Consider the following 57,671-nt stretch of genomic DNA (forward strand, 5'->3'; position numbering starts at 1 on the left):
CTCCTCAACGGCGCGGTCATCGTCTTCGGCCGGGTCAACCCGGTGATCGCGACACTGGCCACCCTCGCCGCGTACAAGGGGATCGCCCAGCTGCTCTCGAAGGGCGCGGCGCAGGGGTACGTCAGCAACGACGACGTCTTCGTCTTCCTCGCGAACGGCGCGATCGCGGGCATCCCCGTGCTGCTGTGGGTGCTGGCCGTGGTCACGCTCGCCATCCACCTGTTGCTGAAGTCGACGGACATCGGCCGCAACATCTACGCCATCGGCGGCAACGACACCGCCGCCCGGCTGGCCGGGATCGACATCAACAAGTACCTGATCGCCGTGTACGGCCTGGCGGGGGTGGTCGCCGCGGTAGCCGGGGTACTGCTGACCGCCAGGACCGGCTTCGGCCACCCCGTCTCCGGCAGCGAGGGCCTCGAACTGAAGGCGATCACGGCGGCCGCCCTCGGCGGCTGCCTGCTGGCGGGCGGGAAGGGCGGGGTGGGTGGCACCCTGCTGGCCATCACCCTGCTCGGGGCGCTGGACAACGGCCTGACCGTGCAGGGCGTGAACCCGTTCTGGCAGAACGTCGCCCAGGGGGCCCTGCTCGTGGTGGCCGTGGTGATCCAGAAGCGGCGGGCCGGGGAGCGGGCGGTGGGACTGCCCACCTGACGGGGGGAGTCGACCGGCTAAAGGGCGGGCCGCGCGTGCGCGCGGCCCGCCCTTCAATGCGTGAACTCCCGCCGCCCATATGCCCGTTGTCGGTTCCAAGTCTTGACGCCCGGGGGCGCCGGGAGCACAGTGGCCAGCGGCGCCGCTTGAGAGCGCTCTCAAACAGCGGACAGCCTCCCCCCGAGAGAGGGCACACCCATGCGTCTCCCCACCCGTAGAAAGCGGCCGTCCGTCCGGCCGTCCGTCCGGCGGGCCGTCATCGCCGCGTTCGGCACGATGGCCTTGGCCGCCGCGGCCGCGGCCGTGGTCACGGTGCCCGCGGGCGCCGTCGCTCCCCCGCCCCCGGCGGGCTGGTCCCAGGTGTTCCTGGACGATTTCAACGGGGCCGCGGGCTCCGGCGTCAACGCCGCCGACTGGCAGTACACCACCGGCACCAGCTACCCCGGCGGCCCCGCCAACTTCGGTACGGGCGAGGTCGAGACGATGACCGCGAGCACCGCGAACGTCTCCCTCGACGGCGCCGGGAACCTGCGGATCACCCCCCGCCGGGACGCCGCCGGCAACTGGACCTCCGGCCGCGTCGAGACCCGGCGCTCCGACTTCCAGCCCCCGGCGGGCGGCAAGCTGCGCACCGAGGCCCGGATCCAGATGCCGAACGTCACGGGTGCGGCGGCGAAGGGCTACTGGCCCGCCTTCTGGATGCTCGGCGCGCCCTACCGCGGCAACTGGTGGAACTGGCCCGGCATCGGCGAGATCGACATCATGGAGAACGTCCAGGGCATCAACAACGAGTGGGCCACGGTGCACTGCGGTACGAGCCCCGGCGGCCCCTGCAACGAGACCTCCGGCATCGGCGGCCAGCGCGTCTGCACCGGCACCACCTGCCAGGGCGGGTTCCACACGTACGCGGTGGAGTGGGACCGGTCCACCGCCGTGGAGGAGATGCGCTTCTACCTGGACGGGGTCAACTTCCACACCGTGCGCGCGAACCAGGTGGACGCCGCCACCTGGACCAACGCCACGAACCACGGCTACTTCATCATCCTGAACGTCGCCATGGGCGGCGGCTTCCCGGACGCCTTCGGCGGCGGACCCGACGCGGGCACCCAGCCCGGCTACGCGATGGTCGTCGACTACGTGTCCGTACTGCGCTCGGCGGGCGGCACGACCCCGCCGACCACGCCCCCCACCACGCCCCCGACGACTCCGCCGACCACTCCGCCGACCGGCAGCCGCGACGCGTACGGCACCATCCAGGCCGAGTCGTACGACGGCCAGGGCGGGCTGGCCACGGAGACCACCACGGACACCGGCGGCGGCCGCAACCTGAGCGCGATCGCCAACGGCGACTGGGCCCTGTACAAGGGGGTCGACTTCGGCTCCACCGCCGCGCGGCAGTTCCTCGGGCGGGTGGCGAGCGGGGCGGCCGGCGGGGTCAGCGGACTCGTCGAGGTCCGGCTGGACAGCCGTACCGGCCCGCCGATCGGCAGCTTCTCGGTCGCGAACACCGGTGGCTGGCAGAGCTGGAGGACCGTACCGGCCAACATCAGCGGCGTCACCGGCACGCACGACGTGTACCTGACCTTCACCAGCGGCCAGGGCGCCGACTACGTGAACGTCAACTGGTTCGGCTTCGGCCACTGACCGGCCGGACCCAGGAGACGCCGATGAACACACGCAGAACATTCCCGCCGGCCGTGCCGGCCCTGCTGGCCGCGCTGATCGCCCTGGTGGCGGCGGCCCTGCTCTGGACCCCGGCCCGGGCCGTCGCGGGCCTCGCACAGGGCGGGCCGGGCAGCTTCCCGATCACCTTCCAGAACAACACCCGCGGCGCCTACGCCGACGCACAGGTCTTCGTCACGGTCCTCGGCCAGGTGACCCCGGGCCAGTGGTCGTACATGAAGCCCGACGGTTCCATGGCCCACATCAACCACCTCGACGCCACCGCGCCCGGCCACCTGGTCAAGAACGGCGTGTCCTACCCCAACATGTCCTTCACACTGGCCCAGGTGGGCGGCACGGTGCCCTCCCCGCCGTCGATCCGCGGGGGCCGGATATACGTCTCCCTCGGCTCCCCCGTCTACTTTCCGGTCTCCCCCGACGACCAGGGCTGGGGCGGCCCCGACCTGCGCAATCCCCGCGACCCGAACACCGACGTGTACTACGACTGGTACGAGTACACGTACGTGCAGGGCCAGGTCGCCTTCGGCGGGAACACCACCCAGGTCGACCAGTTCGGCTTCCCGATGACCTCGCGGCTGCGCCAGACCTCCAGCGGCTACGACACCACCCGGGGCATCACCCGGACCCGCGCCGAGGTCATGCAGCAGTACGCGGCCTCCGTCGGGGCCGCCTTCAGGCCGCTGCAGAACGGCCACCGGATCGTGGCCCCGCGCTCCTCGGAGCTGTTCCTCGCGGGCGGCGCCCAGCAGAACCACCTCACCGCCGCCATCGACCAGGCCTGGGCCTTCTACACCACCCACCCGCTCACCCTGACCCGGCACGGCGAGACGTTCTCGGGGCGGGTCTCCGGTTCCACGCTGACCTTCAGCAAGAACGGCGCGGGCCCCTTCACCCTGCGCAAACCCACCTCGCCGGACGTCATGGCCTGCGCGGGGGCGCTGGCCTCCGGCAACGACACCGAGAAGCAGCTGGGCGCGGAGTTCTGCGCCGCGTTCAACCGGGGCGTCGCCCTCGACACCACCGCCTGGTACACGCCGGCCGCGTACTACCGCGGGGCGGCGAAGAACGACTACGCCGCGTTCTTCCACACCGTCGGCCTGAACGGGCGGGCCTACGGCTTCCCCTACGACGACGTCAACGACCAGTCCTCCGTCCAGATCCTCGGCAACGCGGAGCCGCCGACCGGGCTGACGCTCGGGATCGGCTGGTAACCGCCGCCCGTACTGCCGGGAGCGCTCTCAGCCTCCCGGCGGTACGGGTTACCCTGCTGTCCGCCGCGCCAACGGCCCCCCGGACCCGCAGGAGGAGCGCCCGTGCCAGAACAGCTTCCCGGTCAACGCCCCACGCTGGAGGCCGTGGCGGAGCGCGCCGGGGTGTCCCGCGCGACCGCGTCCCGCGTCGTCAACGGCGGGGAGGGCGTCCGCGCGCATCTGGTGGAGAAGGTCCGCGAGGCCGTACGGGAGCTCGGGTACGTGCCGAATCCGGCGGCCCGCGCCCTGGTCACGCGGCGCACCGGGGCCGTCGCCGTGATCATCGCCGAACCGGAGATCCGGATCTTCTCCGACCCCTTCTTCTCCCGGCAGATACGCGGCATCAGCAAGGAACTGACCGCGCACGACACGCAGTTGGTCCTGCTGCTGGTGGAGGACCGGGGGGACTACGACCGCATCGAGCGCTACCTGGCCGGCGGCCACGTCGACGGGGCGCTCGCCTTCTCGCTGCACACCGACGACCCGCTGCCCGCGATCGCCCGCCGCGTCGGGATGCCCACGGTGTACGGCGGCCGGCCGGGCTGGACCGCCGGGTCCGGGGGGCACGGCGGTGTCGCGTACGTGGACGCGGACAACCGAGGAGGCGCCCGCGAGGCCGTACGGCTCCTGCTGGACCAGGGCCGGCGGCGGATCGCGCACATCGCCGGTCCGCTGGACCAGACCTCGGCGGTGGACCGGCTCGACGGCTACCGGGACGTACTGCTCGACGCCGACCCCGCGCTGATCGCGGAGGGGGACTTCACCGCGGCGGGCGGGGCCGAGGCGATGGCCGCGCTGCTGGAGCGCTGCCCGGACCTCGACGCCGTGTTCGCGGCGAACGACCTGATGGCGACGGGCGCCCTGCGGGTACTGCGGGAGCGCGGACTGGCCGTCCCCGGGGACGTGGCGCTGGTCGGCTTCGACGATGCCGAGCTGGTGGCGGAGAGCGCCGATCCGCCGCTGACGACCGTACGCCAGGACATCGAGGGCATGGGGCGCCTGATGGCGCAGCTGCTGCTGCGCACCCTGGACAAGGCCCAGGGCGACCGTGCCGTGCCCGCCTCGGTGATCACCCCGACGGCGCTGGTCCGGCGTGATTCCGCCTGAAGGCCGCCGGGACGGTCGGAGCGAGCGGCAGGAACGGCAGAACGCGCAGGACGGGCAGGACGGGCAGCAAGGCCGGGAACGGCGTGAACTTGCCGTGTGGCGCGGGTGATTGTGGACGAAAGCACTCCGTTGCGGGTACGACTCTTGACGGGGCCCGGGCTGCGGGTGCACGCTCCAGTCGCGTTCTGAGAGCGCTCTCAAAGCTGGCGCACTCCCACCCCCGCACCCTGCCCGTCCAGGCCAAGGAGGCCGCCCCATGTCGATCCCCCGAACCGTCCAGAGAACCGCCGTCCGCCTCGGCGCCGTCGCGCTCACCGGAGTGGTCCTGGCCGCCTGCGGATCCGGGTCGGGCGGCGGCTCCTCCGACGCCGCGGGCGGCGACATCACGCTCACCATCGACCTGTTCGGCGCGTTCGGCTACCAAGAGGCCGGGCTCTACGCCGAGTACGAGCGGCTCCACCCCGGCGTCAAGATCAAGCAGACCGACACCGAGGACGAGCAGGACTACTGGAAGTCCCTCCAGACCCGCCTCGCGGGCGGCGGCGGCCTGGCCGACGTCCAGGGCATCGAGGTCGGCCGCATCGCCTCGGTCGCCCAGCAGCAGGCGGGCAAGTTCGTGGACCTGAACCAGTACGGGGCCGGGGCGCTCAAGGAGGAGTTCGCCCCCGCCAAGTGGTCCGCCGCGACGACCAAGGACGGCAAGGTGCTGGGCCTGGGCACCGACGTCGGCCCCGAGGCCATGTGCTACCGCAGCGACCTGTTCCGGGCCGCCGGTCTGCCCACCGACCGCACCGAGCTGGCGGCGCGGTGGGCGACCTGGGACGGCTACCTCGAACTCGGGCGCCAGTACAAGGAGAAGGCGCCCGCGGGCAGCGCCTGGATCGACAGCGTGGGCAGCCTGAACGCGATCATGGTCGGGCAGGAGAAGGAGCGCTACTACGACGCCTCGGGCGCCCTGATCTACGAGAACAGCCCGGCCGTGAAGGCCGCCTGGGACGCCTCGGTCAAGGCCGCGGGCGAGGGGCTCAGCGCCAAGCTGGACCAGTGGTCGCCGCCGTGGAACCAGGCCTTCGCCTCGGGGTCCTTCGCCACCCTGCCCTGCCCCGCCTGGATGCTCGGCTACATCAAGGGCCAGGCCGGGGACGCGGGCAAGGGCAAGTGGGACGTCGCGAAGCTGCCCGGCGGCGCGGGCAACTGGGGCGGCTCGTACCTGGCGGTCCCGACCGCGGCCGCCCACAAGAAGGAGGCGTACGAGCTGATCAAGTGGCTCACCGCGCCCGAGCAGCAGACCAAGGTCTTCCGCGGGCAGGGCAACTTCCCCTCCGCCACCAAGTCGATCGGCCAGATAGCCGACGCCAAGGACCCGTACTTCTCCGACGCGCCGATCGGCAAGATCTTCGGTGACGCCGCCGAGCAGGCCCCCGTCCAGGTGCTCGGCCTGCACGACAAGGACATCGCCGACCAGATCAACAACGCGCTCAGCGAGGTGGAGCGCAAGGGCACGGCGCCCGAGACGGCCTGGTCGAACGCGAAGAAGGCCGTCAAGAATGCCCTCGGCTGAGCCGCTGTCATCGCCGGCACGGTCGGCACGGTCGGCACAGCCGGCGCCGGCGGCGCCCCCGACCGCCCCGGTGCCGCCGGCGGCGCCGCCCCGGCGGCGGGGCCGGCCGGCCCCGCTGTCCCCGTACGCCTTCCTCGCCCCGTTCTTCACCCTGTTCGCCGCGTTCGGGATCTTCCCGCTGCTCTACACGGCGTACGTCTCCCTCTACCGCGCCGAACTCCAGACCCCCGGCGAGCTGGAGTGGCGCGGGCTCGGCAACTACGCGGCGCTGTTCACCGACCCGTTCTTCTGGACGGCGCTGCGCAACACGTTCACCATCGGCGTGCTGTCCACCGTGCCCCAGCTGCTGATGGCGCTGGGCCTGGCCCACCTGCTCAACTACCGGCTGCGCGCCCGTACGTTCTTCCGCACCGCGCTGCTGCTGCCGTACGCGACCTCGGTCGCCGCCGCTTCACTGATCTTCGCGCAGCTCTTCGGGCACGATTTCGGGCTCGTCAACCGCCTGTTGGACCTGCTGGGCATCCACCCGGTCGACTGGCAGAACGGTACGGCGGCCTCACAGATCGCCGTCTCGTCCATCGTCGTCTGGCGCTGGACCGGCTACAACACGCTGATCTACCTGGCCGGCATGCAGACGATCCCGACCGAGCTGTACGAGGCGGCCGAGGTCGACGGGGCCTCCCGCCTGCGGCAGTTCCTCCACGTGACCCTGCCCGGACTGCGCCCCACGATCGTGTTCACCTCGATCGTCTCGACGATCGGCGCCACGCAGCTGTTCGGCGAGCCGCTCCTGTTCGAGGGATCGGTCTCCGGCGGCATCTCGCACCAGTACCAGACCCTCGGCCTCTACATGTACGAGCAGGGCTGGGGCTTCTTCCACCTGGGCCGGGCCGCGGCCATCGCCTGGGTGATGTTCCTGCTGATCGTGGTGCTGGTCGGGGCCAACGCCTGGGCCGCGCGCCGCCGTTCCCGTAAGGAGGCCGGCCGATGAGCGCGAGCGTCTCCGCCCGGCGTGGCGGCAGGCTCACCTACGCCGTCCTGATCTGCGCTGTGCTGGTCTCGGCCTTCCCGCTGTACTGGACCCTCGTCGCCGCGAGCCGCTCCAACGCCGAACTCGCGCGCCCCCTGCCGGCCTTGCTGCCGGGGCCGCGGCTCCTGGACAACCTCCGGGCCGTCCTGGACGAGGCGTCGATCGGCAAGGCGCTGCTCAACTCGCTCATCGTCTCGGGGGCGATCACCGTCGGCACGGTGCTGTGCTCCACGCTGGCCGGGTTCGCCTTCGCCAAGCTGCGCTTCCGCGGCCGCGGGGCGCTGCTCGGCGCCGTCGTCGCCTCGATGATGATCCCCCCGCAGCTCGGGGTGATCCCGCTCTTCATGCTGATCGTCAAGCTGCACTGGGTGAACCAGCTCCAGGCCGTCATCCTGCCCGGACTCGTCTCGGCCTTCGGGGTGTTCTTCATGCGGCAGTTCCTGGTGCAGTCGCTGCCGGACGAGCTGATCGAGGCGGCCCGGGTGGACGGGGCCTCGCACGCGCGGATCTTCTGGTCGATCGTCGTGCCGGTCGCCCGCCCGGCCATGGCCGTCCTGGGCCTGCTGACCTTCATGACCGCCTGGAACGATTTCTTCTGGCCGATCGTCGCGCTGTCCTCGCAGGAGCCGACGGTCCCGCGCTGCGCCAGCTGGGCGGCGGCTACGTCCACGACCAGTCCGTGATCATGGCGGGCACCCTGCTCGGCACCCTGCCCGTGCTGCTGGTCTTCGGACTGCTCGGCCGCCAGATCGTCGGCGGCATCATGCAGGGCGCGGTCAAGGGCTGACGCAGCCGCCTCCCGGCCCTCACCTCACCTTCTTTGGAGCCTTTTCATGACCACGCTCGACGCGTCTCCCCTCGCGCAGACGGGGCTCGCCTTCCCGGCCGGTTTCCGCTGGGGCACGGCCACCGCCGCGTACCAGATCGAGGGCGCGGCCACGCTGCACGGCCGGACGCCGTCCATCTGGGACACCTTCAGCCACACCCCCGGCAGGGTCCTCAACGGCGACACCGGGGACACGGCCGCCGACCACTACCACCGCATGGCCGAGGACGTGGCCCTGCTGAAGCGGCTCGGCGTGAGCGACTACCGCTTCTCGGTGGCCTGGTCCAGGGTCCGGCCCACCGGCCGGGGGCCCGCCGCCCGGCGCGGCCTGGACTTCTACCGGCGGCTGGTCGACGCGCTGCTGGCCGCCGGGATCCGGCCGGTGGCCACCCTCTACCACTGGGACCTGCCGCAGGAGCTCGAGGACCTGGGCGGCTGGCCCGTACGGGAGACCGCCGAGCGGTTCGCCGAGTACGCGGGGCTCGTGGCCGGGGCGCTGGGCGACCGGGTGGCCGACTGGACGACCTTCAACGAGCCCTGGTGCGCGGCCTTCCTCGGCTATGCCTCGGGGGTGCACGCCCCGGGCCGCACCGAGCCGGAGGCCGCGCTGCGGGCCGCACACCACCTCAACCTCGCCCACGGCCTGGGCACGGCGGCGCTGCGCGCGGTCCTCCCCCGCACGGCCGAGGTCTCGCTGACGCTGAACCTGCACGTGGTGCGGCCGCTGACGCGCTCCGCCGCCGATCTGGACGCGGTGCGCCGGATCGACGCGCTGGGCAACCGGCTCTTCCTCGACCCGGTCTTCCACGGGCGCCTGCCGGAGGACCTGGTCCGCGACACCGCCGGGGTGACGGACTGGTCCTTCGTCCGGGACGGCGATCTTGCGGCGGCGGCCGCCCCGATCGACTGGCTGGGCATCAACTACTACGCGCCGACGGTGGTCGCGGACGCAGGCCCGCCCGAACCCGCCGGGGCCCTCGCGCAGGAGGGGCCCTCGCCGTGGGTGGGCGCCGAGGAGCGCGTACGCATCCTGCCCGCGCCGGGGCCGCGGACGGCCATGGACTGGCCGGTCGACGCGGGCGGCCTGCACGAGCTGCTGGTCCGGCTGCGCGACGAGCTGCCGGGCGTGCCGCTGATGATCACGGAGAACGGCGCGGCGTACGCGGACTACGCCGACCCGGAGGGCGATGTGCACGATCCGGACCGGATCGGCTATCTGCACGGCCATCTGGCCTCGGTGCACCGGGCGATCGAGGACGGGGTGGATGTGCGCGGGTACTTCGTGTGGTCGCTGCTGGACAACTTCGAGTGGGCGTACGGCTACAGCAAGCGGTTCGGCCTCGTCCACGTCGACTTCGCGACCCAGCGGCGCACGCCGAAGGACAGTGCCCGCTGGTACGCCGACGTCATCGCCCGGGGCGGGCTGCCAGCCTGACCACCGCCGCGTGGCCCCGGGTGCGCAGGCCGCAGGCGTTGCCGCCGGAGATCCGGACCGCGTCGTACGGGCCGAGGGCGACGGGCCCGGACGCGGTGTCGGGTCCTGTTCCGGTCTCGGGTCCTGTTCCGGCTTCGGGCCCTGTTCCGGCTTCGGGTCCTGTTCCGACTTCGAGTTCCGCCGGGCCCCGGAGCGCGACCACCAGCAGGGTCTCCCCCGGCGCGGTGGCGAGCACGAGGGTGCCCCGTACGACGGCGGTCTGCGCCCGCACCCGGTCCCGGCGGTACATCACGTTGAAGTTCACGACGGGCCCGTCGAGGAGCCGGCAGTCGGTGGGGGCGTCGCCGGGGAAGTCCTGTGGCGCGTAGCGCTCGTCGACGAGGCGGCGGGCGCCGGCCACCGTGAGGTCCATGCCCGCGCCCTCGGCGAGGGTCAGCGTGCGGTCGACCCCGGGGAAGCCGGAGAACGGCCCGTCGGCGGCCACCTCCGCGAGGCTGATCCGCCACCCGAAATCGGCCAGTCCGGCGCCTTCGGGCCAGGCCGCGATCTCGCGGGTCACCCCGCCGCCGTTCTTCCAGGCGACCGCCGCGCGGTCGCCCGCGCGCAGGATCCGGATCTCGTTGCCGCCGGCCATGGCGCTGTTCCTTCCGTCGGGTACGCACCGCCCTGCGCGGGGCGGTGCGTACCCGGGCGGCCGTGGCCGAGCCTATCCACCCCGCGGTCTACCCCACCGAGAGGTCGTCCCCGTACACCGCGCCCTGCCCGTACCAGCCGTGCAGGTAGACGGTGACCGTGCCGGAGGCGCCGGTGGTGAAGGGCACCGTCAGCTTCGACCAGCCGGTGGAACTGGTCCACGTACTGGCGCTCGCGCCGCCCCGGACGCCCAGGTAGGCGTAGCTGCCCTGCACCCAGCCCGCCAGCGTGTACTTCGTGTTCGGGGTGAGGGTCAGCGTCTGGGTGCACTCCCCGGTCTGCGCGGAGGTGGGTGCGGTCTTCAGGGCGTACGAGCCCCCGTGCGCGGGGGTGCCCACCAGCGCGCCGCCGCTCTCGCAGGTCCACGGGGCGAGGGCGCCGCTTTCGAAGCCTCCGTTGACGAGAGCGCCGCTCCCGCCGCCCGGGCCGGTGACCGTGAGGGTGAGGGCGGCGGTGTGCGCGAGGGCGCCGGCGGTGCCGGTGACGGTGATCGGGTACGTGCCCGGGGCGGCCGAGGCGGAGGCTGCGACCGTGAGCCGGGCCGAGCCGCCCGCCGTCACCGAGGCCGGGTCGACGGAGGCCGTGACTCCGGCGGGTGCGCCGGACGCCGTCAGTGCGACGGTGCGTGCGGTGCCGGAGACGACGGCCGTGTTCACGGTGGCGGAGGTGGAGCCGCCGGGCGCCACGGAGGCGGAGCCGGGCGCGACGGCGAGCGAGAAGTCGTCGGCGACGGGACCGCCGCCGCCGGTGAACGGCGCGAAGGTGTGGCTGAAGTACCAGGGGTCCTGGACGATGCCCGAGCACGAGTCGGAGCCGCCGGTGCCCGGGCAGCCGCCGTTGTCGCGCTGGAGCGCCCAGAAGGAGAGCATGTTGATGCCCCGGCCCACCGCCCAGTCGCGGACGGCGGTCGCGTCGGCGGTGGTGAAGGTCTCGGCGGGGCCGTAGTCGTCGATGCCCGGCATCTCGGTGACGCCGACCATGCCCCAGAGCTGGGCGGGGGTCTTGGCGGGGTACAGGGCGGCGAGCTGGTCGTGGAGCCCGGTGGCGGCGGTCTGGGTGTCGGTCGCCATGTGGTGGGTGGCGCCGTCGTAGTAGTCGAAGGTCATCAGGTTCACGACGTCCACCTGCGCGCCCGCCGCCTTGGCGCTCTTCAGGACCGCGAGTCCGCTGCTCGCGAGGCCGCTCGTGGTGGTGGGCAGGGTGTACGAGACCTGGAGCGGGCGGCCGTTCGCCGCGGCCCAGTCCTGGACCTTCTTGATCGCCTGGTTGCGCCGGTCGATGCCCGCCTTGTTGGTCAGCGAGTTGTCCTCGATGTCCATGTCGAGCCGGGAGACCTCGTAGGTGGTGATCACCTTCTCGTACGCGGCGGCGATCGCGTCCACGCTGGTGCAGCTGTCGGCGATCTCGGTGCCGCCGTTGTCGGCCGCGTAGCCGCCGAAGGAGGGGATCACGTCGCCGCCGCGGGAGCGGATCGTGGCGAAGTCGGCGCCGAAGACGGAGGCGGAGACGGGCCGTCCCGTGTCGCCGTTCCAGTACGGGGTGCAGGAGCCCCTGGCCTCGGTCTGCACGAACGCCATGGTGAGGTATTTCGCCCCGGACTTCTGGGCGAGGTCGGCGGGGCTGTCGGAGGAGTACGCCTCGAAGTACGGGGCGAAGACGTGCGCGGGCAGCGGGGTCGCGGCGTGGGCGGCGCCGCCGGCGGCGAGGACGAGGCCGGCGGACGCGAGGACCGTGGTCATTGCCGCGCATAAGGCATGGAGGGGCCTGGGACGTCTCATCGATGCTCCCGGTGGGGCGTGAGCGAACGGGCGGACGCCTCATGATTGGTCTGGACCAAGTGTGGGTCAAGGGTCCGGACCCCGTCGGTTGCCCCGGCGGGAACGGGAGTTACAGGAGGCGCCGGGTGGTGAGGGGCAGCGAGACGTGTCCGGGGTGTTCGAAGTCGGCGGAGGTGCCCTCGGCGGCGTCCGCGTCGATCGCGTACACCATGAGCGGGCTGCTGCCGGTGGGGCCCGTGGCGGTGGCGCGCAGCCGGTAGCGGTCGGTGCGGACGGCGTCGCGCGCGAGGGCGGTGCCGCCCGTGTAGAGGTGGGCCGGTTTGGCGTCGGTGGCGATGCGCAGGTCCACGGCGCGCCAGGCCCCGGTGGCCGGGTCGCGGCGTTCCAGGACGAAGGGGGCGGCCGGCCCGGGGAGGTCCCCGGGTTCGCCGGTCAGGGGCTCCATCTGGAAGGCGACGAGCAGGTGCCGGTAGGCCTGGGAGTTGCCGTTGCGGACGGTGACCGTGAACTCCTGGGCGGCGCCGCCGCGGACCAGGCGCAGCGCGCCGCCGGGGGCGGCGGCGGTCAGGGTGAGCCGCGTCGCGGGGGCCGGGGGCGCCGACGGCGTCTTCGTGGGCGCGGCCGGGGACGCGGCGGCGGGGGTGGCGGTCGGGGACGGCGTGGGCGCCGGTGCGGAGGAGGCCGGGGTGGCCGATGCGCTCGCCGCCGGGGACTCGGAGCCGGAGGACGAGGGGCTCACCGACCGGGCGGGAGCGGCCGGGTGGTCCGGGTGGCCGGAGCAGGCCGTCAGGACGGCCGGGAGTGCCGCCAGTACCGCCGAGGCGATCAGCAGACGGGGTCTGACGTGCATGGTGCGCCCTCCTACGGCTCCCGTGAGGGCAGGACCGTAGCAAGCCCGGGCCAACGGTACGGAGGGTCGGGGGATGACACTTCGGTATCGGTTCCCGGCCAGGGGAGCACGGCCCGGCGTCGAAGGGGCCGGCGTCGGGGGGCGCGGTCCGGAGTCGGGGGGCGTGGTCCGGTGTCGGGGGGCGTGGTCCGGTGTCGGGGGCCGCGCGCCCGGGCCGGCGCGGGAGGGTCCTTACTCCCGCGCCCGCCTTGGACGGTCAGCCCTTGAAGGCCGCCTGACGGACCGGAGAGGCCTCGGCGAGGGCCTTGACGACCGCGTCGGTCCCCGCCCGGAGCCCGTACACGGGGGTGCCCGGCTGCTGGCGCCAGGAGTCGTCGATGCCGCCCGCGTCCACGGTGTCGAAGCCGAGCTCGTCGATGAGCGCCCGGACGGTGCGCTTCGCCGCCGCGTCGTCGCCGGCCACCGGGAGGGCCACCCGGTCGGGGGCCCCGGCCGGACGGTGCAGGCTCAGGAGGTCCTCGGCGTACGTCCCGTTGAAGGCCTTGACCACCGGGTGCCCGAGGCGGCGCTGGCTCCAGCCGCTCTCGGTCAGGCCCTCGTCCTCGATCTCGGCGATACGGCCGTCGCGCTGCTGCGGGTAGTAGTTGCCGGTCTCGATGAGGACGAAGTCCTCCGCCGCGCCGTCGAAGAGGCCGGCGGGCAGGTTCGCCACGTTCTTCAGGGGGACGGTGACCACGACGACCTCGGCGCCCCGCGCCGCCTCCGCGACCGTGACGGGCGTGGCTCCGGTCTCCTTCGCCAGGTCGGCCAGGGTCTCGGGACCGCGGGAGTTCGCCACCGACACCTCGTGTCCGAGGGCGGTGAGGCGGCGGATGAGGTTGCCGCCGATGTTGCCTGCGCCGATGATGCCGATCTTCATGAGCTCTCCAGTGCGTGCAGGGTGGTCGGGTGCTGCGTGGAGTCCGAACCACCGGGCGCCGCCGCGCATTCCGCGGCCGGCGCTCCCACCTCACGGATCACCCGTACGAGTGGCCGGTTCCGGGCGGTACGAAATCAGCCAGGGAACTTCGGCGGCGCGTGACCGGAAATCGACTTCGATTGCCGCGCGATGAGATCCGTACGGAGAATTCGTTTACACGTGAACATCCTCGCCAACCGGTGGTAACTTCACGGGACTCCAGGGTGACGGAAAGAAAGAGAATCGCCGTGCGGTCGGAAACAAGCCGTACACCACTCGACTTTCACAAGATCCCTTATGTAGTGTTTCATTCATTCGCCGCCCCACCAGGGGGCGGAGAGCAGGCGCGGCCGACCACCGCCCCTGTCCTGCTCGTTCGCGAAATACGTGACCCGACACGAGGGACCAGTATGCGGTTCCAGCTTTTGGGGCCGCTGAGTATTGCCCACGGCCCGGAAACCGTAGTTCTCAAGCCATCCAAGCCGACCAGTCTTCTCGCCGCTCTTCTTCTGCATCCCGGGGTCGTCGTTTCGACCACCTATCTGGTGAGTGCGGTGTGGGACGAGGAACCGCCGGCCACCGCGCGCGCCGCGTTGCAGACGTGCGTCCTGAGGCTGCGGAGGTTATTCACGAAGTACGGCATATCCACGACCACCATCGAGGCCGTGCCCGGCGGATACCGGATGCACAACGACGCCGAGACCCTCGATCTCGTCCTCTTCCGCGCCCTGACCTCGCAGGCGCCGGCCGCCGCCGGACCGGGCGAGGAGCTGTACCGGCTGCGCGAGGCACTGTCCCTGTGGCACGGGCCGCCGCTCGCCAACGTGGCCTCGCGGATGCTCCGGCGTGACGCGGTGCCCTCGCTCGAACAGGAGCGGCTGCGCGTGCTGGAGCGGGTCTGCGATCTCGAACTCGCCGCCGGGAACTGCCACCAGGTGCTGGTCGACCTGTACGAGAGCGCCCGCCGCCATCCGGTGCGCGAGCGCTTCACCGAGCAGCTCATTGAGGCCCTCTACCGCACGGGGCGGCAGGCGGAGGCCCTCGCCGAGTACCGCACGGTACGGGACCGGCTGCGCGACGAGCTCGGAGTCGACCCGGGGGCCGGGCTGCGCCGTCTGGAACTGGCCATCCTGCGGGCCGAGGAGATCGGCGGGCCGGATGCGGCTGCCGCGGGTCCGGCGGCACGGCCTGCCATCGGGCCGGCGCCCGGGCCTGCCGCCGGGCCTGCCGTCGGGTCTGGCGTCTGGCCTGTGCGAGGGCCTGCCGTCGGGTCCGGCGCGGCACCGGCCGTGGGGCCCGCCGCGCAGCCTCCGGCGGGGCCGGATCTGCCGCGGACCGCCGCCGCCCCGGGTGCGCTGCCCCTGCCGTCGGCGCGGCCGGCCGAGCCCGCGGCGGACAGCGGCTGGCGCGGGGTGCCCAGGAAGGGCTCCGGGCGCCCGGGCCTGGCGCCCGTGCCCGGGTTCGCCGGGCGGGAGGGAGACCGCGGGGCCATCGCCGCCCGGCTGACCTCCCCCGAAGGGCCCCGGCTGGTCGTCGTCTCCGGGGCGCCCGGCATCGGCAAGTCGGCGCTGGCCCACCAGTGCGCGTACGAGGTCCGCGGCGAGTTCCCCGGCGGGGTGTTCACCCTCGCTCTGACCCGGCCCGACGGCAGCCGCCTCACCCTGGACGAGGCCCGGGAACTGCTGCCCGGACCCGGCGACGGCAACGGCAACGGCGGCCGCCGGCTCCTCGTCCTCGACGACGCGGCCGGCGCCGGGCAGGTGCTGCCTCTGCTCCCCGCGGCCGAGGACGCCGCCGTACTGGTCACGAGCAGACGGGGTCTCGCCGCGGTCGTCGCCACGCACGGCGGCGCCGTCCACCGGCTGGACGTCCTCGGACCGGACGAGGCGTACGCACTGCTCGCCGGGCTCGTCGGCGCCGACCGGATCGCGGCCGAGGCGCAGGCGGCCGCGGAACTCGCCGACGTCTGCGGGCACTTCCCGCTCGCCCTGCGCATCGCGGCCGGCCGGCTGCTGACCCGGCCCGGACTGTCCGTGGCCGACTGCACGGCCTGGCTCGCGGAGGAGCCGACCGCCCGGCTCGCCCTCGCCGAGGATCCACGGCTCTCCGTACCGGAGGTGTTCGGGCGGGCCGTCGGCGCCCTCTCGCCCGAACTGCGCGAGGTCTTCCTCCGCTTGGGCTCCCTCGGTCCGCGGGCCCCCCTCACGGACGCCGGGTCCGAGACCGAGCTCGAACAGCTCGTGGAGGCCGGGATGCTGGAGGACGGACCACCCGGCCGGCCGCCGTACCGCCTCCATTCCTTCCTCCTCGGCTACGCGCGCCGGCTGGCCCGCGGGCCCCTCCCCGCGGCCGCCGCCCCCATCGCGCGCTGAGCTCCCCTCCCGCTCCCCCTCCCCACTCCCCCTCCCCACTCCCCTCGACTTCCTCTGTCGCCTCCCTCCACCCACACCGCACCCAGGGGTGTCCCATGTCCCAAGCCAGCTATGAGACCGTCGCCGCCTCACGGCCCCGGATACGCCGGGACGTGCTCTTCACCGAGACGCCCGACGGTGTGCTGTTCCACAACTCCGACGGCGGGTTCCGCATCACCGCCCGCTCGGCGTACCGGTTCGCCACGCTGATCGTCCCGCACCTCACCGGGGAGCACTCCGTCGCGCAGCTCTGCCAGGGCCTCGGCGACGCCCAGCGCGCGATGGTCGGCGAGCTCGTCAAGACGCTGTACGAAAGGGACTTCGCCCGCTCCGTCCCGGCCCCGCGGACCCCCGCCGGCCCGGTGCCATCCCCGGACGTGGCGCGGCGGTTCGCGCCGCAGATCGCGTACGTGGACCACTACGCCGACGAGGCCGAGGACCGCTTCCTGCGCTTCCGCGGCACCCGGGTCGCCGTTCTCGGCGAGGACTCCGTGGCCCGATGGTGCGCCCTGAGCCTGGTCCGCAACGGCTGTGCGGTCGTCGGTGTCCTGCCCGGCGCGGAGCCGGACCTCGTCGAGGCGGACGCGGAACAAGCGCGGGCCGACGGCTGCCCGGTGGAGATACGCACCCTGGCCCCGGGCGAGGAGCCCTTCGGGTGGACGGAGTTGGCGGGGTTCGACTTCGTCGTGGTCACCGGGGGCCACACGGCCCCCGCACGGCTGCTCCCGCTGCTGCGCGCCGGGATACCGGAGGGCCGCACCCTCCTTCCGGCCTGGTCGTACGGCTCCGACGTCGTCGTCGGCCCGCTGATGGCCGCCGGGACCGAGGGCTGCTGGGCCTGCGCGGCGCTGCGGCTGGGCTCCGCCCGCCCCGGTTCCGGGGCGGCCGCCGACCTGTGGAGCGCACTGGCCCTGCCGGGCACCGGGGCCGTGCCCTCCGGTCCCGTGCCGGGCCGGCCGCTGGCCGCGATGATCGGCAATCTGCTCGGGTACGAGGTCTTCCGCGCGGCCACGGGCGCGCTGCCCGCGGAGACCTCCGGGCGGCTGGTCGTCCAGGACATGGAGTCGCTGGACGTCACCGCCGAGCCGCTGTTCCCGCACCCGCGCTGCCCGTTCTGCGCCGGGGGCGAGACGGCCGACGCGGCCGACGGCCGGGCGGCCGGGCAGCCCGTGGACCTGGCCGCGGCTGGTACGTCGGGTGCCCCCGAACTTCCGACGCCCGAGACCGCTCGCGAAGCGGACGCGCTGGTCGAGGAGTTGAACCGGCGCTCCGCCATCGTCCGCCCGTACGCAGGCGTGTTCACCCGCTTCGCGGACGAGCCGCTCACCCAGATCCCGCTCAAGCTGGGAGTGGTCGAGCTGGGCATCGGCCATACCGGTCCGCGGGCCATCACCGCCTTCGACATCCACCACGTGGCGGGCGCCCGGATGCGCGCCCTGGACGCCGCGGCGCTCGTGTACGCCGAGCACGTCGTCCCGGCGCGCGGGCTCGTGACCGGCTCCCGCGTGCAGTCCCCGGCCGCGCCCGCCCTCGCCCTCTCCTCCGGGCTGCCGGGCGGGCCCACCGTCCACCAGCGGGCCGTGTCCCTCCTGACGAAGGAACCCCTCCTCGTCCCGGCGGGCGCCGTCCGCCCCTTCGGTCCGCACAACGCCGACCGGCTCTTCGAACGGACCCGCGCGGGGGCCGGTGCGGGCCCCGCCCCCGCCGACGCGGCAGCGGCCGGGCTCCTCTCGGCCCTCGCGTACGACGCGCTGCTGCGCACCGTACGGGGCACCCCGGCGACGGCGGTGCCGCTGCCGGACCCGGACGGGCCGGACGCCGAAGTCGGGTTCCTCGTACGGTCGGCGGACCGGCTGGAGCTGCCGGTGGAACTGCTCGACCTCGGCGAGGGCGGGCGGAGCGGCGTGAGCGTGCTGCTCGCCCGGTCCGCGGAGCGCTGGGCGGTCGGCAGCGGCCTGGACCGGCGTACGGCGGCCGTGGCCGCGCTGCGCGAACTCCTCGGCGCGGCCCAGTACGAGGCCGACCGGGCGGGCGGCGGCCGGCCGGTCGACACCGGCGATCCGCTGCTGCGCGATCTGGACCCCAGGGCCCTGGCGGTCTCGGGCCCGGGCTCCGGCGGTGAGGCTGTAGAGGCGAACGGAGCGGCCGGGGCCGTCGGTTGGCCGGAGGTGCTGGAGCGGCTCGGCGCCGCCGGACGCGATGCGTACCTGGTCCCGACGGGCGCGCCCGAGCTGGCGTCGGCGGGTGTACACACCGTACGGGTGCTGCTCACGGCGGTGCGGGAGCCCGGCGATGACGCGTAGCCTCCCCTCGCTGGTCCGGGCCGACCCCGCCGTGCGGGACGTGCTCGGGGCCGGGGCGGCCGAGCGGTTCACGGCGCTGCTGGACCGGGCGTTGGACGCGCTCGGCGGGCCGCCGGTGGAGCTGTCGGTCCTCGGGGCGCGCAATGCCTTCGCCGAGCCTGCCTCCGAGCCGGAGCCGGATCCCGGGCCGGATCCCGGGCCGGACTCCGAGCCGGACTCCGGGCCCCTGTCCGCGGAGATCGGCGCCGCCCTGCCCGTCCGGCTGTACGGCCGGCAGGCGGTGGTCGGCCCGGTGCCGGTCCCCGGCGGCGGCGGTCCGGGGTGTGCCCGGTGTCTGGAACGGCGCTGGCAGGCCGTACGGTCCGTCGCGCTGCGCGATGCCCTGGAGCTGGGCGGGGGCACCCGGGCGGCGGGCGACTGGCCGCACGCCCACGCCTTCGCCGCCGACGCCCTGGCGGCGCTGGCCTCGCTGGTCACGGGTGCCGCGGGAGTCGCGGGAGTCGCGGCCCCCCGCGGGCCGTTCCCCGAGGTGCGGTCCCTGGACCTCGGCACCGGCGCCGTCCGGCGGTATCCGCTCGTACCCGACCCCGAATGCCCGGTGTGCGCGGCGCCCGTCGCCGACGAGCCGCGCGCCCTGGAGCCACTGGCGCCCGCGCCGAAGTACCGGCCGGGAACCTTCCGTACGCGGCCCGTGGAGTCGTACGCCCTCGACGTGGCGGCCTTCGCCAATCCGCTGTGCGGGGCGCTGGGGCCCTCCCTCGTCCAGGACGTCTCCTCCACCTCCACCTCGGCGACCATCGGCTGCTTCTCGCTGCGCTCCGGCCCCTATCTGCGCGAGACCTTCTGGGGCGGCCACACCGACTCCTTCGACCGCAGCGCCCGGGTCGGGGTCCTGGAGGGGCTGGAGCGGTACGCCGGGATGCGCGCCCGGGCCCGGACGACGGGCGTGCGCGGCTCGCTCGCGCGGCTCGGCGCCGACGCCGTGGACCCGCGCGAGGTCGGCCTGTACAGCGAGCGGTTCCACGCGGACAATCCGCGCGTGCGGCCGTTCGACCCCGGCCGGGAGATCCCGTGGGTCTGGGGCTGGTCGCTGCGCGACCGGGTTCCGCGCCTGGTGCCCGAGGTGCTGACGTACTACCACTCGCCCGGCCTGGAGAACCGTTTCGTACAGGAGAGCTCCAACGGCTGTGCCACCGGCGGCAGTCTGGCCGAAGCGGTCTACTTCGGGCTGATGGAGGTCATCGAGCGGGACGCGTTCCTGCTCGCCTGGTACGGGCGCCAGCCGCTGCCCGAGATCGACCCGGCGACCAGCAGCCGCACGTCGACCCGGGTGATGGTGGACCGGCTCGCCCTGTACGGGTACCGGGCACGGTTCTTCGACACCCGGATCACCTTCCCCGTCCCGGTGGTGACCGCCGTCGCCGAGCGCTTCGACGGCGGACCCGGCCGGATGTGCTTCGGGGCGGGCGCCGGCCTGGACCCGGAGTCGGCGCTGGACTCGGCGCTGTGCGAGATCGCGACGGACGCCGTGAACCTGGCCGGGCGCACCGGGCGGGACGAGGCCCGCCTGCGCGCGATGGCCGCGGACTTCGACCTCGTCACCGCGCTCCACGACCACCCGCTGGTCTACGGGATCCCGGAGATGGGCCGGCACGCGGACTTCCTGCTGCGCGCCCCGTCCCGGGAGCCGCTGCGGCCGGTCTCGGCGCTCCGCCCGCCCGAGGACCGGTGGGGCGGCGCCGGTGGGGCCGACGACGTGCGCGAGGACCTGGCGCGGTGCGTCGACGCGGTGGCCGCCGAGGGCTTCGACGTGGTGGTGGTCGACCAGACCCTGCCCGAGCAGCGGGTCCTGGGGCTGCACACGGTGAGCGTGCTGGTGCCCGGACTGCTGCCGATCGACTTCGGCTGGTCGCGCCAGCGGGCGCTCGGCATGCCCCGGCTGCGGACGGCCCTGCGCGCGGCGGGGCTGCGCGAGCGCGATCTGGAGCCCGGCGACCTCAACCCGGCCCCGCATCCCTTCCCCTGACCGACCGTAGGAGGACCCGTGGGCTACGCCCATGACTACGCCACCGCCATCATGCACCGCGGCCGGGTGCCGATGGAGCCCGTCGACTTCGTACCCGACTGGGCCGACCGCCCGCGCAAGGCGAAGTTCCATCCGGGCGCGGAGACCCTGCCGCTGCCCGAGCCGGCGCCGGGTCGCGCGACCGGACCGGTCCGGGGGTTCACGCTGCCGCTGCTCTCCGGGATGCTGCTGGACTCGTACGGGCTGACCGGCCGGCGCCTCGGCATACAGGCCAACACGGATCTGGCGGCGCTGCCCCACTACCCGCAGGCCAACTGGTCCCGGGGGACGGCCTCCGGGGGCGGGCTCTACCCGGTCGCCGTCCACTGGGCGGCCGGACCGGGCGGGCCGCTCACACCGGGCCTGTACCACTACGCGCCGCACCAGCACGGGATGCGGCGGCTGCTGACCGGTGACGTCAGGGGTGACATCCGGGAGGCGCTGGGGGCCGACGCGCCGGCGCACGCCTCGGGCGCCGCCCAGTACCTGGTCCTCAGCGTCAAGTACTGGCAGAACTCCTTCAAGTACAACAGCTTCTCCTTCCACGCGGTGTGCATGGACGTGGGCACGGTGCTCCAGACCTGGCGGCTGTGGGCGCGGGAGCACGGGCTGCGGATCGCGCCCGTGCTCTGGTTCGACGAGGAGCGGCTCGCCCGCCTGCTGGGCGTGGACCACCGGGAGGAGGGGGTCTTCGCGGTCGTGCCGCTGGAGTGGGCGCCCAGGGCGGCGGGCGACCGTACGGCCGCGGACGCGGGCCCGGCGCCCTCCTCCCGCGGCCCCGCCGCCGTCCGTCACCACGACCGCGAACGCTCCCGCCGCGTCCTGGCCTTCGAGACCCTGCACCGGATCCACGAGGCCACCCTCGGCCGTGCCGCGGACCGCCCGGAGCCCGGTGCGCTCGACGACGCCGCCGCCCATCCGCCGCGCGGTACGGGTCCGGTGCCGCTGCCCGCGCCCGCCACCGCCCCCACCGGCGTCCGCGCGGCGCTGCGGGCCCGGCGCAGCAGCTTCGGCCGGTTCGACGCGAGCCGCCCGGTGGGGCCGGAGCAGCTGGCCGCCGTACTGGCGGACTGCGCCACGGCGGCCATCGGCAGCGAGGCCGAACGGCCGCAAGGGCCGGGACTGACCTCGTTGTACGTCTTCGTCAACCACGTCGAGGGGGTCGCCCCCGGCGCGTACGCCTACGATCCGGTGGCCCGCACCCTGCGCCTGGTGGTCCCGGGCCCGCCCGGCCCGTTCCTCCAGCGCAGCTACTTCCTCTCCAACTACAACCTGGAGCAGGCGGGTGCGGTGATCGTGCCGACCGTGCGGACCACCGCCGTCCTCGACGCGGTGGGCGACCGCGGCTACCGCCTCGCGGGCGCAGCCGTCGGGGCGGTCGCGCAGACCTTCTACACCAGCGCCGCCGCCCACGGGCTGGGCGCGGGCGTGGCGCTCGGCTTCGACACGATCAGCCACATCGAGGAGCTGGGACTGACCGGCACCGACGAGGCACCGCTGCTGATCATGCTGCTCGGCCACGAGCGGCCGCAGCCCGCCGACTTCCGCCACGAGATCGCCTGACCTCGCCCCTGCCCCTGCCCCTGCTCCCCCGACCTCGACCACGACCACGACCGCGACCCCACCGACGACAGAACCAGGACGATCAGGATGAACACCACCACCGAATGGCGGGCGGGCGACCGCTTCATGCTGCGCGTGGCCGGACTGCCCCTGACCGCGGTCGACGCGCTGCGCTGCCCGGACACCAGCCGCTGGGCGGCCGACGTACTGTCGGCCGAGGACTCGCTGCGCGCCGACGCGGAGCAGCTGAGCGAGGCCCTGCACAAGGCGGTCGGCGCGACCGACCCCGGCCCGGGCGGCGAGGGCGCGGCCCGGCGCCGCGCACTGCTGCGGCTGCGCCGCCAGATCCACAACGGCAAGCTGCCCGCCGACCCCGACGCGGCCGTACGGGAGGTCTCCGACGTCGACGGCGTCGCGGCCGGGCACCTCGCCGCCTGGGTGTTGCGGCGGCGCCGGCTGGACGCGCTGCTGGCCGCGGGGGCCGGGCTGCTCGGCGGCGATCTCGGGCGGGGCCGCGCCGCGCTGCGCGAGCTGCTCGGGGACGACCAGCTGCGGATGGGCCTGCTGCTGGCCTCGCCGGTGCTCGAAGCGCAGCTCGACGCGTACGCGGGGGCCACGGGCGTGCCCGGTGGCAGAGCCCGCAAGGTGGAGCGCTCGGTGCTGTCGTACGTCTACCGCACGGCCTGCAAGACGAGCCCGTTCAGCACCTTCACGGCGGTGGCCACGGGCCGGTTCACCCCCGCGGCGGAGCCCGGGGAAGGCATCCGTACCGCGGACACCTGGACCAGCCATGTCCGGCTGAACGTCGTGGTACTGGCCCGGATCGCCGAACTGGTCCTCGCCGATCCGGTGCGGCGGCGGGACCTGCCGCTGCGCCCGGCCCCGGGCTGGGGGCGCGAGGACGACCGGATCCGCTACGTACGGCGCTCGGTCACGGCGGGCGACGACGCGGCGGCGGTCACCTTCGACGCCGTCAAGGACCGGCTGTTCTTCCTGCGCCGCAGCGGCACCCTCGACCGGCTGCTCGCCCTGTTCGCGGAACGCCCCGAACTGCGCCACCAGGAGCTGGCCGACTGGCTGGCCGCCGAGCACGGCGCGGCGCCCGCCGACTGCGAGGCGTACATCGGCGCGCTGCTCCAGCTCGGCATGGTGCGGGTGCCCTGCCTGGACACCGAGGTCCACGGCGGGGACCCGCTGCGCGCGTTCCAGCGGTCGCTGTCCGCCCTGGAGCGGCCGTGGGCCGAGGACCTCGCCGGGCTGCTCGACGCGCCCGCCGCCGTACTGGAGCGCTATCCGGCGGCCGGGGCCCGCGAGCGGGCACGGCTGCTGGGCGAGCTGCGCTCGGGCCTGCACCGGGTGCAGCGCGAACTCGGCGCCCTCGGCACAGCGTTGCCGCAGACCCTGCTCTACGAGGACGTGAGCGCGGGCCGGGAGCTGGCCTGCCCGGAGCCGGCCTGGGCGGCGGCGGACGCCGACGGCGGGGCGCTGCGCTCCGTCGAGCGGATCCTGCCCGCCTTCGACCTCACGCTGGCCCAGCGGATCACCTTCGAGGGATTCTTCACCGCCCGCTACGGCCCGGGCGGCCGCTGCGAGGACCTGCTGGGCCTGGTCCACGACTTCCACGAGGACTTCTTCGACCAGTACCTGTCCTTCACGGCCCGCCGTACGCCCTTCGACGCGCGCGGGGAGTACGTCCCCGAGGAGAACTGGCTCTCCCTGCCCGGCATCCGGGCCCTCGATGCGGCGCGGCGCGCCTTCGTCGGCCGGATGCGGGCGGCCTGGTCGGCGTACGGAGACCGGGGCGCGGGTGAACTGCGCCTCAGCCAGGAGGACATCGATGCGGTGGCGGGCGAACTGGAGCCGGTGCTCCCGGGGTTCGCCCCGCGCTGCCACCATCTCCAGCCCGCCCGCGATCCCGCCACCGGGGAGCGGCTGACCGTGCTGAACCGCTCGTACGGCGGCCTGTCCTTCCCCTTCAGCCGCTTCACGCACGTGTACGAGGCCGACGAGGACGGTCCCGGTCTGGCCGAGGGGCTGCGGGCGACCGCCGCCGAAGTCACCCCGCAGGACGCGGTGTTCGCCGAGGTCACCGGCGGCCCGGTGACCACCAACCTCAACCTGCACGGCCCGCTGACCGACTACGAGATCGTCTGCCCGGGCGAGGGCGGCACCCTGCCGGAGGACCGCCGGCTGCACCTCGACGACCTGTATGCCCAGCACGTGCCGGACACCGGCCGGGTGGTGCTGCGCTCGCACCGGCTCGGCCGCGAGGTCATCCCGGTCTACCTCGGCTATCTCGTACCGCTCGCCCTGCCCGCGATCCCGCGGACGCTGCTGCTGCTCTCCCCGTCCTCGATGTCCCCGCTCGACGTGTGGGCGGGGGTGCCGGAGGGCGCCGCGCACGGCGGGGTCCACACCCGTCCGCGGGTGGTGCACGGGGACCTCGTGCTGAGCCGCCGCAGCTGGACCACCACGGCCGGTGAACTGCCGGTGCAGGGTGCGCAGGAGGCCGGGCACTTCCTGGACTGGCAGCGCTGGCGGCGGGCGCACGGGCTGCCGGAGCGGGTGTTCGCGACCGTCTCCGCCGGGCCCTCCGCGCTGGGGGCCAAACCGCAGTACGTGGACTTCTCCAGCCTGCTCTCGCTCGCGGCCTTCGAGCCGCTGCTGCGCGATCCCGGCCACCGGGTGGTCTTCCGCGAGATGCTCCCGGACCGCGGCGGCCCGCACACGTACTCCGAGCGCGGCGCCCACGTCGCCGAACTCGCCGTCGAGACCTTCACGACCCTCATCCGACGCCCGGAAGGCGGACCCCGATGTCAGAGCTGACCGAGATGCCCGGCGGCGAGGAGCGCGGTGCGTGGCAGGCCGTGCACGTCTTCTACGCCGCCAACCCGACGCCCCTGCTGGTGCAGTGCGTGCGCCCGCTGGTCGCCGGCCTGTCCCGGGACGGGCTGCTCGCCGGGCACTTCTTCATCAACTACTGGCTTGAGGGCCCGCACGTACGGCTGCGGCTGCGCCCCGCCACACCCGCGGACGGGCCCGAGGTGCGCCGCCGCACGGAGGAGGCCGTCACGGCCTTCCTCAAGGCCCGGCCCGCGCTCTACGAGGTCGACTCCGGCTTCCTCAACGAGTTCTACAACACCCTGTTCGACATCGAGTTCCCCGAGGGCGACCGGGCCGCGTTCACGGGCCCCGACGGCCGGATGAACCTGCGGCCCAACAACAGCCACGCGTACGAGCCGTACGAGCCCGAGTACGGAAAGTACGGCGGCCCGGCCGGGGTCGAACTCGCCGAATGGCATTTCGCGCACTCCAGCGATCTCGTCATGGACGCGCTGAGCGGGATGAACCTGCACCTGCGGACCGTTCTGCTCGGCACCTCGGCCCAGCTGATGATGGTGATGGCGGGGGTGTTCCTGCCCGACCGGGAGGAGCTCGGCGGCTACCTCGACCGCTATTACGAGTTCTGGCACCGGGCGTTCCCCGGCACCGGGTTCATCGGCTCGGCCGAGTACGACCGTACGTACGAGCAGACCGGGCCCGGGATCGCGCGCCGCTTCACCGCCGTCCGCGAGGCGCTCGCCGCCGGGGAGACGGGCCGGCTGCCGGGCTTCCTGGCCGGGTGGGCGGAGCACTGCCGGGAGCTGCGCGGGCGGGCCGAGGAGCTCGCGAAGGCCGGGGAGCTCGTCTTCCGCTCCTGGGACGGCACGCGCGACGAGCGGGTGACGGATCCGGCGGCGGCCCTGCCGCTGCTGCTCTCCCCGTACATGCACATGACCAACAACCGGCTGCACGTGACGATCCGGGACGAGGCCTATCTCGCGCACCTGCTCGGCCGTGTGCTGCGCGAGGGCGCCGGCGGGCCGTCCGGCTCAGGGGCGGCGGGCTCCGGGCCGACCGGGGCGGTCCGGGCGTGAGCACCCCCGCGGGGCTGCTCGAGCACCGGCCGGCGCTGCGCCCCGGCATCCTGCTGTCGCCGCCGCTGCTGAACGGGCCGGCCGTGGTCCACCTGGTCAAGGACCCGGTGTCCGGGGCCTCGTTCGAGATCGGCCCGAAGGAGTTCTTCCTCGTCTCGCGCCTCGACGGGACCCGTACGCTCGCGGAGATCGGCGTGGCGTACGGGGAGGCCTTCGGCCGCCGGCTCGGCGAGCGGAACTGGCAGCAGCTGCTGGCCCTGCTCGGGACCCGGCGGCTGCTCGCGGGCGGTCCGCCGCCCGCAGTGGTCAAGGCCGCGGGCCCGCCGAGGACCGGGAACCTGCTGCGCGGCACCCTGCGGCTGGTCGCGGACGCCGACGCGACGACGGCCCGGCTGCACCGGTTCCTGCGGCCCGCCCTGCGCCCGGCGGTGCTGGGGCTGCTGCTCCTGCTCTGCCTGGCGATGGAGTCGGTGCTCGCCGCGAACGCAGGTGCCCTCGTGCGCGATCTGTGGTGGCTGGCCTCGCATCCGGTGCCGCTGCTGGCGGTGGCCACGCTGCTGTGGCTGAGCACGGTCCTGCACGAGTTCGCGCACGGGATCGCCGCCCGCCATGTCGGCGGAACCGTCGGCGAGATCGGGCTGCGCTGGCGGCTGCCCGTCGCGATCATGTACTGCACCGTCGACAACTACCGCCATCTTCGCCGCCGCCGGGACCAGCTGGCCGTCGCCGCGGCCGGGGCCTTGGCCAACCTGCTCTTCCTGCTGCCGTTCTTCGGATGGTGGACGGCCCTCGCGCCCGGGGACGCCACGGGCAGGGTGCTCGGCGCGCTGCTGCTGCTCGGCAGCGCCCAGGCACTGGTCAACCTCGTCCCGCTGCCACCGCTGGACGGCTACACCATGCTCGGCCACGCGCTGCGCGTGACCCGGCTGGCGCCCGCCGGTTCCGCGTACGTACGGCTACGGCTGCGCGACCGGGCAGCGGCGGCCGGCTACCCGGCGCGGGCCCGCCGGATCTACACCGGCTACGCCGTCGGCTCGGCCGTCCTCGTCCTGCTGGCGGCCTGCGCGCTGACGGCCGCCGCCTGGTACGCGATCGCAGCCGCCGCCTCCTCGTCCTCCTGATCCCGACATCCGCGACAACACCGAGGGAATGCACCGCCCATGACGACCGACAGCACCCGACCCCCCGACTCCTTCGCCATCGCCGTCCGGGACGTACGCAAACGCTATGGCGACCGCCAGGCCGTGGACGGGGTCTCCCTCGACGTCCGGCGCGGCGAGTTCTTCGGCCTGCTCGGCCCCAACGGCGCGGGCAAGACCACCCTCATCGAGATCATGGAGGGACTGCGGCAGGCCGATTCCGGCACGGTCCGGGTCCTCGAGCACAGCCCCTGGCCGCGCAACACCGCGCTGCTGCCCCGGATGGGCGTGCAGACGCAGGCCTCGGCCTTCTTCGTACGCCAGAGCGCGCGCGAGCACCTCGCCACCGTCGCCGGGCTGTACCGCGCCGAACCGGCGGCCGCGGACCGCACCCTGGAGACGGTGGGGCTGACCGGGCAGCGCGACGTACTCGTCGAGAACCTCTCAGGCGGGCAGCGCCAGCGCCTGGCCATCGCCTCGGCGCTGGTCCACGGCCCGGAGCTGATCTTCCTGGACGAGCCGACCGCCGCCCTCGACCCGCAGGCCCGCCGCGATCTGTGGGAGGTGCTGCGCGTCCTCAAGAGCGAGGGCCGCACGATCGTCTACACCACCCACCACCTGGACGAGGCCGAGGCCCTGTGCGACCGGGTGGCCATCCTGGTCGACGGCAAGGTCGCCGCCCTGGACTCCCCGCACCGGCTGGTCACCACCGCCGGGGCCCCCTCGCGGCTGTTGCTGCCGGCCGGCCGGATCGAGCTCGCGCAGGCCATGGCCCTGCCCGGGGTGGACCGGGCGAGCCTCCAGGGCGGCTCGCTGGTCCTGGAGACCGCCACACCCGGCAAGGTGCTCCAGGCCGTCGACGCGCTCACCGGGCTCGACGGGGTGCTGACCCGTACGGCCACCCTGGAGGACGTCTACCTCGAACTCACCGGCCACGCCCATCCCGAACACACCGCGCACCCCCACACCACGGAGTCCCAGGCATGAGCGCGTACACGGCCCTGACGGCCGCCGGCTACCGGGCGCAGGTCCGGGACAAGGCCACCCTGTTCTTCACGTTCGCCTTCCCCCTGCTCTTCCTCGTCGTGTTCGGCCTGATCTTCAGCGGGCAGGACGTGGAGCAGAGCGGCCGCCCGTACATCTCCTACATAGCGCCCGGCGTGATGTCGTGGGGCGTCGCCAACGCCGCCGTGTTCGGCATCGCGTTCACGCTGATGCAGTGGCGGCGCGACGACCTGCTCCGGCTGATCCGGCTGACCCCGACCCCGCTGACCACCGTGCTGGCCTCGCGGTACGTGCTGGCGCTCGTCGTCGGCGCCGTACAGGCCGCGGTGTTCATCGCGGTCGCGATGCTGCCCGGGTTCGGGCTGGTGCTGGACGGGCGCTGGCCGCTGGTGCTGCCCGCGCTGGCCCTCGGGATCACCGCGTTCATGGCGATCGGCGTGATCGTCGGGACGTACGCGAACACGCCCGAGGCCGTCGCCGCGATCGCCAACTGCATGATGGTGCCGATGGCGTTCCTGTCCGGTTCCTTCCTGCCGCTGGACATGATGCCGGCCTGGCTCCGCTCGGTCTCCCGGGTGCTGCCGCTGCGCTACCTCAACGACGCGGCGACGGGCGCGCTCACCGGTTCGGGTTCGCTCGGGACGATCGGCACCGGGTGCGCGGCCCTGGCGGGCTTCGCCCTGCTGTTCGGCGCGATCGGGCTCAAGACCTTCCGCTGGAGCAACCGGACATGAGGGCGCCCCTCCTGAACCCCGGCCGCCCCGCCGCCCCCGACGGCTCCCCGCTGGAGGCGGCCCGGCGCGACCTGGCCGGGGCACTGGCCGGACTCGGCGCCGCCGTGGTCACCCTGGGCGTGCACGACGCGCTCGGGCCGCGCGCAGCCGACCCGTTCGCGGCGGTGCGGCCGGCCGCCACCGTCCATCTCGGCGCCCGGGCGGTACTGATCGGCCCCTGGGGCGGGGACGGCTCCGCCCCGGCCTGCGGGCAGTGTCTGGCGATGCGCTGGCAGCGGCTGCGCAGCCGCAGCGAGCGCGACGCCCTGGAGACCGGCAGCCGGCCGCCCACCCCGGTGGCCGCGCGGTGGCCGCTGCTCACCCCCGCCCTGCGCGACGCCGCGTACGCGCTCCACGAGGCGGTGTTCGGCGGGTACGTCAGCGCGCCCGGCCCGGCGGCGGCCGACCGGGCCCTGCCCCAGGTCACCCGGCTGGACCCGGAGACCCTCCAGGTCCGTACGTACCCCCTGGCCGCCGACCCGCTCTGCCCGGACTGCGGACCGCGCGGCGCCGACGCCCCGGCGCCCTTCACACCCGTCTCCCGGCCCAAACCCGCCCCGGGCGCACAGAGGCTGCGCGCGGCGGACTCGTACCCGATGCCGTACGCGGCCCTGGCCAATCCGGTGACCGGGGTCCTCGGCGGGGGCACCTGGACCGACATCACCTCGCCCACGACCGCGCCCGTCGCGGGCAGCGTCTTCATGCGCGGCTACGCGGGCCTGACCGACGTCACCTGGAGCGGGCAGGCCAACGGCTACACCGCCAGCCGGGACCTCGCGTACCTCGAAGGGCTGGAGCGGTACGCCGGGACGCACCGCCGCACCGGAAGCTCCCCGCTCACCGCCTCGTACGCCGAGCTGGGCGACCGGGCACTGGACCCGGCGGAGTGCGGCTTCTACGCGCCGCGGACCTACCGCGACGATCCGCTGGTGTCGCCCTTCGACCCCGAGCGGCCGATCCCGTGGGTGTACGGGCATTCCCTGCGCGACGAGCGGCCGGTGCTGGTCCCGGCGCGGCTGGTGCACTACAGCGCGGGGCTGGCGGCCGACAACTTCGTCTTCGAGTGCTCCAACGGCTGCGCCATCGGCAGTTGCACGGAGGAGGCGCTGCTGGGCGCGCTGCTCGAACTGATCGAGCGGGACGCCTTCCTGCTCGCCTGGTACGGCGGGCTGCCGCTGACCGAGATCGACCTGGGCTCGGTGCCGGGTCCGGCGGTCCGGACGATGGCCGACCGGGCCGCGCTCCAGGGGTACGAGGTCCACGCGTTCGACAACCGGATCGACCTGGCGGTGCCCGTGGTCACCGGGCTCGCGATACGCCGGGACGGCGGCCCCGGGCTGTTCGCGTTCGGGGCGGGCGCGGCGCTCGATCCGGCGGCGGCCGTGGAGGCCGCGCTCTCCGAGGTCCTCACCTACATTCCGCACCTGCCCCGGCAGGTCGCGGAGCGCCGGGACGAACTGGAGGCGATGGCCGCCGACTTCACCCGGGTACGCCACCTCAAGGACCACGCCCAGCTGTACGGGCTGCCCGCGATGGCCCCGTACGTACGGCCCTACACGGAGCCGGCGGGCATCCGGCCGATGGACGCGCTGTACGGGTCGTTGCCGTACCGGCCGGAAGGCTCCCGCGGGCGGCCGGCCACCGGCGATCTCCGCGATGACCTGCTGTACTGCGTAAGGGAGTTGACCCGGGCGGGGCACGATGTGATCGTCGTCGACCAGACGACCCCCGAGCAGCTGCGGATCGGGCTGCGCACGGTGTGCGCGGTGGTGCCGGGGCTGCTGCCGATCGACTTCGGCTGGTCGCGGCAGCGGGCTCCGTACCTGCCACGGCTGCGGACGGCGCCGCGCCGGGCGGGGCTGCGGGAGACGGATCTGGCGGAGTCGGAGATCCGGATGGTCCCGCATCCGTTCCCCTGACCCGCCCGCACCGTACGCCGGTGCCCCGGCCCGCGCGCTGCGCGAGGGCCGGGGCACCGGTGTGCGTGCGGCCTGACCCGGGGTCAGGCGCTACAGGAGGTCGTGCTGGTGGTCGAGGAGCAGGTCGAGGTCGAGCTGCAGCTCGTGGAACCCGCGAGCACGACCTCGCTGGCGTCCGAGTAGTCGGAGATCTCGAACGTCTCGGATTCGAGTTCGAGGATCTCGTCGGCGAGCGAGGCGAGGGGCGACTTCTCCATGATGGCTCCTTCGGTCGGTGCGGCCGGCTGGTGACAGGCCTGGTGCATGGCCCCTCCATCAGAGCCCTTCGCGCCGTCAGCTCACCCCCCGGACCGCTGGCACCTCTCTGACAGGAAGTGTCAGCGCCCTGACGCGCCCGCCCCGCGGGCCCTGTCCGACGATGGAGCCATGCTCTCCGCTCTGATCAGGCCGCTGACCACCCTGTACCTCGAACTGCACCGGGATCCGGAGCTGTCGGGCCGGGAAGAGCGCACGGCGGCGCGGTTCGCCGGCGCGCTCGAAGCCGAGGGGTACGCGGTGGCGCACGGGATCGGCGGGCACGGCGTCGCCGGGGTGCTGCGGAGCGGCGACGGGCCGACGGTGCTGCTGCGGGCCGAACTCGACGCCCTGCCCGTACGGGAGACGACCGGGCTGCCGTACGCGAGCGAGGGCGGCGCGGCGCACGCCTGCGGGCACGATCTGCACCTGGCCGCGGCGGCCGGGACCGCCGCCCTGCTGGCCAGGGCGCCGGGCAGCTGGCGGGGCACGCTCGTCGTGGTCGGCCAGCCCGCCGAGGAGACCCTGGAGGGGGCGCGGGCGATGCTGGAGGACGGGCTGTACGAGCGGGTCGGGCGGCCCGATGCCGTCCTGGCCCAGCACGCCGCTCCGCTGCCGGCCGGGATGGTCGCGCACGGGTACGGGCCGATGACCGCCGGAAGCGTCACGTTCCGGATCGTGGTGCACGGGCGCGGAGGCCACGCCGGAGCCCCGCACCTCACCGTGGACCCGGTGGTGACGGCCGCCCACGTGGTGACCCGGCTCCAGACGGTGGTGGCGCGCGAGGCGGCCCCCTCGGAGCAGGTGGCCGTCACCGTCGGCTCATTCCGGGCGGGCGAGCGCGCGAACGTCGTGCCCGACCGGGCCGAACTCGGCGTCACCGTACGGGCGGCCGGCGAGGCGGCGCTGACCCGGGCGGCGGCCGCCGTGGAGCGGATCGTCCGCGCCGAGTGCGCCGCCTCGGACTGCCCCCGGGAGCCGGAGGTCGTCCGGGTCGGGTCCTCGCCCGTCACCCATCCCGATCCCACGACCACCGCGGCCGTACGGGAGGCGCACGCGGCCGAGTTCGGCGCGGAGCGGGTGGCCATGTGGCCGCCGTCCCTGGCCACGGAGGACTTCGGGCTGTTCGGCGACGCGGGCCGGGAGCTGCACGGGGCGGATGGGGTGCGCCTCGCGTACTGGATGCTGGGCGTGATCGGCCCGGCGGCCTGGTCGGCGGCGCCGGGCGCGACGGCGGCGCAGAAGCTGGCCGTCCTGCCGGCCAACCATGCGCCGGATTTCGCGCCGGACGTGCGCACGGCGCTCCCGGCGGGGGTGCGGGCCCTGCGGGCGGCGGCGCTGAGCTGCCTGGGTTCGCCCCGATAGGCGGCCGTACGCCATCCGCGTCGCATTCAGGTCATTTCGTACGTTCCGAGAACCGTCCGCCGGGGTGGCGGCGTCGGTGGGTTCAGCTACTCGGCAACCGAGCACGGTGAAAGGTCCGAACGATGTTCACGTCTCCGGCCAAGGCCAAGCGCACCGCTTCCCTCGCCCTCGCGGCCACCGCCGCGACGGCCGCACTCACCCTCGCCTTCGTCACCAGCGCCTCCGCGACCGCCGGCGCGGGCGCGCCGCAGGACGGCCGGGCGGCCGCCGCGGCCCCGCCCTCGTCCGTGTCCGGCAGCCCGGAGGGCGCGTTCTCCCGGATCGCCACCTTCTACGGCGCGTACATCGACGCGGTGTACGACGGGGACGGCACGCGCGCGAAGCAGCTGCGGGCCGCCTACCTCTCCGCGCCGCTCCAGCGCGAGCTGGCGAAGTGGGAGCAGACCAACCACGCGGACGGCGTCCTGCGCGCCCAGAACGTGCCGCTGGAGTGGAAGGTCACCTACGTCGACAGCGGCATGGGCAAGACCAATGCCACCGTCACCCTGACCTGGAGCGGCAGTGACACCACCCGGCTCCACGTCCAGGCCGACCTGAAGACCCGGAAGATCCTCTCCATCACGGACTGACGACGCTCCGGACATGCGGAGGGGGGCCACCGCCGGCGGCCCCCGTCCGGTCAAGAACGCGTGGCGGTCACGCGCCGCTCGCCTTCAGCATGTCCTCGCGCTCGACGATCTTCACGCGCTCGCGGCCCTCGGGCTCGCCCAGCGCCTTCTCGGCCGCGTCGAGCCTGTACCAGCCCTCCCACGTCGTGAAGCGGACGTTCCGCTCGGCCAGGAAGGCCTCGACGGCCTCCGGCGCGGGTGCGGCGGGCGTCTGCAGGAGGCCACCCGCGTGGTCCGCCAGGAGGTTCGCGACCGTCTCGTTCGCGTCGCCCTTGGTGTGGCCGATGAGGCCGATCGGACCGCGCCGGATCCAGCCCGTGACGTACGTGGACCGCAGGTGCGCGCCGGCTTCGATCACCCGGCCGCCCTCGTCCGGGACGGTGCCGCTGTCGACGTCCCACGGCAGCTTGGGCAGTTCGTCGGAGAGGTAGCCCACGGCGCGGTAGACGGACTGGACGTCCCAGTCGGTGAACCGGCCGGTGCCCTTGACGTTGCCCGTGCCGTCGAGCTCGGTGCGCTCGGTGCGCAGGCCGACGACCTTGCCGTCCTCGCCGAGGATCTCGGCGGGCGACTCGAAGAAGTGCAGGAAGAGCTTGTGCGGGCGCTGCCCGATGTCGCGGATCGCCCAGTTCTCCAGGGTCTTGGCGACCATGTCCGCCTGCTTGTTGGAGCGGCGGGTGGCGATCGAGCCCTCGTCGTAGTCGATGTCCTCGGGGTTGACGATGACCTCGATGTTGGGCGAGTGGTCGAGCTCGCGCAGCTCCATCGGGCTGAACTTGGCCTGCGCCGGGCCGCGACGGCCGAAGACGTGCACCTCGAGCGCCTTGTTGGCCTTGAGCCCGTCGTACACGTTCGCCGGGATCTCGGTCGGCAGCAGCTCGTCGGCGGTCTTCGCGAGGATGCGCGCTACGTCGAGGGCGACGTTGCCGACGCCGAGCACGGCGACCTTCTCGGCCTCCAGCGGCCAGGTGCGCGGGACGTCGGGGTGGCCGTCGTACCAGGAGACGAAGTCGGCGGCGCCGTAGGACCCGTCGAGCTCGACGCCCGGTATGGCGAGCGCGCGGTCGGCCGTCGCCCCGGTGGAGAAGATGACGGCGTCGTAGAACGAGTGGAGTTCGTCGAGGCTGATGTCGTTCGGGTAGTCGACGTTGCCGAACAGGCGGACCTGCGGCTTGTCGAGCACCTGGTGGAGAGCGGTGATGATGCCCTTGATCCGCGGGTGGTCGGGGGCGACGCCGTACCGGATCAGGCCGAAGGGGGCGGGCATCCGCTCGAAGAGGTCGATGGAGACACCCGGCTCGGCGGCCGCCTCGGACTTCAGCAGCGCGTCGGCGGCGTAGATTCCGGCGGGGCCGGCACCGACGATGGCTACCCGGAGGGGGCGAGGCATGACTGGTTCCCTTCGACCGAAAAACACTGGATCAGGGGAACCTTAAACTAAGGGAACCCTAACCCAGCACCCGCCCCCCACTTATAGCCCTATAAACAGAGCTTATGACCTTCCCAAGACATCCTTGGGGGTGCCGGTCACACTGGAACCCGGAACCAGGAGGCACTCGGGAGGTACCGCATGGATCCGGTCGCGGCACTGGAGCGGATCGCCTACCTGCTGGAACGCGGGCAGGCACCCACCTACCGGGTGCAGGCCTTCCGTACGGCGGCGGCCGCCCTCGTACGGATGGGCGAGCGCGAAGTACGGGAACGGGTCGGGGCGGGCACCCTCGAAGCGGTCAAGGGCATCGGGCCGAAAACCGCCCAGGTGGTGCGGGAGGCGGTCGGCGGGGCGATCCCCGCGTACCTGCAGACCCTGGAGGACGAGGTCGCGGCGCACCCCGAGGGCCCGCCGCCCAGCGCGGCCGCCCTCGCGCTGCGCGCGGCCCTGCGCGGGGACTGCCACCTGCACTCCGAGTGGTCCGACGGCGGCAGCCCGATCGAGGCCATGGGCCGGGCGGCGGCCGCGCTGGGCCACGAGTGGGCCGTACTCACCGACCACTCGCCGAGCCTGACCGTCGCCCGGGGGCTCTCGCCGGAGCGGCTGCGCGAGCAGCTGGACGCGGTGGCCGAGCTCAACGCGCAGTGGGCGCCCTTCCGGCTGCTCACCGGCATCGAGTGCGACATCCTGCCCGACGGCTCCCTGGACCAGGAGCCGGAACTGCTGGACCGCCTCGACCTCGTCGTCGGCTCCGTCCATTCGAAGCTGAGGATGGAGTCGCCCGCGATGACGCGCCGGCTGCTGGCCGCCGTAAGCAATCCCCTCATGGACGTCCTGGGCCACTGCACGGGGCGGCTGGTGACGGGGCGCACCCGCCCCGAGTCGCAGTTCGACGCCGAGGCCGTGTTCGCCGCCTGCGCGGAGTCCGGGACCGCCGTGGAGATCAACAGCCGGCCCGAGCGGCTGGACCCGCCGCGCCGGCTGCTGCGGCTGGCCGTGGAGTCCGGGGCGCTGTTCGCGATCGACACCGACGCGCACGCCCCCGGCCAGCTGGACTGGCAGCCGACCGGCTGCGAACGGGCCGTGGAGTGCGGGGTGGCGACCGGGCGGGTCGTGAACACCTGGCCACGGGAGCAGCTGCTGGAGTGGACCCGGACCCGCCGCCCGCCGGCGGCGGCAGCCGCGGCCTGAGCCGACGTACGGCACCCGGCGCCCGGGGTCGGGGGCCGGGGCCGGGGGTCCGGGGGCCGCGTCGGCGCAAGCCGTCTCAGCGCAGTCCGGCCAGGTCGGTCCCGCGGACCACCAGGAGGACCACGTCGGCTCCGGCGACCGCCATCGTCGCCAGGAACGGAATCCGGCTCCGGCCGGTCGGCCGCCCGACTCCGAGGAGCACCGCCGAGGCCGTCGCCGCGAGCAGCACCCAGCCGTACGGCGGCACCCGCCCCGGCGGTCCGACGACCAGGGCCACGGCCGAGCCGAGGACCAGGAGCCCCCCGACGGCCGCCGAACGCCGCGCGCCGATCCGGTGCGGCAGCCCCGACACGCCGGTGGCCAGGTCGTCGTCGATGTCGGGCAGCACGTTGGCGAAGTGCGCGCCCGCACCCAGCAGGGCCGCCGCGGCCGTCAGCCACCACGGCGGCCACGGCGCACCGGACAGGCCGAGGGTGACGAAGGCGGGGAGCAGCCCGAAGGCGAGGGCGTACGGGAGCCACGAGACGGCGGTGTTCTTCAGCCGCAGGTTGTAGGCCCAGGCGGCGGCCACCCCGCACAGGTGCGCGGAGCCGGCGAGCCATCCGCCGGCCAGCGACAGCGGAACGCAGAGCAGCAGGGCGCAGAGCGCCGCGGCCGTCACCGCGGCGGGCCGTACGGCGCCGCGGACCAGGGGTTTGTCGCGGCGGCCGGTCGCCAGGTCCCGGCGTAGGTCCACCCGGTCGTTGCACCAGCCCACCGACAGCTGGCCCGCCGCCACCGCGGCCACGGTGAACGCCGCCCCGGGGAGGCCGCGCCCCACGGCGGCGGCCAGGGCGGCGGCGAGGAGCGTCACTGCGGCGGCGGGCACCGGATGGCAGGCCCTGAGCAGGCCGGACACGGCGGACCGCGGCGGACCGGCGGCAGCCGTCGCGGCGGTTGCGGCCTTTGCGGCGGTTGCGGCGGTTGCCGCCGTTGCGGCGGGCATGGACGGGGCTGCGTCCGGGGTTTCGGCTCTGGCGCGGGGCACGCGATCACGCTATGCCGCGCCGCGCCCAATATGCGGGATTCCTCATGAAGTGTCAGTTGTTCCCTATGTTGAGGCAATGACGCGTGTCCTGGCCGTGAGCAGTGTCTTCCCGCCCCACCGCTATCGGCAGTCCGAGATCGCGACGGCGCTCGCCCGCTTCCTTCCTCCGGGGGCCGACACCGCCCTCCTCCACCGGCTGCACGCCGCGGTGGGCGTCGACTCCCGCCACCTCTCACTCCCGCTGGAGCGCTACGGTCCGTCGAACGACTTCGGCCGTACGAACGCCCTCTTCCTGGAGAGCTCCGAGGAGCTCGGCGTCCGCGCCGTCGAAGCCGCCCTCGCCGCCGCCCGCCTGAAGGCGCACGAGGTGGACCTGATCATGTCGACCACGGTCACCGGGCTCGCGACGCCCTCACTGGAGGCCCGCATCGCCGGCCGGGCCGGTCTGCGCCCCGACGTGAAGCGGCTGCCGCTCTTCGGCCTGGGCTGCGCGGCGGGCGCCGCCGGACTCGGCCACCTCCACGACCATCTGACGGGCCGCCCCGACCACGCGGCCCTGCTGCTGTCCACCGAGCTCTGCTCGCTCACGCTCCAGCCCTCGGACACCTCGGTGGCGAACCTGGTCGCAGGGGCCCTCTTCGGCGACGGGGCCGGGGCCCTCCTCGCGGTGGGCCGCGGCCATCCGCTGCACGGTACGACACCGGGTCCGTCGGTGGTGGCCGCGCGCAGCCGCCTCTACCCCGGCACCGAGGGGCTCCTCGGCTGGGACATCGGCCACTGGGGCTTCCGGATGGTGCTGGGCAGGGAACTGCCCGCCCTGGTCAGACTGCACGTCGCCGAGGAGGTCGAGACCTTCCTCGCCCGGCACGACCTCAAGCCGCCGGACGTCGACGCGTGGATCGTCCACCCCGGCGGGCCGAAGGTCCTCGACACGCTGGCGGACGCGCTGGCGCTGCCCGACTCCGCCTTCGCGGCGAGCCGGCGCTCGCTCGCGGACGCGGGCAACCTCTCCTCGGCGTCCGTCCTGCACATCCTGAACTCGATCCAGGCCTCCGGGCCGCCCGCACCGGGCTCCGTCGGGCTGATGATCGCCTTCGGACCCGGCTTCGCCTCCGAACTCGTCCTTCTGCGCTGGTGACCCCATGTCTGTGACTCTGACCCCCTCAATGGAGCTGTACCTGCTCCTCATCGGCCTCGTCGCGGCCGAGCGGCTCGCCGAACTCGCCACGGCCCGCCGCAACACCCGCTGGAGCCTGTCCCGCGGCGCCACCGAATACGGCCGCGGCCACTACCCCGCCATGGTCGCCCTGCACACCGCGCTGCTCCTGGGCTGTGTGGTGGAGCCGCTCGTCGCCGACCGCCCGTTCCTGCCCGCACTGGGCTGGCCCGCCCTCGCCCTCGCGCTGGCCGCCCAGGGCCTGCGCTGGTGGTGCATCGCCACCCTCGGCCCGCACTGGAACACCCGGGTCCTGGTCGTCCCGGGGCTGCCGCTGGTGGCGGCGGGTCCGTACCGGCTGCTGCGCCACCCGAACTACGTCGCCGTCGTCGTCGAGGGCGCGGCGCTGCCGCTCGTGCACACCGCCTGGGTGACGGCGGCCGCCTTCACCCTGCTGAACCTGCTGCTGCTCGGCGTACGCATCCGCTGCGAGGAGGACGCGCTGGCGCATGCCGCGCCCGTCTACCGCAGCGCCGTACCGGCGGAGGGCCGGGCCCGGTGATCGACCTGCTCATCGCGGGCGGCGGGCCGGCCGGGCTGGCCACGGCCATCCACGGGGCGCTGGCCGGTATGGAGGTCGTGGTCCTGGAGCCGCGCCCCACCCCGATCGACAAGGCCTGCGGCGAGGGCCTGATGCCGGGGGCCGTACGCGGCCTCCGGGAGCTGGGCGTTCCCGTGCCGGGCCGCCCCTTCCACGGCATCCGCTACCTGGACGGGGTGAGCGGCCTGCACGCGGAAGGCCGGTTCCGCACCGGGCCGGGTCTCGGCATCCGCCGGACCGTCCTCCAGGCCGCGCTGGCCGAGCGGGCCGAGCGGCTGGGCGTACGGGTCCTCGCGCGGCGCGTCGGCGAGGTCCGCCAGGACGAGGACCGGGTCGGCGCGGCCGGTCTGACGGCCCGCCACCTCGTGGCGGCGGACGGCCTGCACTCCCCCGTCCGGCGCGGGCTGGGCCTGGCGGCGCCGCCCGCCCCCGGCAGGCCGCCGCGCTACGGATTGCGCCGCCACTACGCGGTGGAGCCCTGGAGCGACCTGGTCGAGGTCCACTGGTCGGAGCACTGCGAGGCGTACGTGACCCCGCTCGGGCCCGACCGGGTCGGGGTGGCGGTCCTGACCGGTGAGCGCGCCCCCTTCGACGTACAGCTGGCGCGGTTCCCGCTGCTGTGCACGCGGCTGGCCGGGTCCGCCGGTTCGGCGGTGCGCGGCGCCGGGCCGCTGCGCCAGCGGGCCCGGGTACGGGTCGCGGGGCGGGTGCTGTTCGTCGGGGACGCCGCGGGGTACGTGGACGCGCTGACCGGCGAGGGGCTGACGCTGGCCCTCACGGCGGCGGGTGAACTCGTGCGCTGCGTACGGGAGGGGCGGCCGCAGGCGTACGAGCGGGCCTGGCGGGAGCTGTCGCGCAGCTACCGCACGCTGACCGCGTCCTTGCTCTGGGCACGCCAACAGCCCCGGCTCGCGGGGCGGATCGTCCCGCTGGCGGCCCGGCTGCCCCGGGTGTTCACGCACGGGGTCAACCTCCTCGCGTAGCGCCGCGGCGGCGGGCATGCCACGGGGGGCGGGACCGGCGGCACGTGCCGGACCCGCCCCCGTCGCGCGGTCAGCCGCCGGCGCCCGCCCGGGCCCGGGGCGACCGGTTGCCGAGCGCCAGGCCCGCCAGGACGGCGGCGGCCGCGGCGCAGAACACCGCCGTGACGCCCGCCCAGGCCTGGGAGGCGCTCACCGCACCCTCCAGCGGGTCGAAGGCCGCGATCCCGCCGACCACGTGCAGGGCGACGACGGCGACGGCGGCCACGGCGGCGGCCCGCCACGCTCCGGCGGTGTCGCGCACCGCGATCAGCGCGCCGAGCCCCAGGCACGGCACGGTGGCGAGCAGCGGAAGGAACGCGGTCGGGGTCTCGGACGACAGCGCCGTCACGTCACTCGGCAGGTGCAGGACCCCGCAGACCAGCAGGGCCGCCGCCACGGGCCAGCGCAGCAGGTGGCGCAGCGGGCCGGAGGGGGCGGGGGCTGCGGCCCGGTTGCCGTTCGGGCCGCGCCCGTACTTCCGGCGGTACTCCGCGAGCGACTCGTACCGCTCGTCCTCGTAGGGGTCGTCGAAGGGCTCTTCCTCCGGCGGCTCGGGCCGTTGCGCGTACCGCTGCCCGTCCCGTGCCGGCGGTTCGGCGGGGGCGGCGGGCGGCCGGGCGGACCGGCTCGCGTGCGGGGGCTGGGCCGGGTGCACGGACGGGACGGGCGGGACCGCCGGGACGACCGGGACGGCCGGAACGCCCGGGACGACCGGAACGCCCGGGACGGCCGGGCCGGGCTGCGGGGGCCCGGCGACCGGGCCGGGATGCACGGGCTCCGGGCTCTGCGCGGTCGGGGCGGGATCCGGGGGCGGCTCGCGGTCCTCGTCCGTCCCGAGGATGCCGACCAGCAGGGCCACGTCCTGAACCGGGCGCCCGACGGCGGCCGCCCGCAGCGTCTGGTGACCGTGGCCGGGGCTCTGGCCGGTCTCCTCGAGGAGGCTCACCAGTTCGGCCACTTCCTCGAGGGGCCGACAGGTGCCGGCCGTCTCCAGCAGGGTGCGTATGGGCGCGGTACTCGGCGGGGTCGCCGATGGCGTCCGTGTCGCCGGGCCGGTGGGTTCGGGGGCGGGATCGGAGTCGGGGAGCTCGCGGGGGTCGTCGTCCTGCGTCGCCGCGAGCATGATGGGGTCGTTCATGGAAAGCTCCGTTCGCCGACGCGCGGGTCTACACATCGCACGCCGGTCAACGTGCGTCATGGGAATCGCACGCTCGGTCACCATTCACCGGCACCCGGCTGCGCTGCGCCATTCGGGGCGGGCAAACGGGGGACCGCCCTCCCGGCCGGTCACCGGGGGCGACGGTTCGAGATGCGCCCGCGCGGCGCTGCTGGTTCGCTGAATCCGGCCTCCTTACCCCCCACACCCGAGGAGTGATCATGAGCGCAGGCGAAGCCCGCGGCCGGGTCCGGCAGTTGCGCGAGAAGGCGCAGGAGCTGAACACGGCGGCCGAACGCTCCACCGATCCGGAAGAGCGCCGCAGGCTCCAGGAGAAGGCCCGCCGGCTCCAGGAGCAGAGCGAGAAGGAAGACAAGATCGACGACCGGGGCATGGATCCCATGTAGCCCCGCGCCGGTTCGCCCATCGGCCGGTCGCCACGGGGCACCGGCCGATGTCGTACGTCAGGTGACATGACGCCACGTCAGGAGGCGGTACATGAAGGCTACGGAGGCACTGGCCGATGCGTACGGGCGCATCCACGAGGTGGTGCACGAAGTGGTCGGGGGGCTCTCGGCCGAGGAGTTGAACGCACGGATCGACCCGAAGGCGAACTCGATCGCCTGGCTGGTGTGGCACCTGACCCGGGTGCAGGACGATCACATGGCGGACGCGTCGGGCCTGGAGCAGGTCTGGACGGAGCAGGAATGGTTCACCCGGTTCGCCCTGCCGCTGCCCGCCGAGGCCACCGGTTACGGGCACACGCCCAAGCAGGTCGGGACGGTCCTGGTCGAGTCGGACGCGCTGCTGCTCGGCTACTTCGACGCCGTCCACGAGCGGACCACCGACTTCCTCGGGGGGCTCTCCGCCACCGATCTGGACCGCGTGGTCGACACGGGCTGGGACCCGCCGGTCACCTTGGGGGTACGGCTGGTGAGCATCCTCTCCGACGACCTCCAGCACGCCGGCCAGGCCGCGTACGTACGGGGCGTTGTGCAGCGCGGATAGCGCCATCCGGGGCGGGTAGAGGACTGAGACGGACGACGGAAGGCGGCCGATGGTGCCCGGTGCCCGCTTCGTACGACGCTGGAGCGCCGTGTGGTGCGCCCTGTTCATGCTCGCCACCGTGGCCGGACCGGCGTCCGCGGCGAGCCCGTCGGGCGCGTCGGGCGGCGCGTCGGGCGCGGCTCCCGGGGACCGGCCCGTCGTGGAGACCGACCAGGGGCCGGTACGGGGCACGGCGCACGCCGCGTACCGCACCTTCGAGGGCATCCCGTACGCGGCGCCGCCGACCGGCCCGCTGCGCTGGCGGCTTCCGGAGCCGGCGGCGCGCTGGGCGGGCGTACGCGATGCCGGGGCGCCGGGGGCGCGCTGCGTGCAGCTTCCGGCGGTGGGGCCGGGCGGGCCGAGCGGCTCCGAGGACTGCCTGTACCTCAACGTCACCACGCCGTCGCCGCCGCCGTCGTCGGCCTCGGGCCAGCGGGGGCGGCCGGTCATGGTCTGGTTCCACGGCGGCGGCTTCGTCAACGGAGCCGGTGACTTCTACCGGGCGGACCGCCTGGCCGTCCAGGGCGGCGCCGTGGTCGTCACCGTCAACTACCGGCTCGGCGTCTTCGGCCTCTTCGGGCATCCGGCGCTCGGCGGCGCGCCCGACTTCGCCATCGCCGACCAGCAGGCGGCGCTGCGCTGGGTGCGGTCCAACGCCGCCCGCTTCGGCGGCGACCCGTCCGACGTGACCCTCTTCGGCGAGTCGGCGGGCGGCCTCAGCATCTGCGCGCACCTGACCTCGCCCGCCTCGGCCGGCCTGTTCCAGCGGGCGATCCTGCAGAGCGGCTCCTGCTCGACCACCATGCCGCCCCGCTCGCTGCTGCCCACGCTGGGCCGGTACGAACCCTTCGTGCCCGAGCGGCGCACCGTCACGGACGGGGTCACGACGGCGGCCGGGCTCGGCTGCGACCGGCCCGAGCCGGGCGCGGTACTGGACTGCCTGCGCGGGAAGGACGCGGCCGCGCTCGCGACACCGGAGCTGATGATGCGGTTCTCGCTCGTCTCCTACGGCAAGGGCAACCGCGTGCTGCCCGAGGAACCCCGGCGGGCCCTGGAGGGCGGGCGCTTCCACCGGGTGCCGGTGATCGAGGGGATCAACCGGGACGAGATGCGGATCTTCCTGGCGCAGGGCCTGGCGGCGTTCCCCATCCCCGACGCGGGCGCCTACCGGGCCCGGGTGGAGCAGTCGTTCGGCGCCGCGGCCGTCCCGGCCGTCGAGGCGCGGTACCCGCTGGCGGCGTACCCGACCCCGGCACTGGCCTTCGCCGCCGTACTCTCCGACGCCTCGTTCATCTGCCCGGCGCTGCGGGACGGCCGGGCGATGGCCCGGCACGTGCCGGTGTACGCGTACCGGTTCAGCGACCGGGAGGCCCCGAACTTCACCGGCCTGCCGGAGGTACCGGGTTTCCCGTACGGCGCCTCGCACGGCTTCGAACTGCCCTACCTGTTCACGATGGATGCCGCCCTGACGGCTCCGCAGCGCGCGCTGTCGGAGCGGATGACGGCCGACTGGACGGCATTCGCCCGTACGGGCACTCCCCCGGCGTGGCCGCGGTTCGGCTCGGCCGATTCGGCCGATTCCGTACTGTCGCTGGCGCCGGGCCCGGGCGGGATCCACCCGGTGAACGGCCCGGCGGAGCACCACTGCGCGTTCTGGAACGCGGAGTGGTCGTGAGCCGGCATCACCATGCCGAGGTGGCCACGACCTCCCCGTCGCTCGTCCGGACGGACAAGGTGCCGTGGTCCTGGTACACCTGGTGCCGCCAGGACACGAACACGTCCGCCAACCGACGGGCGTCCTCCCCGACGCCCTTGCCCACGGATCCGGTCGCGAAGGTCACTATCGCCTCCCCGGAATCCCGCCCCTTGCGGACCCGCGCCTCGCTGACGGCCCGCTCGGGCAGGAACTTGTCGGCGCTGGTGCGCCGTTGGGAGTAGTAGGCGTTAAAGTCCCGAGTCATGTCGAACCACCCGGCCCCGCCACAGGGCCCGGCGCCGTTGGTGATGTCCCCGTCGGTGGGCGGCCCGGCATACCCCCCGCTCTCCTGATCGGTGGGCGGACCCGCGTAGGCACCCGTCTCCTGATCGGTGGGCGGACCCGCGTAGGCACCCGTCTCCTGATCGGTCGGCGGCCCGGCGTAGCTCCCCGTCTCCTGGTCCGTGGGCGGCCCGGCCTGGCTGCTGCCCGTCTCCTGATCGGTGGGCGGCCCGGCGTACCCGCCGCCCGTCTCCTCCTCCGTCGGCGGATCGGGCAGACCCGTACCGCCGCCGCCCGTGGTCCGGTCGAGGCCGCAGGTCTCCTTCACCGGCGCGGCCGGGGCGGGCGGCGCGGCGGCCTCCCCGCCGGCGTGCCGCGTACCGCATGCCGCCAGCACGGCGCACATGAGCCCCACCACCACGGCCGCCGCCGCTCGCACGGCCGGCCTGGACACGGCTGTCCTCGTCATCGTCACGATCGTCCCCCCTTGCCCATGGAGAGGGGATCCCACCGCCCGCGGTTCCACACCGGGAGCTACGGTGCCGCCATGACCAGCCCAGTCCAGCGCCCCCTCCTCCTCCTCGACGTCGACGGACCGCTCATCCCGTTCGGGGCCACGTCCCGCGAGCTGCCGCACGGATACCCGACGTACGGGGCGCAACGCGACGCGAACCCCCTCCTCGCCAGGCTCGATCCCGCCCTCGGGCCCCGCCTCCTGGCGCTGCCGTGCGAACCGGTCCGGGCCACGACCTGGATGGCCGACGCGAACGCGTGGGTCCCGCCCCGGACCGGCCTGCCGGACCTGCCGGTGGTGTCCTGGCCGGACCCGTCCGACGACACGGGCACACGTGTCTTCCGCCGGGCGGCCCGGGCCGAGGGACGCTGGTGGGTCCTACGGCTCAACCGGACGGCGTGACGGGGGACCACACGCCGAACCACTGCTCGGCTCCGTACTCCTCGAACCGCTCCGCCTCGGTGAATCCCAGCTTCGCCGCGAGGCGCATCGAGCGGTCGTTGGCGGTCTGGGTGCAGAGCACCACCGGCTCGCCGGGAAGCGCGTCGGCGAACCAGTCGAGCGCCGCCGCGCACGCCTCGGCGGCGTACCCGCGTCCCCACGCCCCCGGCAGGAACATGTAGCCGAGCTCGGCCTCCCCGGCGTCCGGACGGACGTGCCCCGGACGCTCCGGGTCGCGCCGATCGAGCGTGATCGTGCCGATCACCGCCCCGTCGAGCTCGATCACGAAAAGGCCAGGGCGCCGCCCCGGCACCTCGGGCATCACGCGTTCCAGCTCGTCGCGGGGTCGAGGGCCACCGAGGTAGGTGCGCACCTCCGGCGAGGCGAACAGTTCGACGAACGCCGCGCGGTCCCGGGCCTCGGACTCGCGGAGCACGAGCCGTTCGGTCCCTATCGGGGCAGGAGGCCAGGCGACGGGCCCGAGTTCGGTCATGGCGGGCAACCTATCGCACGCCCGTGAGAGCGATCCGGTTCGCTGTCCGTCATCGCCACGGCGGGGCATCCGCCACAAGACGCGCCGCGGCCGCCGGTCAAGGGGACACCGCCCGGCCCCAGGCCCAGGAGGCGGCCACCAGGCTGCGTTCCGCTGCGGCGAGGTGGGTGGAAGTGGCCAGCCAGGCTCGGGCGTAGGCGTCGGGTGAGGCGTTCGTCAGGCGGCCGAAGGGGTCGCGGGGGCGGCGGTCCGCCTCGGCGGCGAGGGCCGCGGCGAGTTCCGCGGCCGTGGTGAAGCCCGCCCGGCGCAGGGGGCCGTACGCGGTGAGGGGCTCGGTGGTGCGGGCCGCCTCGGCGACGGCCCGGCGGCCGCCCGCGACCCCGCTTTCGAGCAGTCGGCGTACCCGCCACAGCGGTGAGTCGGCCAGGACGTCGGGGCCTTCGGCGGCGGACGGCGCAGCGGCCGCGCCGGGCGGGAAGTGGCCGCCCTGGAGCACGTCGTAGCCGAGGTCCGCGCGGCCCAGCCATTCCTCGGGCAGGCGCAGCGTGTACTCCGCACCGGGGACCGGCCCGACGGCCAGCGGGCGCAGCGTCGCGGCGCGGTCCAGGTCCGGGCGTCCCAGGACGCGGAGCAGCAGCCCCGGATGGGCGGCGATCCGGCGCAGGTTGGCCGTGTGCGGCAGCTCCGGATGGGGGTGGGCGGCGCGCAGCCGCAGCAGGGGCGCGTCCGCTCGTACCTCGCGGACCAGGAGGTCCTCGCCGGCCGCCCCGACGACCGCGACCTCGCAGCCGAGCAGGGCGGGCCCGGCTCCGTCCGGGTCGGCGTCCCGGTCGGCGAGCTGGGCGGCCACGGCCTCGGCCGCCGGGCGGGCGAAGAGCGCGGCGGCCGGCTCCTCGGTCCACGGGACTCCGCGCAGCGGGGTCGCCTGGACCCCGCGTCCGGCGCCGAGGCGGCCGTCGGCGGAGACCGTGGCCCCGGCGATACGCAGTCCCCCGCGTGCGAGGCCCGCGTGGTCGAGGGCGGCTCCGCCGAGCGCCACGGAGGCGGATCCGGCGCCGCGGGCGCGGGCCAGACCGCCGGGGCGGACGTCGGAGACGGAGTAGCGCGAGCCGTCCTCGGCGAGCAGGTGGGTGGCCACTCCCCCGTACCCGGTGGAGGACAGGACCGGCTCCCGGCACAGGCCGTACACCCGCAGGCTGCCGCCCGGCCGGTAGGCGCGGCGGGCGGTGCCGGTGAGCGCCGGGCCGGCCGTACCGGACGCCAGCAGTCCGGCGGTGTGGAGGAGTTCGCGGAAGGCTCCGGTCAGGTCGGCGAGCCGGTGGCCTCCGCTGCGCTCCCGGGCCGCGCGCAGGCCTCGTACGACCCGCAGGGCGGCGGCCTCGGCCCGGGGCAGCCCGGCGAGGCGGGCGGTGTGGGCGGCCCGCAGCAGCTCGGCCTGGACCACCGCGCCGCCGGCCGTGACACCGGCGGCGAGCGCTTCGGCGGCGGCCCGCCAGAGCGCGGCGGCGGCACCGAGCTGGGCGGCGGTGAGGGCCTCGGGGGCCGACTCGGGGGCGGGCTCGGGCCCGTCCCAAGAGCCCCCGAGCCCGGCCCCCGAGCCGGCTCGCCCCGCGCTCGACCGGCCCACGCCGGCAGCACCCGCCTCCGGCCCGGCCCCGGCATCGGGTGCGGACGCGGACGCCGGGTCGGGATCGGGGTCGGGATCGAGGTGGGGACCGGAATGCGGTGGCTGGTCCGCGTCGGCCAGGGGGGCCGCGCCCAGGACTGCCGCCCGGTGCAGGCAGCGCGGAGCCAGCAGGCAGGTACAGGTGGCCTGTTCGGCCGCCGTGACCGTGCCGCCCGGGCCCGGCCGCAGGGTGACGAGCGCGTCCTCCCCGAAGCGGACGGTCACACTCCCGTCGTCCCCCCGGGCCGCGCCCGCGGCGCAGCCCTCGATGGCGGCGTCGAGCTTCTTGCGCAGCCGGGCGGTGAGGTTCTCCACGGCCTCGGCGAGGATCTCTGGGGCGACGGACGGCAGTTGGGGGAGGTCTGTGTTCAAGGCGGTACTCGACTCCGTACTCGACTCACTGCTCAACGGGGTTCTCCACGGAGGCGGTCGCCCACCCAGCGGGCGAGGGCGAGCGGGCTGAGGGCGGCCACCGGCATGCCGGCCGCGACGAGCTGCCGGGCGACCGGGACCGAGTACCGGGGCGCGCCGGCGTCGTCGAGCGCGGCGCAGCCCAGCAGATGGGCTCCGGACGCGGCCAGCGCGCGGACCTCCCCGAGGAGTCCGCCGATCGGCGCGCCCTCCTCGAAGTCGCTGACCACGACGACGAGCGTGCGGCTCGGCACGGTGATCAGGGAGCGGGCGTGGGCCAGACCCGCCGCGATGTGCGTACCGCCCCCGACGCGGACCTCCAGCAGCAGCGAGAGCGGGTCCTCGACCCGGTCGGTGAGGTCCACGACCTGGGTGGAGAAGGCCAGGAAGTGGGTGGACAGGGTCGGCACACCGCCGAGGACGGCGGCCGTGAGGGCCGACCAGATGACCGAGGCCTCCATGGATCCGGAGACGTCGACGACCAGGATCAGCCGCCAGTCGGCCTCGCGACTGGCCCGGGTGCTGAACACGGGCCGTTCCGGGACGACGACCACCCGGCCGTCTCCGAGGCGGCGGGTGTGCGCGAGGTTGGCGCGCAGGGTCCGGGCCAGGTCGAGCCTGCCGCCGGGGCGGCGGGTGGGGCGCGGGGTGGCGAGGCCGGAGAGCGCCGGGCGCAGCCGGGTGGCGAGCTCCTTGGCGAGCTCGTCGACCAGCCGCCTGACCAGGGGCCGCAGCCGGGCGAGTTGGGCCTCCGGCATTCCGCCGGCCAGCGACAGTACGGAACTCAGCAGTTCCACCGAGGGGCGGACGGCCGCCGGGTCGAGCTGGCTCAGTACGTCTGCGCGCCCGGCGTCGGCCGCGTCGGCGAGCACCTCCTCGCGCACGTCGGCGCCGAAGAGCGCTTCGAGCTCCTGCGACCATTCGCGGGCGGTGGGGAAGGAGGCCTCCTGGCCGCCGCCGTTGCCGTTGCCGTTGCCCCGGCCGCCCTCGAGGTCGGCGGAGCCTTCGCCGCGGCCGTTGCCGTACAGCTCGTCCAGGGCCTGTGCGTAGCGCCGGGCACCGGCGGGGAGCCGGTCGCGCTGGCGGCCGAGCAGCAGGCGCCAGCGGTCGGCGGGGGCCAGCCGGTGGTGGCCGCGCAGGGGCGCGGGTACGGGCGTTCCGGAGGGTTCGGACGGTACGGGTGCCTCCGGCTCGGCGCCGGGTCCGGATCCGACGCCGGGGTCGGCGCCGGGTCCGGGAGCCTCGGTGCCCCCGATCGGCAGCCCGTCGAGGGCCTTGAGCGCGGCGGCGCCGGCGGCGTCCGCGGCGGCCCACAGGGCGAGCAGCGCGGGCGGCGCGTCGAGCGACAGGTCGAGGCGGTCGCCGAGCCGCTCGGTGACGGTGTCCAGCAGCCGCTCGCGGGCGGCCGGGGCGAGTACGTCGAACCCGCCGCGCAACGCCGGGAGCCGGTCGAGGAACTCCTGGTCGGCGAGGCCGTCGACGCGGTCCAGGACCGGGGTGAGGGCGGCGGCGGAGGACTGGAGCAGCGGTCCGGCGGCGGCCAGGACGCCGCCGAGGCGGCGGGCGAGGGAGCGCCGGCCGTCGGGGGTGCCGGCGCCGTCGATCCACCCGGCGGCCCGGTCGCCGAGACCGGCGGCCGGATCGAGATCGAGGAGGACCCGTACGGCCAGTGCGGCGCCCTGCATCAGCGGGGAGGCGGTGGCGGTCAGTTCCGCCAGGGCGGCGTCCATCCGCAGGCCCAGGTGCAGGGTGGCGGCCCGGTCGGCGAGGGCCACGAGGGCGCGCGCGTCGGCGGGGTCCTCGCTGCCGGCGAGGCCGGGCAGGGACCGTACGGCGGCTTCGAGCAGCCGGCCGGTGAGCGCGGTCGCGGCGGCGCGGGAGCCGTCGGAGGTACCGGGGAAGTGTCCGCGGGCGAGCCCCTCCAAGAGGTCAAGCGACTCCAGGAGTTCCGGCAGGGTCGCGGTCTGCGGAAGGGTCCCGGCGGCTTCCTCCAGCCGTACGTCGACCAGCTCGGGCAGGTCGCACCGCGCGGCGGCGGCCAGGCCGACGAGGATCCGGGCCGGGGTCGGCCCGCCCTCGGCGGCGGCCCGCCGGGCGGCGTCGCGCAGCGTCCCGGCGGCGGCCTGGGCGGCGGTGACGCCGCGGACGCCGGCCAGGTCGAGGCGGGTCGGGACGGAAGGGGTCCAGGTCAGCCGCCACTTGGTGCCGAGGGCGGTGCCGTCGCCGGTGGCGGCCACGTCGAGGGGCTCCCCGTACGCGGCCCCGCAGACGGCCAGCCGCTGGAGCAGGACCTCGCGGCGGCGGTCGAGCGGGGAGCGCAGCGGGTCGAGGCGCACCTCGCGGGAGCCGGGCTCCTCGGGGCCGGGCAGCCGCAGCTCCGCCAGCTCGGCCTCGACGGAGGGGCCGAGTCCGGAGCGCGGGGCGTGCGGGGTGATCCGGCCGCGGCCGGTGCCGACGAGGACGGCCTCCAGGGCACGGGCCAACGCCCGGCCCCGGCCGAGGAGTTCACCCTGGCCGAGCACGGTGGTGACGGCTTCGAGGAGTTCGCCCCGGCCGGGGGCGGGCAGCCCGCGCAGGACGGCCAGGTCGCAAGCGAGCCGCAGCGTCTCGGCGGCCTCGCCGGTCCCGGCGGTGTGCCCGGCGCGGCGCAGCTCCCGGCAGATGCCGGTGACGGCGACGGACGCGGCGTCACGCACCCGCGCGGCGTCCCCGCCGGCCCGGAGCACTTCCTGCTGCCACAGCGGGTCCCGGATCCCGGCGGGGTATCCGGAGCGGGAGTCCAGCAGGTCGAAGGAGTAGGGCACGAGGGAGGTCACGGCCCCGCCGGCCTCGGCCGTTCCCCGGACGCCCGCCGCGGAAGCGAGGGCCTGCATGGCCGAGGCATCGGCACCAGGTGCCACCACACCGGACTCCGGGCTCCCCGGAGCAGCAGCTGCACCCGCACGAGACCCGGGCACCCGCACCTGATCCGCAGCCCCGGCGCTGCGCCTCGCACCGTCCCGGGTACCGGAGCCGGCGGCACCCACCGGCGGGTCGCCGACGACCGCGCCGGGGCCTGGGCCTGGGCCTGGCACGGACCCGGACGCGACGACATCTCCGGGCACCCGGCCGGCGGCGGCGAGGAGTGCCGGCGCGTGGAAGGCGCCGATGAGCGCGGCGACCCTTCGGCCGCCGGACGCGGCGGCGTTGAGGACGGCGCGCATATGGGCCTCGCGGGCCAGGTCGGTCGCGGGGACCGGGCCGTCCTGGCGCAGGGCCCAGCCCACGCCCAGGGCTGCCCGCCGGACGGCTTCCGGCGTGCATCCGGGGGCCAGTACCTCCACGGCCCGGTCCCACAGGTCGTCGCCGTCGCGCCCGGTGCCGGAAGCGGTCAGCGCCTTCGCGTACGAACTGCGGCTCATCGGGGCCGCGTCGTCGGACCGGGCGGCGGTCCAGCCGGGGTCGGTCAGCGGGAGGTCGCAGCAGCGGACCTCCACCCCGCGCGCCCGCGCCCAGCGGATCGCGGCCAGCTCCGGGGAGAAGTCCGCGAACGGGTAGAACGCGAGCCCGCCGTCGCGGCCCGTGCCCGCCAAGGCGACGGGGGCGACGGTCTCGGGGTCCGCCAAGTGCTCCAGCCACGGCTGGAAGTCGGTCGGCAGCTCGATGCACACCACCTCCGCCTCCGCGGCGTCCAGCAACGCCGGCACCACCGCAGCCAGCGCGGGGCTGTGGTGCCGTACGCCCAGCAAGTACGGCGCCCGCGACGCGGCGAGCCCCTCCACGGCGGTCCGCGGATCGGCGCCTTCCGTAAAGCCGACGGAGTCGGTGAGGGCGTCAGGGGCCGTCATCGGAGGTTCCCGCGCAGGTCCCACAGGCGGCGCCACATCGCCGAGCCGTCTTCGGCGCGGCGGCGGACCGGACCGTCCCAGTAGCCCAGCAGGCGGCCGTGGTCGGCCGGGTCGTCCTTGCGGACCACGCCGAGCAGGTGCCCCGGCAGCAGGTCCAGTACGTCGCCGCCCGGCAGGTACGCCGCGGCCACGCCCAGCGAGGCCGCCACCTGGACCGCCTCGGCGGTGGACATGACCGTACCCGGCCGCTCCACGTCCCAGCCCTCGGCCGAGCGGCCCGAGCGCAGGTCCCGGAAGACCGTGACCAGCGCGTCCAGCACCGCGTCGTCCACTCCGAACGCCGCGCCCGCCCGCTGCACCGCGGCCACCGCCTGGCGGCGGATGAGCGTGGCCTCCGCGTCCGCGTCCGCGATCGGCGCCACCGTCTCGAAGTTGAAGCGCCGCTTGAGGGCGGCGGACATCTCGGAGACCCCGCGGTCCCGCAGGTTGGCGGTGGCGATGACCGTGAACCCGGGGGCCGCGGAGACCACCGCGTCCTCGGTGGCGGTCAGTTCGGGCACGCTCACCCGCCGGTCGGACAGGATCGACACCAGCGCGTCCTGCACCTCGGGCAGACAGCGGGTGATCTCCTCGACCCGCACCACCCGCCCGGTCCGCATGGCGGAGAGCACCGGGGAGTCGACGAGCGCCTGGGAGGTGGGGCCCTGGGCGAGCAGCAGGGCGTAGTTCCAGCCGTAGCGGAAGGCGTCCTCCGTCGTTCCGGCCGTGCCCTGCACGGTGAGCGCGCTGGTGCCGCAGACGGCCGCGGCCAGCAGCTCGGACAGCATCGACTTCGCGGTGCCCGGCTCGCCGGTGAGCAGCAGCCCGCGCTCCCCGGCGAGCGTGACGACGCAGCGCTCGACCAGGGCGCGTTCGCCGACGAACTTCGGGGCGATCACCAGCTTGGCCGGGAGCCCGGCGGGGCGGCGGCCCGGCAGGGCCAGTTCCGCGCCCTCGCTGCCGCACACGAAGGTGACGACGGCGCGCGGGGTGAGCGCCCAGCCGGGCGGGCGGGGGCCGGTGTCCTGGGCGGAGAGGAAGGCGAGTTCGCCGGCGTACCGCTCCTCGGCGGGCAGCGACTGCCGGGCCGGGGTCTGAACGGGTGTGTCGGTCAGGGTCATGACGTGGTGTGTCCTTCGGAAGATACGGGGGTAGGGGGTGCCGGCGGCGCGGCGCGGCGCGCCCTCGGAAGGGGAGGGGCGCGCCGCGCCGCGGCTGGCTTCGGCTTTGGCGTCAGCGGCGGCGTGCGCGGGTGCGCTTGACCTTCAGGGCCTCGAAGCGCGGTACGTCGCCCTCGCGGATCCGCTGCCAGGCCCGCCGGTAGAGGTCCGCGGCGGGCTCGTCCGGCACCAGCACCCCGAGCACCGGCCGCCCGCCCGGGGCCAGCCCGTACATCGGCAGCTTCCACACCTCCACCGGCAGCACCGGCGAGGGCATCTCCGCCCAGCCGCCCGGCAGGAACAGCGAGCGCCCGGCCCGGGTCCGGGAGGCCGTCACCACCAGCTCGGTGGCGGCCAGTTCGGCGCGGGCGGCCTTCAGCCGGGCCGGCTTCCAGCCCGTCCAGCGCGCCATGTTGCGGTCGGTGGGGTCGGGCATGGCGAGCAGCGCCAGGTACACGGCGGCCGCGTCCGCGCCCAGGCCGTGCGCCTCGCCGACCTCCGCCACCAGCTCGGGCACCGAGCGGCCCGGGTCCTGCGGCCACCAGGTGCCGTCCTTGTCGACGGCCCCTCCCGCCGGCGCGCCCGGATCCGCGAGGAGCGCCGCGAACCGCGCGTCGTGGACGGCCCGCAGCGCCGTCTCCACCGACGAAGGCTGCTGGTCCTCGCCGCGCAGCGCCGGCAGGTACGGGTCGGAGCCGGTCGAGTCGAGCAGGGCCGTGCGCAGGGCGGGCTTGGGCCGGTCGTCCGCGGTTGCCATGACCACCGCGCCGTACCGCTCGTAGCCCTCGCCCGTCTCGGTCGGCGTGCCCGCGGCCTTCCGGAAGTCGGGCAGATTCGTGAAGTGCCCGATGCTGAGCATCAGTTCGGGCGCGGCGAGCCGCTGCCGTACGGCGGTCAGGGCGGGCGGCAGCGCGGCCCGCAGGGGGTCCCCGGCGGGCAGCCGGTGGGCCGTCCAGGCCGTCAGGGTCAGCGCGCCGGTCAGGACGGTCTCGGTGAAGGGCTCGTCGGCCGGTTCGCGGGGTTCGACGTGGTCCCCCTTGACCTCCCAGGCGACGTCCACGCTCAAGGAGCGCGACTGCGCCGGGCCGAGGATCGCGGCCAGCGCCCGGTGCGTGGACCAGCCGGTGCTCGCGCCGCGCGTGGCCTCGGCGAGCAGCCACTCGGGCACGGGCGTACGACGGCCCACGCGGCGGTTCCACTCCTGTGCGGCGGCGGCCACGTCCGGCCCCTCCGTCCACAGCCGCGCCGGGTCGGCGGGCAGCAGCGCGCCGACGACCGCGCGCCGGACCTCGGGGTCGAGGCCCTTCAGCTCGGTCCTGGCGTGCTTCGCGTCGGCCGCCTTGACGCCCAGGGCGGTGCGCAGTTCGGCCGGCAGGAAGTGGTGCTCGTAGCTGTCGATGTTCGGCAGGCCGGCCAGCAGGAGTCGTGCGACGGTTCCGGAGACTCCGGTGAGGCGGGCGAACTCCTCGGCGGATTCGGGCAGGAACGGCGCCGCCCCGCGCTCGGCGGCCTCGGCCAGGAAGGCGGCCAGCCAGCCGGGGCCGCGCTCCCGGTCGCCGAGCGCGGCGTCGCCGCGCACGGTGTAGGGGCCGGGCACGGCGAAGCGGCCTGCGGGGTCGTACAGCAGGGCCCCGAACTCGTGGCCGTCGGGTACGGACACGCTGTGCTCGGTGAGGCCGAGGACGGCTCCGCCGCCCAGCGGGAGCAGGCTGCGGTGCGAGGTGTTGCGCTCGATGCCGTCGGGGGTGCGCAGGTGGCGCTGGTCGAGGTGGACCAGGACCCGGCGCCAGCGGTCGGCGGAGCCCTCGGCGGAGGCCAGCCCGAGCGCGTCCACCTGGCCGAGCACCGTGCACAGGGCGGCCCGCTGCTCGTCGGTGGTCCCGACGGCGGCGGCCCGGTACGCGATGGCCGCGGGCCGGTCCAGCAGCGGCGTGAACGGGAGGGCGGAGTACGGCAGGGCGGGCAGGTCGAAGTGGAGCCGGCCGGGCACCGCGGCGGCGTCGGTGTCGGAGGCCGCCCGGCCCAGCCCGCCCAGGTAGCGGTACACCGCGTCGGTCTGGGCGCCCCAGCGGTAGTACCCGGTGCCGACGAGCCCGTGCAGGGCGTCGGCGATCAGTTCGTCGGTGGGGCCTTCGGGCTGCCCGTCGGCCGCCGCACCCGCGTCGGGGTCCAGCCGGGCGGCGACCCCGTCCAGCGCCTCCTGCTGGGCCAGGGCGAAGCGCAGCACCTCGACGATGCCCCCGATCAGCGGCGGGGCGGTGACCTGCGGCAGCGCCGCGCGGACCAGGTCGGGCAGGTCGGCGGCCGTCTCGGCGGCGGCGGCCGCCTTGAGCAGGGCGCCGACCGACCCTCCCTCCGCGGCGCGCAGGGCGGCCGAGCCCTCGGGGTCGCGCGGGCGCAGCGCGTACCAGAAGGGGAGCGGCGGGAGTTCGACGCTGCCGGTGGCGAAGGCGGCGGTGCGGTAGTCGCTGCGCGACTGGGCGGTGACCACGCCTTCCGGGTCGCTGATGCTGAGCTCGCGCCAGCGGTGGCTCAGGGCGCGCGGCCGCTCGTCGCCGGGGAAGGTCAGCGCGGCGACGGGCATCTCGGCGCCCTCGGGCACGCTGACGCGGCGGCCGCCGGTGTCGGAGGCCTCCCAGCCCCGGCCGGGGACGCGTACGATGCGCCAGCCGAGCAGGCCGTCCGCGGGCGCGCCGAGGGCCGAGCCCTCGACGGCGGGCGCGGGCCGCAGCCAGCAGGACTGGGTGGGCACGGTGTTGCCGTCCCCGGGGTGGGCGCGCAGGGCGTCGGTGAGGAAGCCGGGCGCCGAGAGCCGGCCGAGGGCTCCGCCGGCGGGGTCGTACTCGCGCCAGCCGCCGTCGTGTTCCTGGTCGCGGTGCTGCCACACCCAGTACGAGGTCCCGTCGGACAGCAGTCGCCGTTCGCCCGGCAGTTTGGTGTCTCCGGCGTGCAGGACCCCGCCGCCGGTGGTGCGGCCGCCGCCGGGCAGGGGCAGGCTGATGTCATCGGAGCGCAGGTTCCAATAGCCGCCCGCGACGTCGACGGTGAAGACGTTGCCGGGGTCGGTGTGCCAGTAGCCCTCGACGCCCCCGCTGCCGTAGTGGGCCCAGAAGACGAGCAGTTCGCCGTCGACGTAGTGGAATCCGTACCGGCGCGCGTTGCTGCTCGCCGCCCGCAGGTCGTGGGTGAGCACGGTGGAGTCGGCGTCGATGACGCGGACCTGGGCGGAGTTGGCGACGATCAGGTGGGGCCAGGCCTCGACGACGGTCAGCCCGTGCCCGCCTCCCTGGCCGGCGGGTGTCATTTCGGCGATCGCGCTCTCCCAGGCGGGCCAGGAGAGTTCCTCGAAGAGGCCGGTGCGCAGGGTGCGGGCGAGGGTCTCGCCGAGATCGGCGGCGGCCGCGAGGGCCACCTCCTCCCGGGCGAGTTCGAGGGCCTCGGCGGGCAGCCAGGTCAGCCGCCGGATGGCGTCCGGCAGTCCGGGCAGGCCCGCGGCGGTGGAGGCGGCGGCCACTTCGTGCATCCACTCGGTGAGCATCGGGCGGCCGCCGGGCGAGGCGGCGAGCAGCCGCATGACCTCCACCGCGTGGGCGTCGCCGCCCAGGCCGTACGCGGCTCGCCCGAACGCGGGCCGGAAGCGCTGGTCGGCGGCGACGGCGAGCAGGTCCCGCCGCTGGTCGGAGCGTGCCCAGTCGGCCAGGTTCAGCTGGTCGTGGCGCCGGCGCGAGGTGGAGTCGGGCTCGGGGTCGGTGACCGGGACGTCCAGGGAGAGCAGCAGGTCCAGCAGGTCGGCGTCCTCGACGCCCACCTTCAGGCCCGCTTCGCGGCCGGGCTCGGCGAGTTCGGCGCGCAGCCGGTCGGCGGCGCGGGCGACGAGGTCGAGCAGGGCGGGCAGCGTGGGGCGCGAGCCCCAGCCGGTGTGCCGGGCGGCGTGGAAGCGCTCCAGCCAGCCGGCGGCGCCGTCGGAGCAGCGCTGCTCGGCGGGCAGGTCGGCGCGGACCAGCCCGGCGGTGGCGCCGGATTCCTCCAGCAGCCCGAGCCACAGCGCGGGGAGTTCGCCGTCCCCGCCGCCGGGCGGCATCAGACCGAGCAGGGTGCCCCGTACGGACGGCACCCGGCGGGCCAGCGCGACGAGCGCGGTGCGGTGCGCCTTCCACCAGCCGTACGCGGCCCGCAGCGTGGCCGGCAGCGGGAGCAGCTCGGCGAGGTAGTCCTGCTCGGCCTCGGTGCCGGTCAGGCCGGCGGCGCGGGCGAGGCGGCGCAGCTCGGTCGCGGCTTGCGCGGAGGGCGGCAGTCCGCCTGCGGTGCGCCGGACGCACAGCCGGCGGAAGCGCTCGTGGGCCTCGGCGGGGCTGACGCGGGCGGACAGTTCCTTGGCGTAGCCGGTGAGCACCTTGACCGGGAGGGCGCCGACCAGGGCGAATTCGAGGAAGACGCCGTCGAGGCGGTCCTCGTCCACGGGCAGGCCGTGCTGGGCCTCGCTGGTCCGGGCGCGGCCGAACAGCTGGGCGGCGTAGGTGGTGTTCTCGACGGCGAGGAAGATGCGGGCGGCCTGCTCGTAGAAGACGGGCAGGAAGTGCGGGACGGCGGCGGCGAGCCGGCCGGCCAGTTCGTGGCAGGCGTCGAGGGCGGCCTTGGGCTTGGTCTTGGCCGTACGGGCGAGCCGGTCGAGTTCGGGGACCACGGCGAGGGCGTGGTGTCCGTCCTCCGGGTGGTGGACGAGGACCCATTCGGGGAAGCCGAGGGCCTGGCGCTGGCCGAGGCCGACCACGGGCGCGGCGCCCTCGGCCTCGTCGCGTACGAGTCCCAGGAAGCCGGCGGCGAGGTCCTCGGCCGGGCCCAGTTCGGCGGCGGCGAGCCGGACGACGACGCGGCCGTCGGGGAGGGCGGGGTGGCGGTAGGAGCGTGCGGTCAGGTCGACCGCCGAGGGGCCCGCGCCCTCGGTGCCGTTCGGCAGCACGGCGCCTGCCTTGAGCAGCAGTTCGGCGTCGGCCACGGCGTCGGCCTCGGTGTCGGCCGCCCTCGTGGTGCTGGTGCTGGTGGTGCTCATCGCGCGTCCCCGCCCTCTTCGATCTTGCGCCCGGCGTACAGCGCCGCGGCCATCCGCATTCCCTCGGACCAGGCGACCGGTCCGACCTCCGTCAGGCGCACCGCCCGGCCGTTCTCGTCGTGCCAGCTCAGGGCGCCGGTGCTCGTCTCGTCCTCGTAGTACGGCTCGCCGATCCAGACCGCGGCCTCCGTGCCGCGGCCGGTGTCGCGGACC

Annotated in this window: 41 protein-coding genes and 2 pseudogenes (2 of these 43 running past the window's edge); 28 read left to right on the plus strand and 15 right to left on the minus strand. The window is 74.9% G+C overall.

From position 1 onward, the window contains the following. The 8 genes and pseudogenes from IF02_RS0104530 to IF02_RS0104565 form a co-directional block, all read left to right on the plus strand. A protein-coding gene (locus tag IF02_RS0104530) for an ABC transporter permease (RefSeq protein WP_234318087.1) crosses the window boundary here: on the plus strand, positions 1–654 show its 3' portion. Its footprint begins 537 nt before the window's first position; 654 of the gene's 1,191 nt are visible here — the last part of the coding sequence; its start codon lies beyond the left edge, outside the window; its stop codon occupies positions 652–654. 198 nt (positions 655–852) lie between these two features. Continuing rightward, complete coding sequence (locus tag IF02_RS0104535) at positions 853–2,298, plus strand: glycoside hydrolase family 16 protein (RefSeq protein WP_030153923.1); 1,446 nt, start codon at positions 853–855, stop codon at positions 2,296–2,298. Positions 2,299–2,321: 23 nt separating this feature from the next. Further along, positions 2,322–3,548 (plus strand): glycoside hydrolase family 64 protein, encoded by a 1,227-nt coding sequence (locus tag IF02_RS0104540; RefSeq protein ID WP_078621869.1) that lies wholly within the window; start codon positions 2,322–2,324, stop codon positions 3,546–3,548. A 102-nt stretch (positions 3,549–3,650) separates the two neighbouring features. Then, entirely contained in the window at positions 3,651–4,694 is a 1,044-nt protein-coding gene (locus IF02_RS0104545; RefSeq protein WP_030153925.1) for a LacI family DNA-binding transcriptional regulator, read from the plus strand. Between the two features lie 256 nt (positions 4,695–4,950). Continuing rightward, positions 4,951–6,255, plus strand: a complete 1,305-nt coding sequence (locus IF02_RS0104550) for an extracellular solute-binding protein (protein ID WP_030153926.1) — start codon at positions 4,951–4,953, stop codon at positions 6,253–6,255. Further along, entirely contained in the window at positions 6,242–7,246 is a 1,005-nt protein-coding gene (locus IF02_RS0104555; RefSeq protein ID WP_051695740.1) for a carbohydrate ABC transporter permease, read from the plus strand. Before IF02_RS0104550 ends, IF02_RS0104555 begins: the two co-directional genes overlap by 14 nt. After that, positions 7,243–8,072, plus strand: a pseudogene (locus IF02_RS32145) (carbohydrate ABC transporter permease). The gene IF02_RS0104555 and the pseudogene IF02_RS32145 overlap by 4 nt, the downstream one beginning before the upstream one ends. A gap of 46 nt (positions 8,073–8,118) precedes the next feature. Next, the gene (locus tag IF02_RS0104565; RefSeq protein ID WP_030153928.1) at positions 8,119–9,546 is read left to right on the plus strand and encodes a GH1 family beta-glucosidase; all 1,428 of its coding nucleotides are present in this window, start codon (positions 8,119–8,121) and stop codon (positions 9,544–9,546) included. Here IF02_RS0104565 and IF02_RS0104570 read toward each other — a convergent pair. The 4 genes from IF02_RS0104570 to IF02_RS0104585 form a co-directional block, all read right to left on the minus strand. Continuing rightward, entirely contained in the window at positions 9,518–10,180 is a 663-nt protein-coding gene (locus IF02_RS0104570; RefSeq protein WP_030153929.1) for a HutD family protein, read from the minus strand. The genes IF02_RS0104565 and IF02_RS0104570 overlap by 29 nt on opposite strands. 88 nt (positions 10,181–10,268) lie before the next feature. Further along, the gene (locus IF02_RS0104575; protein ID WP_030153930.1) at positions 10,269–11,978 is read right to left on the minus strand and encodes a glycosyl hydrolase family 18 protein; all 1,710 of its coding nucleotides are present in this window, start codon (positions 11,976–11,978) and stop codon (positions 10,269–10,271) included. A gap of 148 nt (positions 11,979–12,126) precedes the next feature. Continuing rightward, positions 12,127–12,867: a hypothetical protein gene (locus IF02_RS0104580; protein ID WP_030153931.1), complete on the minus strand. Its 741-nt coding sequence runs from the start codon at positions 12,865–12,867 to the stop codon at positions 12,127–12,129. Between the two features lie 256 nt (positions 12,868–13,123). Then, positions 13,124–13,855 (minus strand): NADPH-dependent F420 reductase, encoded by a 732-nt coding sequence (locus IF02_RS0104585; RefSeq protein WP_078621870.1) that lies wholly within the window; start codon positions 13,853–13,855, stop codon positions 13,124–13,126. 380 nt (positions 13,856–14,235) lie between these two features. Between IF02_RS0104585 and IF02_RS0104590 the strand changes: the two genes are divergently transcribed. The 10 genes from IF02_RS0104590 to IF02_RS0104635 all read left to right on the plus strand — a co-directional run bounded on the left by IF02_RS0104590 (position 14,236) and on the right by IF02_RS0104635 (position 30,920). Beyond that, complete coding sequence (locus IF02_RS0104590; protein WP_037835563.1) at positions 14,236–16,197, plus strand: AfsR/SARP family transcriptional regulator; 1,962 nt, start codon at positions 14,236–14,238, stop codon at positions 16,195–16,197. Between the two features lie 95 nt (positions 16,198–16,292). Then, positions 16,293–18,539 (plus strand): TOMM precursor leader peptide-binding protein, encoded by a 2,247-nt coding sequence (locus IF02_RS0104595; protein WP_030153934.1) that lies wholly within the window; start codon positions 16,293–16,295, stop codon positions 18,537–18,539. Next, positions 18,529–20,565 carry a TOMM precursor leader peptide-binding protein gene (locus IF02_RS0104600; protein WP_158708452.1) on the plus strand — a complete coding sequence of 679 codons (2,037 nt, stop codon included), beginning with the start codon at positions 18,529–18,531 and terminating at the stop codon, positions 20,563–20,565. Before IF02_RS0104595 ends, IF02_RS0104600 begins: the two co-directional genes overlap by 11 nt. An 18-nt stretch (positions 20,566–20,583) precedes the next feature. Next, positions 20,584–22,167 (plus strand): SagB family peptide dehydrogenase, encoded by a 1,584-nt coding sequence (locus IF02_RS0104605; RefSeq protein ID WP_030153936.1) that lies wholly within the window; start codon positions 20,584–20,586, stop codon positions 22,165–22,167. Between the two features lie 87 nt (positions 22,168–22,254). Next, positions 22,255–24,993: a lantibiotic dehydratase gene (locus tag IF02_RS0104610; protein WP_030153937.1), complete on the plus strand. Its 2,739-nt coding sequence runs from the start codon at positions 22,255–22,257 to the stop codon at positions 24,991–24,993. After that, a complete protein-coding gene (locus IF02_RS0104615) occupies positions 24,981–26,084 on the plus strand; it encodes a lantibiotic dehydratase C-terminal domain-containing protein (RefSeq protein WP_051695750.1) in 1,104 nt (367 codons plus the stop codon). The genes IF02_RS0104610 and IF02_RS0104615 overlap by 13 nt, the downstream gene beginning before the upstream one ends. Continuing rightward, positions 26,081–27,205: a peptidase M50 gene (locus IF02_RS0104620; RefSeq protein WP_051695753.1), complete on the plus strand. Its 1,125-nt coding sequence runs from the start codon at positions 26,081–26,083 to the stop codon at positions 27,203–27,205. Before IF02_RS0104615 ends, IF02_RS0104620 begins: the two co-directional genes overlap by 4 nt. Positions 27,206–27,244: 39 nt before the next feature. After that, entirely contained in the window at positions 27,245–28,210 is a 966-nt protein-coding gene (locus tag IF02_RS0104625) for an ABC transporter ATP-binding protein (protein WP_030153940.1), read from the plus strand. Further along, positions 28,207–28,962, plus strand: coding sequence for an ABC transporter permease (locus tag IF02_RS0104630; protein ID WP_030153941.1), 756 nt, complete (start codon positions 28,207–28,209; stop codon positions 28,960–28,962). The genes IF02_RS0104625 and IF02_RS0104630 overlap by 4 nt, the downstream gene beginning before the upstream one ends. Continuing rightward, positions 28,959–30,920: a TOMM precursor leader peptide-binding protein gene (locus IF02_RS0104635; protein ID WP_078621871.1), complete on the plus strand. Its 1,962-nt coding sequence runs from the start codon at positions 28,959–28,961 to the stop codon at positions 30,918–30,920. Before IF02_RS0104630 ends, IF02_RS0104635 begins: the two co-directional genes overlap by 4 nt. A gap of 83 nt (positions 30,921–31,003) precedes the next feature. On the opposite strand, the gene IF02_RS0104640 is transcribed toward IF02_RS0104635, so the two are convergent. Then, positions 31,004–31,177: a thiazolylpeptide-type bacteriocin gene (locus IF02_RS0104640; RefSeq protein ID WP_007268044.1), complete on the minus strand. Its 174-nt coding sequence runs from the start codon at positions 31,175–31,177 to the stop codon at positions 31,004–31,006. Between the two features lie 169 nt (positions 31,178–31,346). Between IF02_RS0104640 and IF02_RS0104645 the strand changes: the two genes are divergently transcribed. Then, entirely contained in the window at positions 31,347–32,579 is a 1,233-nt protein-coding gene (locus tag IF02_RS0104645) for an amidohydrolase (protein ID WP_030153943.1), read from the plus strand. Positions 32,580–32,701: 122 nt separating this feature from the next. Further along, positions 32,702–33,208 (plus strand): hypothetical protein, encoded by a 507-nt coding sequence (locus IF02_RS0104650; protein WP_030153944.1) that lies wholly within the window; start codon positions 32,702–32,704, stop codon positions 33,206–33,208. A 67-nt stretch (positions 33,209–33,275) separates the two neighbouring features. On the opposite strand, the gene IF02_RS0104655 is transcribed toward IF02_RS0104650, so the two are convergent. After that, a complete protein-coding gene (locus tag IF02_RS0104655) occupies positions 33,276–34,637 on the minus strand; it encodes an FAD-dependent oxidoreductase (RefSeq protein ID WP_030153945.1) in 1,362 nt (453 codons plus the stop codon). 180 nt (positions 34,638–34,817) lie between these two features. On the opposite strand from IF02_RS0104655, the gene IF02_RS0104660 reads away from it, so the two are divergent. After that, the gene (locus IF02_RS0104660; protein ID WP_030153946.1) at positions 34,818–35,870 is read left to right on the plus strand and encodes a PHP domain-containing protein; all 1,053 of its coding nucleotides are present in this window, start codon (positions 34,818–34,820) and stop codon (positions 35,868–35,870) included. Positions 35,871–35,946: 76 nt separating this feature from the next. Here the strand turns inward: IF02_RS0104660 and IF02_RS0104665 are convergent, their stop codons facing one another. Beyond that, on the minus strand, positions 35,947–36,738 hold the full coding sequence (locus IF02_RS0104665) for a UbiA family prenyltransferase (protein ID WP_234318088.1): 792 nt from the start codon (positions 36,736–36,738) through the stop codon (positions 35,947–35,949). 235 nt (positions 36,739–36,973) lie between these two features. Between IF02_RS0104665 and IF02_RS0104670 the strand changes: the two genes are divergently transcribed. Genes IF02_RS0104670 through IF02_RS0104680 form a run of 3 tightly spaced genes read left to right on the plus strand, consistent with a single transcriptional unit; the run spans position 36,974 to position 39,637 of the window. Further along, complete coding sequence (locus IF02_RS0104670) at positions 36,974–38,035, plus strand: type III polyketide synthase (RefSeq protein WP_030153948.1); 1,062 nt, start codon at positions 36,974–36,976, stop codon at positions 38,033–38,035. A 28-nt stretch (positions 38,036–38,063) separates the two neighbouring features. Then, positions 38,064–38,615, plus strand: coding sequence for an isoprenylcysteine carboxyl methyltransferase family protein (locus IF02_RS0104675; protein ID WP_051695757.1), 552 nt, complete (start codon positions 38,064–38,066; stop codon positions 38,613–38,615). After that, positions 38,612–39,637: an NAD(P)/FAD-dependent oxidoreductase gene (locus tag IF02_RS0104680; RefSeq protein ID WP_030153950.1), complete on the plus strand. Its 1,026-nt coding sequence runs from the start codon at positions 38,612–38,614 to the stop codon at positions 39,635–39,637. Before IF02_RS0104675 ends, IF02_RS0104680 begins: the two co-directional genes overlap by 4 nt. Before the next feature lie 70 nt (positions 39,638–39,707). Here IF02_RS0104680 and IF02_RS0104685 read toward each other — a convergent pair whose 3' ends face one another. Then, positions 39,708–40,814: a hypothetical protein gene (locus tag IF02_RS0104685; protein WP_030153951.1), complete on the minus strand. Its 1,107-nt coding sequence runs from the start codon at positions 40,812–40,814 to the stop codon at positions 39,708–39,710. A gap of 236 nt (positions 40,815–41,050) precedes the next feature. On the opposite strand from IF02_RS0104685, the gene IF02_RS0104690 reads away from it, so the two are divergent. The 3 genes from IF02_RS0104690 to IF02_RS0104700 all read left to right on the plus strand — a co-directional run bounded on the left by IF02_RS0104690 (position 41,051) and on the right by IF02_RS0104700 (position 43,554). After that, positions 41,051–41,239: a DUF6381 family protein gene (locus IF02_RS0104690; protein WP_420708096.1), complete on the plus strand. Its 189-nt coding sequence runs from the start codon at positions 41,051–41,053 to the stop codon at positions 41,237–41,239. A 91-nt stretch (positions 41,240–41,330) separates the two neighbouring features. Continuing rightward, complete coding sequence (locus IF02_RS0104695) at positions 41,331–41,840, plus strand: mycothiol transferase (RefSeq protein ID WP_030153953.1); 510 nt, start codon at positions 41,331–41,333, stop codon at positions 41,838–41,840. Between the two features lie 49 nt (positions 41,841–41,889). Then, complete coding sequence (locus IF02_RS0104700; RefSeq protein ID WP_030153954.1) at positions 41,890–43,554, plus strand: carboxylesterase/lipase family protein; 1,665 nt, start codon at positions 41,890–41,892, stop codon at positions 43,552–43,554. A 7-nt stretch (positions 43,555–43,561) separates the two neighbouring features. Here the strand turns inward: IF02_RS0104700 and IF02_RS32970 are convergent, their stop codons facing one another. After that, positions 43,562–44,326: a hypothetical protein gene (locus IF02_RS32970; protein ID WP_158708453.1), complete on the minus strand. Its 765-nt coding sequence runs from the start codon at positions 44,324–44,326 to the stop codon at positions 43,562–43,564. Between the two features lie 78 nt (positions 44,327–44,404). On the opposite strand from IF02_RS32970, the pseudogene IF02_RS0104710 reads away from it, so the two are divergent. Continuing rightward, a pseudogene (locus tag IF02_RS0104710) lies at positions 44,405–44,695 on the plus strand (hypothetical protein); the annotation flags it as partial. 61 nt (positions 44,696–44,756) lie between these two features. Here the strand turns inward: IF02_RS0104710 and IF02_RS0104715 are convergent. The 6 genes from IF02_RS0104715 to IF02_RS0104740 form a co-directional block, all read right to left on the minus strand. Continuing rightward, the gene (locus IF02_RS0104715) at positions 44,757–45,305 is read right to left on the minus strand and encodes a GNAT family N-acetyltransferase (RefSeq protein WP_030153957.1); all 549 of its coding nucleotides are present in this window, start codon (positions 45,303–45,305) and stop codon (positions 44,757–44,759) included. Positions 45,306–45,402: 97 nt separating this feature from the next. Continuing rightward, a complete protein-coding gene (locus tag IF02_RS0104720; protein WP_030153958.1) occupies positions 45,403–47,343 on the minus strand; it encodes an SWIM zinc finger family protein in 1,941 nt (646 codons plus the stop codon). A 32-nt stretch (positions 47,344–47,375) separates the two neighbouring features. Then, positions 47,376–51,209 (minus strand): vWA domain-containing protein, encoded by a 3,834-nt coding sequence (locus IF02_RS0104725; protein ID WP_030153959.1) that lies wholly within the window; start codon positions 51,207–51,209, stop codon positions 47,376–47,378. Further along, a complete protein-coding gene (locus IF02_RS0104730; RefSeq protein WP_030153960.1) occupies positions 51,206–52,369 on the minus strand; it encodes an ATP-binding protein in 1,164 nt (387 codons plus the stop codon). Before IF02_RS0104730 ends, IF02_RS0104725 begins: the two co-directional genes overlap by 4 nt. Positions 52,370–52,481: 112 nt before the next feature. Further along, a complete protein-coding gene (locus IF02_RS0104735) occupies positions 52,482–57,458 on the minus strand; it encodes a DNA-binding protein (protein WP_199809175.1) in 4,977 nt (1,658 codons plus the stop codon). Further along, positions 57,455–57,671, minus strand: the end of a protein-coding gene (locus tag IF02_RS0104740; RefSeq protein ID WP_030153962.1) for a DUF4132 domain-containing protein. It continues 653 nt past the right edge of the window; the window shows 217 of its 870 coding nt (coding positions 654–870); the start codon falls outside the window, past its right edge — the gene reads right to left on this strand; it ends in the stop codon at positions 57,455–57,457. The genes IF02_RS0104735 and IF02_RS0104740 overlap by 4 nt, the downstream gene beginning before the upstream one ends.

Source organism: Streptomyces sp. NRRL S-244, from assembly GCF_000717915.1.
Lineage (GTDB): Bacteria > Actinomycetota > Actinomycetes > Streptomycetales > Streptomycetaceae > Streptomyces.

Coding starts and splice junctions, on each gene's coding strand:
- IF02_RS0104610 (WP_030153937.1), top strand. CDS start 22,255: ATGAACACCACCACCGAATGGCGGGCGGGCGACCGCTTCATGCTGCGC.
- IF02_RS0104600 (WP_158708452.1), top strand. CDS start 18,529: ATGACGCGTAGCCTCCCCTCGCTGGTCCGGGCCGACCCCGCCGTGCGG.
- IF02_RS0104630 (WP_030153941.1), top strand. CDS start 28,207: ATGAGCGCGTACACGGCCCTGACGGCCGCCGGCTACCGGGCGCAGGTC.
- IF02_RS0104550 (WP_030153926.1), top strand. CDS start 4,951: ATGTCGATCCCCCGAACCGTCCAGAGAACCGCCGTCCGCCTCGGCGCC.
- IF02_RS0104625 (WP_030153940.1), top strand. CDS start 27,245: ATGACGACCGACAGCACCCGACCCCCCGACTCCTTCGCCATCGCCGTC.
- IF02_RS0104575 (WP_030153930.1), bottom strand. CDS start 11,978: ATGACCACGGTCCTCGCGTCCGCCGGCCTCGTCCTCGCCGCCGGCGGC.
- IF02_RS0104735 (WP_199809175.1), bottom strand. CDS start 57,458: ATGAGCACCACCAGCACCAGCACCACGAGGGCGGCCGACACCGAGGCC.
- IF02_RS32970 (WP_158708453.1), bottom strand. CDS start 44,326: ATGACGAGGACAGCCGTGTCCAGGCCGGCCGTGCGAGCGGCGGCGGCC.
- IF02_RS0104655 (WP_030153945.1), bottom strand. CDS start 34,637: ATGCCTCGCCCCCTCCGGGTAGCCATCGTCGGTGCCGGCCCCGCCGGA.
- IF02_RS0104675 (WP_051695757.1), top strand. CDS start 38,064: ATGGAGCTGTACCTGCTCCTCATCGGCCTCGTCGCGGCCGAGCGGCTC.
- IF02_RS0104670 (WP_030153948.1), top strand. CDS start 36,974: ATGACGCGTGTCCTGGCCGTGAGCAGTGTCTTCCCGCCCCACCGCTAT.
- IF02_RS0104650 (WP_030153944.1), top strand. CDS start 32,702: ATGTTCACGTCTCCGGCCAAGGCCAAGCGCACCGCTTCCCTCGCCCTC.
- IF02_RS0104700 (WP_030153954.1), top strand. CDS start 41,890: ATGGTGCCCGGTGCCCGCTTCGTACGACGCTGGAGCGCCGTGTGGTGC.
- IF02_RS0104580 (WP_030153931.1), bottom strand. CDS start 12,867: ATGCACGTCAGACCCCGTCTGCTGATCGCCTCGGCGGTACTGGCGGCA.
- IF02_RS0104555 (WP_051695740.1), top strand. CDS start 6,242: ATGCCCTCGGCTGAGCCGCTGTCATCGCCGGCACGGTCGGCACGGTCG.
- IF02_RS0104565 (WP_030153928.1), top strand. CDS start 8,119: ATGACCACGCTCGACGCGTCTCCCCTCGCGCAGACGGGGCTCGCCTTC.
- IF02_RS0104595 (WP_030153934.1), top strand. CDS start 16,293: ATGTCCCAAGCCAGCTATGAGACCGTCGCCGCCTCACGGCCCCGGATA.
- IF02_RS0104730 (WP_030153960.1), bottom strand. CDS start 52,369: ATGACCCTGACCGACACACCCGTTCAGACCCCGGCCCGGCAGTCGCTG.
- IF02_RS0104725 (WP_030153959.1), bottom strand. CDS start 51,209: ATGACGGCCCCTGACGCCCTCACCGACTCCGTCGGCTTTACGGAAGGC.
- IF02_RS0104660 (WP_030153946.1), top strand. CDS start 34,818: ATGGATCCGGTCGCGGCACTGGAGCGGATCGCCTACCTGCTGGAACGC.
- IF02_RS0104685 (WP_030153951.1), bottom strand. CDS start 40,814: ATGAACGACCCCATCATGCTCGCGGCGACGCAGGACGACGACCCCCGC.
- IF02_RS0104535 (WP_030153923.1), top strand. CDS start 853: ATGCGTCTCCCCACCCGTAGAAAGCGGCCGTCCGTCCGGCCGTCCGTC.
- IF02_RS0104540 (WP_078621869.1), top strand. CDS start 2,322: ATGAACACACGCAGAACATTCCCGCCGGCCGTGCCGGCCCTGCTGGCC.
- IF02_RS0104590 (WP_037835563.1), top strand. CDS start 14,236: ATGCGGTTCCAGCTTTTGGGGCCGCTGAGTATTGCCCACGGCCCGGAA.
- IF02_RS0104695 (WP_030153953.1), top strand. CDS start 41,331: ATGAAGGCTACGGAGGCACTGGCCGATGCGTACGGGCGCATCCACGAG.
- IF02_RS0104640 (WP_007268044.1), bottom strand. CDS start 31,177: ATGGAGAAGTCGCCCCTCGCCTCGCTCGCCGACGAGATCCTCGAACTC.
- IF02_RS0104570 (WP_030153929.1), bottom strand. CDS start 10,180: ATGGCCGGCGGCAACGAGATCCGGATCCTGCGCGCGGGCGACCGCGCG.
- IF02_RS0104715 (WP_030153957.1), bottom strand. CDS start 45,305: ATGACCGAACTCGGGCCCGTCGCCTGGCCTCCTGCCCCGATAGGGACC.
- IF02_RS0104635 (WP_078621871.1), top strand. CDS start 28,959: ATGAGGGCGCCCCTCCTGAACCCCGGCCGCCCCGCCGCCCCCGACGGC.
- IF02_RS0104615 (WP_051695750.1), top strand. CDS start 24,981: ATGTCAGAGCTGACCGAGATGCCCGGCGGCGAGGAGCGCGGTGCGTGG.
- IF02_RS0104585 (WP_078621870.1), bottom strand. CDS start 13,855: ATGCGCGGCGGCGCCCGGTGGTTCGGACTCCACGCAGCACCCGACCAC.
- IF02_RS0104645 (WP_030153943.1), top strand. CDS start 31,347: ATGCTCTCCGCTCTGATCAGGCCGCTGACCACCCTGTACCTCGAACTG.